At 51.9% G+C, this 57671-nt stretch carries 48 protein-coding genes and 1 riboswitch (1 of these 49 running past the window's edge); of the genes, 9 read left to right on the forward strand and 39 right to left on the reverse strand.

Annotation, left to right across the window (positions count from 1 at the left end; genetic code table 11):
* Positions 1-239: 239 nt before the first annotated feature.
* From QW71_RS27425 to QW71_RS27450, 6 genes are all read right to left on the reverse strand, one after another.
* The gene (locus tag QW71_RS27425; protein WP_039306857.1) at positions 240-1577 is read right to left on the reverse strand and encodes a 5'-deoxyadenosine deaminase; all 1338 of its coding nucleotides are present in this window, start codon (positions 1575-1577) and stop codon (positions 240-242) included.
* Positions 1578-1640: 63 nt separating this feature from the next.
* Positions 1641-1739: riboswitch (purine riboswitch) on the reverse strand.
* A gap of 139 nt (positions 1740-1878) precedes the next feature.
* On the reverse strand, positions 1879-2403 hold the full coding sequence (locus QW71_RS27430; RefSeq protein WP_039306861.1) for a GNAT family N-acetyltransferase: 525 nt from the start codon (positions 2401-2403) through the stop codon (positions 1879-1881).
* Positions 2404-2583: 180 nt separating this feature from the next.
* A complete protein-coding gene (locus QW71_RS41530) occupies positions 2584-2988 on the reverse strand; it encodes a hypothetical protein (RefSeq protein WP_216626658.1) in 405 nt (134 codons plus the stop codon).
* 20 nt (positions 2989-3008) lie between these two features.
* Complete coding sequence (locus tag QW71_RS27440) at positions 3009-3299, reverse strand: hypothetical protein (protein ID WP_039306864.1); 291 nt, start codon at positions 3297-3299, stop codon at positions 3009-3011.
* Entirely contained in the window at positions 3296-3637 is a 342-nt protein-coding gene (locus tag QW71_RS27445; RefSeq protein WP_039306867.1) for a hypothetical protein, read from the reverse strand. The genes QW71_RS27440 and QW71_RS27445 overlap by 4 nt, the downstream gene beginning before the upstream one ends.
* A gap of 27 nt (positions 3638-3664) precedes the next feature.
* A complete protein-coding gene (locus QW71_RS27450; RefSeq protein ID WP_081751236.1) occupies positions 3665-3958 on the reverse strand; it encodes a nucleoside-diphosphate sugar epimerase in 294 nt (97 codons plus the stop codon).
* A 561-nt stretch (positions 3959-4519) separates the two neighbouring features.
* Here QW71_RS27450 and QW71_RS27460 point away from each other — a divergent pair.
* Positions 4520-5086 (forward strand): GNAT family N-acetyltransferase, encoded by a 567-nt coding sequence (locus QW71_RS27460; protein WP_047014014.1) that lies wholly within the window; start codon positions 4520-4522, stop codon positions 5084-5086.
* 26 nt (positions 5087-5112) lie between these two features.
* On the opposite strand, the gene QW71_RS27465 is transcribed toward QW71_RS27460, so the two are convergent.
* The 7 genes from QW71_RS27465 to QW71_RS41540 form a co-directional block, all read right to left on the reverse strand.
* Positions 5113-5844 carry a sugar phosphate nucleotidyltransferase gene (locus tag QW71_RS27465; RefSeq protein WP_039306872.1) on the reverse strand — a complete coding sequence of 244 codons (732 nt, stop codon included), beginning with the start codon at positions 5842-5844 and terminating at the stop codon, positions 5113-5115.
* Between the two features lie 47 nt (positions 5845-5891).
* Positions 5892-6629 carry a glycosyltransferase family 2 protein gene (locus tag QW71_RS27470; RefSeq protein ID WP_039306874.1) on the reverse strand — a complete coding sequence of 246 codons (738 nt, stop codon included), beginning with the start codon at positions 6627-6629 and terminating at the stop codon, positions 5892-5894.
* Positions 6626-7333: a glycosyltransferase family A protein gene (locus QW71_RS27475; RefSeq protein WP_160311846.1), complete on the reverse strand. Its 708-nt coding sequence runs from the start codon at positions 7331-7333 to the stop codon at positions 6626-6628. The genes QW71_RS27470 and QW71_RS27475 overlap by 4 nt, the downstream gene beginning before the upstream one ends.
* Before the next feature lie 13 nt (positions 7334-7346).
* On the reverse strand, positions 7347-7694 hold the full coding sequence (locus QW71_RS40640; protein WP_039306879.1) for a hypothetical protein: 348 nt from the start codon (positions 7692-7694) through the stop codon (positions 7347-7349).
* Positions 7691-8539 carry a glycosyltransferase family 2 protein gene (locus tag QW71_RS27485; protein ID WP_039306882.1) on the reverse strand — a complete coding sequence of 283 codons (849 nt, stop codon included), beginning with the start codon at positions 8537-8539 and terminating at the stop codon, positions 7691-7693. The genes QW71_RS40640 and QW71_RS27485 overlap by 4 nt, the downstream gene beginning before the upstream one ends.
* Before the next feature lie 214 nt (positions 8540-8753).
* Positions 8754-9365: a WIAG-tail domain gene (locus QW71_RS41880; RefSeq protein ID WP_268794635.1), complete on the reverse strand. Its 612-nt coding sequence runs from the start codon at positions 9363-9365 to the stop codon at positions 8754-8756.
* On the reverse strand, positions 9352-13692 hold the full coding sequence (locus QW71_RS41540; protein WP_039306887.1) for a hypothetical protein: 4341 nt from the start codon (positions 13690-13692) through the stop codon (positions 9352-9354). Before QW71_RS41540 ends, QW71_RS41880 begins: the two co-directional genes overlap by 14 nt.
* 252 nt (positions 13693-13944) lie before the next feature.
* Between QW71_RS41540 and QW71_RS27500 the strand changes: the two genes are divergently transcribed.
* On the forward strand, positions 13945-15042 hold the full coding sequence (locus tag QW71_RS27500; RefSeq protein ID WP_039306890.1) for a YheC/YheD family protein: 1098 nt from the start codon (positions 13945-13947) through the stop codon (positions 15040-15042).
* A gap of 91 nt (positions 15043-15133) precedes the next feature.
* Positions 15134-15925 carry an archaetidylserine decarboxylase gene (gene asd / locus QW71_RS27505; RefSeq protein ID WP_039307037.1) on the forward strand — a complete coding sequence of 264 codons (792 nt, stop codon included), beginning with the start codon at positions 15134-15136 and terminating at the stop codon, positions 15923-15925.
* A gap of 179 nt (positions 15926-16104) precedes the next feature.
* Here the strand turns inward: asd and QW71_RS38290 are convergent, their stop codons facing one another.
* The 8 genes from QW71_RS38290 to QW71_RS27550 all read right to left on the reverse strand — a co-directional run bounded on the left by QW71_RS38290 (position 16105) and on the right by QW71_RS27550 (position 31439).
* Positions 16105-16611: a DUF2569 domain-containing protein gene (locus tag QW71_RS38290; RefSeq protein WP_052770299.1), complete on the reverse strand. Its 507-nt coding sequence runs from the start codon at positions 16609-16611 to the stop codon at positions 16105-16107.
* A 15-nt stretch (positions 16612-16626) separates the two neighbouring features.
* On the reverse strand, positions 16627-17376 hold the full coding sequence (locus QW71_RS27515) for a DsbA family protein (RefSeq protein ID WP_235441567.1): 750 nt from the start codon (positions 17374-17376) through the stop codon (positions 16627-16629).
* A 69-nt stretch (positions 17377-17445) separates the two neighbouring features.
* Positions 17446-21432: an OmpL47-type beta-barrel domain-containing protein gene (locus tag QW71_RS38295; RefSeq protein ID WP_160311848.1), complete on the reverse strand. Its 3987-nt coding sequence runs from the start codon at positions 21430-21432 to the stop codon at positions 17446-17448.
* Between the two features lie 226 nt (positions 21433-21658).
* On the reverse strand, positions 21659-22507 hold the full coding sequence (locus QW71_RS27525) for an imm11 family protein (RefSeq protein WP_039306893.1): 849 nt from the start codon (positions 22505-22507) through the stop codon (positions 21659-21661).
* Between the two features lie 16 nt (positions 22508-22523).
* The gene (locus QW71_RS38300; RefSeq protein ID WP_052770305.1) at positions 22524-28082 is read right to left on the reverse strand and encodes a S8 family serine peptidase; all 5559 of its coding nucleotides are present in this window, start codon (positions 28080-28082) and stop codon (positions 22524-22526) included.
* A gap of 303 nt (positions 28083-28385) precedes the next feature.
* The gene (locus QW71_RS27535) at positions 28386-28721 is read right to left on the reverse strand and encodes a hypothetical protein (RefSeq protein WP_039306896.1); all 336 of its coding nucleotides are present in this window, start codon (positions 28719-28721) and stop codon (positions 28386-28388) included.
* Positions 28722-29571: 850 nt separating this feature from the next.
* Positions 29572-30321, reverse strand: coding sequence for a 2,3-diphosphoglycerate-dependent phosphoglycerate mutase (gene gpmA / locus QW71_RS27540; RefSeq protein ID WP_039306898.1), 750 nt, complete (start codon positions 30319-30321; stop codon positions 29572-29574).
* Between the two features lie 332 nt (positions 30322-30653).
* Complete coding sequence (locus tag QW71_RS27550; protein WP_039306903.1) at positions 30654-31439, reverse strand: AraC family transcriptional regulator; 786 nt, start codon at positions 31437-31439, stop codon at positions 30654-30656.
* A gap of 267 nt (positions 31440-31706) precedes the next feature.
* Here QW71_RS27550 and QW71_RS27555 point away from each other — a divergent pair, with 267 nt between their 5' ends.
* The 3 genes from QW71_RS27555 to QW71_RS41545 all read left to right on the forward strand — a co-directional run bounded on the left by QW71_RS27555 (position 31707) and on the right by QW71_RS41545 (position 33920).
* Positions 31707-32249 (forward strand): hypothetical protein, encoded by a 543-nt coding sequence (locus QW71_RS27555; protein ID WP_039306906.1) that lies wholly within the window; start codon positions 31707-31709, stop codon positions 32247-32249.
* Between the two features lie 99 nt (positions 32250-32348).
* Positions 32349-33650 (forward strand): aminotransferase class I/II-fold pyridoxal phosphate-dependent enzyme, encoded by a 1302-nt coding sequence (locus QW71_RS27560; RefSeq protein ID WP_039306909.1) that lies wholly within the window; start codon positions 32349-32351, stop codon positions 33648-33650.
* A gap of 153 nt (positions 33651-33803) precedes the next feature.
* Positions 33804-33920 (forward strand): YjcZ family sporulation protein, encoded by a 117-nt coding sequence (locus QW71_RS41545; RefSeq protein ID WP_209994562.1) that lies wholly within the window; start codon positions 33804-33806, stop codon positions 33918-33920.
* Between the two features lie 180 nt (positions 33921-34100).
* Here the strand turns inward: QW71_RS41545 and QW71_RS27565 are convergent, their stop codons facing one another.
* The 5 genes from QW71_RS27565 to QW71_RS27585 form a co-directional block, all read right to left on the reverse strand.
* On the reverse strand, positions 34101-35348 hold the full coding sequence (locus QW71_RS27565) for an ABC transporter permease (protein ID WP_039306911.1): 1248 nt from the start codon (positions 35346-35348) through the stop codon (positions 34101-34103).
* A gap of 1 nt (position 35349) precedes the next feature.
* Positions 35350-36096, reverse strand: coding sequence for an ABC transporter ATP-binding protein (locus QW71_RS27570; RefSeq protein WP_039306914.1), 747 nt, complete (start codon positions 36094-36096; stop codon positions 35350-35352).
* A complete protein-coding gene (locus QW71_RS27575; protein ID WP_052770309.1) occupies positions 36023-37675 on the reverse strand; it encodes a DEAD/DEAH box helicase in 1653 nt (550 codons plus the stop codon). The genes QW71_RS27570 and QW71_RS27575 overlap by 74 nt, the downstream gene beginning before the upstream one ends.
* A gap of 164 nt (positions 37676-37839) precedes the next feature.
* On the reverse strand, positions 37840-38616 hold the full coding sequence (locus tag QW71_RS27580; protein WP_039306917.1) for an SDR family oxidoreductase: 777 nt from the start codon (positions 38614-38616) through the stop codon (positions 37840-37842).
* Positions 38617-38644: 28 nt separating this feature from the next.
* Positions 38645-39100, reverse strand: a complete 456-nt coding sequence (locus tag QW71_RS27585; protein ID WP_039306920.1) for a chemotaxis protein CheX — start codon at positions 39098-39100, stop codon at positions 38645-38647.
* 398 nt (positions 39101-39498) lie between these two features.
* Between QW71_RS27585 and QW71_RS27590 the strand changes: the two genes are divergently transcribed.
* Positions 39499-40401, forward strand: coding sequence for a LysR family transcriptional regulator (locus tag QW71_RS27590; RefSeq protein WP_039306922.1), 903 nt, complete (start codon positions 39499-39501; stop codon positions 40399-40401).
* A 57-nt stretch (positions 40402-40458) separates the two neighbouring features.
* Entirely contained in the window at positions 40459-41268 is an 810-nt protein-coding gene (locus tag QW71_RS27595; RefSeq protein WP_039306925.1) for a histidinol-phosphatase, read from the forward strand.
* Between the two features lie 122 nt (positions 41269-41390).
* Here QW71_RS27595 and QW71_RS27600 read toward each other — a convergent pair whose 3' ends face one another.
* The 9 genes from QW71_RS27600 to QW71_RS27645 all read right to left on the reverse strand — a co-directional run bounded on the left by QW71_RS27600 (position 41391) and on the right by QW71_RS27645 (position 51038).
* A complete protein-coding gene (locus QW71_RS27600; protein WP_039306928.1) occupies positions 41391-42140 on the reverse strand; it encodes an NADPH-dependent oxidoreductase in 750 nt (249 codons plus the stop codon).
* 297 nt (positions 42141-42437) lie between these two features.
* Entirely contained in the window at positions 42438-43520 is a 1083-nt protein-coding gene (locus QW71_RS27605) for a transposase (protein ID WP_235441571.1), read from the reverse strand.
* A 9-nt stretch (positions 43521-43529) separates the two neighbouring features.
* Complete coding sequence (locus QW71_RS38305) at positions 43530-44090, reverse strand: GNAT family N-acetyltransferase (protein WP_052770312.1); 561 nt, start codon at positions 44088-44090, stop codon at positions 43530-43532.
* Positions 44091-44145: 55 nt separating this feature from the next.
* On the reverse strand, positions 44146-45033 hold the full coding sequence (locus QW71_RS27615) for a metallophosphoesterase (protein ID WP_047014016.1): 888 nt from the start codon (positions 45031-45033) through the stop codon (positions 44146-44148).
* A 279-nt stretch (positions 45034-45312) separates the two neighbouring features.
* On the reverse strand, positions 45313-46119 hold the full coding sequence (locus QW71_RS27620) for a potassium channel family protein (protein ID WP_052770315.1): 807 nt from the start codon (positions 46117-46119) through the stop codon (positions 45313-45315).
* A 100-nt stretch (positions 46120-46219) separates the two neighbouring features.
* Positions 46220-47056 carry a DUF3891 family protein gene (locus QW71_RS27625; protein WP_052770318.1) on the reverse strand — a complete coding sequence of 279 codons (837 nt, stop codon included), beginning with the start codon at positions 47054-47056 and terminating at the stop codon, positions 46220-46222.
* A 332-nt stretch (positions 47057-47388) separates the two neighbouring features.
* Positions 47389-48153: a succinate dehydrogenase iron-sulfur subunit gene (gene sdhB, locus QW71_RS27635; RefSeq protein WP_039306933.1), complete on the reverse strand. Its 765-nt coding sequence runs from the start codon at positions 48151-48153 to the stop codon at positions 47389-47391.
* 441 nt (positions 48154-48594) lie between these two features.
* Positions 48595-50337, reverse strand: a complete 1743-nt coding sequence (sdhA, locus tag QW71_RS27640) for a succinate dehydrogenase flavoprotein subunit (RefSeq protein ID WP_039306935.1) — start codon at positions 50335-50337, stop codon at positions 48595-48597.
* A gap of 35 nt (positions 50338-50372) precedes the next feature.
* On the reverse strand, positions 50373-51038 hold the full coding sequence (locus tag QW71_RS27645; protein WP_039306938.1) for a succinate dehydrogenase cytochrome b558 subunit: 666 nt from the start codon (positions 51036-51038) through the stop codon (positions 50373-50375).
* A 546-nt stretch (positions 51039-51584) separates the two neighbouring features.
* Between QW71_RS27645 and QW71_RS27650 the strand changes: the two genes are divergently transcribed.
* Positions 51585-52484 (forward strand): LysR family transcriptional regulator, encoded by a 900-nt coding sequence (locus QW71_RS27650; RefSeq protein ID WP_039306940.1) that lies wholly within the window; start codon positions 51585-51587, stop codon positions 52482-52484.
* An 81-nt stretch (positions 52485-52565) separates the two neighbouring features.
* Here QW71_RS27650 and QW71_RS27655 read toward each other — a convergent pair whose 3' ends face one another.
* The 4 genes from QW71_RS27655 to QW71_RS27670 form a co-directional block, all read right to left on the reverse strand.
* The gene (locus tag QW71_RS27655) at positions 52566-54221 is read right to left on the reverse strand and encodes an ABC transporter substrate-binding protein (protein WP_039306943.1); all 1656 of its coding nucleotides are present in this window, start codon (positions 54219-54221) and stop codon (positions 52566-52568) included.
* A gap of 62 nt (positions 54222-54283) precedes the next feature.
* A complete protein-coding gene (locus QW71_RS27660) occupies positions 54284-55378 on the reverse strand; it encodes a carbohydrate ABC transporter permease (RefSeq protein WP_235441568.1) in 1095 nt (364 codons plus the stop codon).
* A gap of 14 nt (positions 55379-55392) precedes the next feature.
* The gene (locus QW71_RS27665) at positions 55393-56349 is read right to left on the reverse strand and encodes a sugar ABC transporter permease (RefSeq protein WP_039306946.1); all 957 of its coding nucleotides are present in this window, start codon (positions 56347-56349) and stop codon (positions 55393-55395) included.
* 232 nt (positions 56350-56581) lie between these two features.
* Positions 56582-57671: the end of an AraC family transcriptional regulator gene (locus QW71_RS27670; protein ID WP_039306949.1), read on the reverse strand. It continues 1178 nt past the right edge of the window; only the last 1090 of its 2268 coding nucleotides appear in the window; its start codon lies off the right edge, out of view — the gene reads right to left on this strand; it ends in the stop codon at positions 56582-56584.

Raw genomic sequence — 57671 nt, forward strand, 5'->3', positions numbered from 1 at the left:
CGGGTGGTTTTTTGTTTCGCGCGTTTCACGCACTCAACTGGCTAAAGCCATAAAAAAACAGAGGACCTGAGTCCCCTGCATAGTATATAGCTTGAACGTGAGGCTTGCCCACTGTTCGCACCGATTCCAATTGCGGTGAATATTGCGACTTCCTGCCGCTCTGTTCCCGGAACACCGGTTAGTTAGCTCTTAAGAGCGATATGTGTGATGATCCTGAGCGTGCTTCAGAAATAGAGACATTACCCCAGCGGAGTGTTCACCAGCAGTCTTTTGATGGAACGGTTAGCTTCATGGAGCACAGTTTCCTTATCGACGGTCTTCAGCAGGCCCTTATGCATCAGGATTTGTCCGTCCACAATCGTCGTTTCCACATCCGCACGGGTGGCGGAATAGACAATCCGCGAGATCGGATCTACATCATAGGAAGGGAAGGTATGGAAATTGTACAGGTTGAGGATCGCCAGATCGGCTTTTTTGCCAACCTCGATGCTGCCGATCTGATCCTCCATGCCCACCGCCTTCGCACCGCCGATCGTTGCCATCCGGAACACACTTCTGGCGTCCATCGTGGTCGGCCCATGCTGCGGCTTCTGGATCACCGCCGCCAGACGCATTTCATTGAACATATCCAGGTTGTTGTTGCATGGAGCACCGTCCGCGCCAAGGCTAAGATGGATGTGATCATGCAGCATTCCCGGAGTGTCAGCGATGCCGGAGGCCAGCTTCAGGTTGGAGCCCGGGCAGTGGCTGACATGAACTCCGCGGTCCCGCAGAATCCGCTTCTCCTCCTCATCGAGCCAGACGCAGTGGGCCAGAATCAGGCGCTCATTAGCCAGCCCCAGATGATCCAGATACACCACGTTACGCATACCGGTCATTGCCTGCACAATCTCGATCTCCCCCAGATTCTCGGAAGCATGGGTGTGCACCTTGACCCCGTAATGCTCCGAGAGATTACGCACCTCTTTCAGCAGCGTCTCCGTGCAGGAAATGACAAAACGCGGGGAAAACGCATATTGAATCCGCCCGTTGCCATATCCATTCCACTTCTCCAGCAGATCCACGCTCTCCTGAAGAGAAGCTGCCGTATCCTCCTGCAGCGCCGCCGGTGCATCCGCATTCTTCTGATCCATCATCACCTTGCCGGACAGGGCGCGGATGCCGCTTTTCGCGATTGCCTGGAAGGCAAAGTCTGTATGATTCACCGTCTCCATATCCACTATGGTCGTTGTGCCGCTTGTAATTAACTCCCCAATGCCGAGCATAGCGGAATAATACAGTGACTCCTCATCATGCGCCGCCTCCAGCGGCCAGATCCGCTTGCGCAGCCAGTCCATCAGCTCCAGATCATCACCTTTGCCGCGGAACAGTGTCTGGCACAGATGAATATGGGTCTGCACAAAGCCTGGAATTACCGTGCGGTTCTTGGCATCCATTACTGTCTCTTCCCCCTGCGCCTCCAGGCCGCTGCCGATCTCCACAATCAGATTATCCTTGATGCGGATATCCCCGTATATAATCTCCTCTTGCTTGTTCATTGTAATAATCTCCGCATGCTTGATCAGGATGTTCGCCATAACCCATTCCCCCTTGTCCTTGTTGATGTCCAGCTGATGACTAACACAAAAAGGCCACAAAAATATGCCTCAGCATATTTTCGTAGCCAGAAATTTACGGTTCCCGGTAGAGACCCTTAAACCAATTATTAAGGATATACGAAAAGGACTATTCAATTGCTTCTGAATAATCCCATCATAAAGTAAAGACAACTTTTCTGTCAACATAAGTTATAAAAATTAACACAAAACTATTTTCAGCAGATTAAGATGAATTATCAGCTATTATTAACCCTATATATGTAATGTAACGTAACGTGAACTAGCCGGAAATCTCCGTCAGCACCTTCTCAAATACAGGAAAAGCCGCTACCCGGCCGGGAAAATGAATCTCGCCTCTCTGCACATAGCCAAGCGAGGGATAAATTTTGAGTACCCGTTCATTCTTCGCATAAGTATCCATCCGAATACTGCTATACCCGCTGTGACGGGCGTGCTCTTCAGCGAAAGCAATCAGCTGCCGGGCGATCCCTTTACCTTGGAACTCCGGATGAACCGCGAGCCGGTGCATGATCAGATGCGGCCCCTGCTGCTGTAACCATTCAATCGCCCCATATTGCTCCGCCTGATTCTCATCCAGCACAATAATACCGGCAATGGCTTCGTTGTCCAGACAGACAAATAATGTGCCTGTATCAATATCCGCTGCAATGATCTCACGGTTCGGATAGCTCTCATCCCATTGATCGCTTCCGCCTGCCTGCATAACTTGTACACATTTGGCAATCAGATCCATAATCTCTCCGATTTCATTGCTCTGTGCTCTTCGTATCTCATTCCCAATCATGTATAGTCCCCGCTTTCCTTCGGCATTTGAACCCGGTAAAGTTCTGTTAAGAAGTCTACCATATCCGGGCGAAAATTCCGATAGGCCGCCATTTCCAGTATCGTCCATAGCTATAGAGGCGGCAGGAGAACTTGCCAACCTCTATAGCCGCTCATCTTCTAGGCCACGGCTGCTGCTCTCTCAGCCCAGCTCCAGCTTATGCCCGTCCTCGAAGCCCTTGGCGAAACCTGCGTCGAATCCCACGTTGTATGCTTCGGTGTAGCCCTGCTGAAAGGCGTCTCCCGGCGGCAGCTCCGGAGGGACGCCCAGATCCGGGGGGAGCGGGACTACCTGCGCTACCGGCGGCGCTTCGACTGCCGGAACAACCTGTACCGGCGGCTGAACCACATGCACCCTGCGGACAAGCCGGCGGCGGAGTCTTCTTTTCTTGCGCAGCAGCGGCGCTCTCTTGCCCGTCTTGCGGATCAGTCCTCTGCGCGTTTTGCGTCCAAGGCCTCTGCGCACCCTGGTCTTCCGTGACAACAGCAGCGTGCGTCTGCGGCCCTTGCTGCCTGAGCGCAGCTTGCCAAGTCTCTTTCTCTTCATCAGTCTACTCCTCCTGTACTTCATCTACTTCTTGCAGCGGTACCCTCTGAGCAATACTTGCTCAGCCATGGCGCAGCAGGAATTCCCTGTTTGGGCTCATGCAGTGAAATGCCGGATATCATCCGGCACATTGAACTCTGGTACCCGCTCAGAATCCTGATATTGTCGCTCAGCTTGCGGGCTGTCAGCTCCGATTGCCCCGTAACTTCGGCAATGCTCTCGAGGATGGCTGCGAGCGCAGCTTGACTGCGGGCGATCGAGCGGATCATCTCCAGCTTGACGGCATGTTCGGAGAGAAGCCCGCCGCTCATTTGCTATCGTCTCCGAAGCTGAATCCATCCCCGCCGTCTCCGCCGAAATCACCGCCGCCCTCATCTTCACCGCTGCCCAGTACTGCTTTCAGATTACTGTACAGCCCGTTCTCCAGCTTCGTCAGCCCCTCCACCATCTCTACGATCACTTCGTGGATGGAGAGTGATTCCTTCAACTGGTCTTCATGGGAGTCGAATGCTCTAGCGTGGATATGATGATGGGTCCACTGCTTCACTTTTTCCGCTTCCACCGCTTTGGCCTCGAGAATCATCGCGATGTTCCACTGGATTACAGCGGTCGACTCCAGCATTTGCAGATAAGCCTTTTCTCTGCTCATCTTCCGCCTCCTTGCTCTGGTTACACGTTACTCTTCTTCCTGACCGTTTAGTTCCTTGATCACTCTGCCTACTCCCTCTGCCATCGCTTCTTCAAGATCGGCAAGTGCATTCAAGTAAGCAATAATGTTCTTGTTAACCTGACCTGAGCTTTCTACCAGCCCACTGAATCCGCCGAAATCAGGGTCCGCATCCGGCAGATCGTGAACTATTTGCGACATACGGACGGCTACGTGGCGTTCGGCGTCGAGAATCCGAGCCATCTGTTCGTGCGTATGGGCCATGTGCTGCAGGACTTTTGTAATTTTACTCTGCACCTTCATGTCTCCTTTGCTCAAACGCCCTGCTACAGCATATGCGGCATCAGCCGTGACGGTGCCGGAGAAGCTCCGCAAGTTATGAAGGGCCGCGTGTCATAAGACCGCTAAGCGCTTCGGCTCTAAGTGCTACGGCTGCTAAGTGGAAAAACGTCACCTAATTTATTCGAATGACCGGGAATCAGAGCAACAAGTGGAAAAAGAACAACTATTTCTATATTGGCTGGGCAAAAAAGTACATTAGGGAAGAATTAAATGCCTTTTATCCACTTAGGGTGGATACAGAAGACAAAACGGGATTATTAAGTGGAGAAAATCCAACTGCTTCCGGCGAGAGGGACTGGAGGGGCATGGAGGGGACTGGCGCGGAACTCGAGGGCAGTAGCAGGGGAACTCGAGGGGGGACTGGTGGGACTGGAGCGGAGCGGATAAGGCCAGGGCTTACGGGAAGGTTACCGGCTGGAGAATATTGACAAGCAGCTCAACAGCAGACTATGCTTGGCTGAAATTGGAGCTTTATTATAGTTGTCCGGATCTATGTATCCGGAATGGAACTGGAGGTAATCTATGAAACTTACAGACAACCGTCTGAATCTGCGGCCCCTGACTGCAGCTGAGCTGGAACTGGCCTTGGTGAATTACGCGGAGCTGGAGCAGGCGCTTGGCTTGAACGTAACCGCATCCCAAACCCTGCTGGATGACGAAGAGATGCGCTATGCCATGCGGGTGAGGCACGCCAAGGTTCTGCAGGATGAGCAGAACTATCCGTGGCTGACCAATTGGGCCCTTATTCATCAGGAGGAGCAGCGGATTATCGGTTTCCTCATTCTCAAGGGCGTTCCGAATGAACAAGGCGAGGTCATCCTTGGTTATGTCATCGATGAGAGGTACCGGGGGCAAGGCTACGCTACGGAAGCAGTGCGGCACATCACGGCCTGGATCTTCAACCATCCGGATGCACGCTGGATCATCGCGGATACCGAGAAGGATAATACTGCCTCGCACCGCGTGCTGCAGCATCTGGATGCAGAGCTATACCGGGAGACCGAAGACCTGCTCTGGTGGAGAATCGCCCAGCCCGCCTTTAGCTTCGATGATGATACTGGTATTTTGCGGGGACCCCAAAATATATAAATACTTATCTATAAAAAACGCTGCCCTCAGGGCAGCGTATCTCTCAGCTTTTCTCCGGCTTCGCGCAAGGACTGGAACGTTCCCGCGTCACTCCACCAGCCCTTGAGCACATCATAACTAAGCCTGCGCTCTGCGGCATAAATATTGTTCACGTCGGTAATTTCCAGCTCCCCCCTCTTGGAAGGGGATACGCGGCGGATAATATCGAATACCGCTTCGTCATACATATAAATGCCTGTAACACAGAATTTAGTCTTCGGATGCTCCGGCTTCTCTTCGATATAAGCAATCAGGGACGAATCCCCGCTGTCAAATACCGGAACCCCGTATCTCCGCGCATCATCGACCGGTTTCAATAACACCTTCGCCGATCCCTGCGGCTGCTGCAGATAACTCTCCACATAAGGCTTCAGATCATCCATAAAAAGATTGTCACCAAGCAGCACAACAAACCGTTCCCCCGGCAAAATAAATCCTTCTGCCAGCTCGAGCGCTTCCGCGATGCCTCCTGCAGCTTCCTGGATTTTGTAAGTCAGGGATACACCAAATTCCGCACCGCTGCCCAAAAAGTCGGTGTACTGTCCTGCGGACTGTTTGCTGATGACCAGGAGAATATCGGTTATACCCCCCCGGCGCAGCCGGTCAATGCCGTAACACACCATAGGATATTTGCCGACCGGAAGCAAATGTTTGTTCATAAGCCGGGTCAACGGGTAAAGCCTTGTTCCTGTTCCGCCCGCCAGTATGACTCCTTTCACTTACTTTCCTCCTCTTTATCTATGTCTTTAGCCTTTGGCCTGGCCCCTCAGATGAATTGTGCGGGATCTACATGCCATTTCTCCATAAATAATCTGCGGTTACGCTCCACCAGCTCCTGAAGTGAGGAAGAGTAGACTTCCTTGAAGCTGGAGCTGCCTTCATGATGCACCAGACAATCTCCCGCGATCAGCAGCCGGTACCCCTTCAGTCTGGCGCGGTAGCAGTAATCATCATCCTCGTAATGGCCCGGTGAAAAGCGTTCATCCAGCAGGCCGATGGTATCCATGAGCTCTCTTTTAAATAATAAGCACAGCCCTACAAGCCTTCTGGCCTCCAGCCGTTTCGCCGCATCCGGAGCATTCACCAAACGGGCTTCAGCATGATAACCCGGAATATCCGTATAACCCGTCTCCACCTGCTGCCGCCCGCTGGCATAATTGGTCACCGGACCGACCATTCCGATATCCGGGGCGCTGTACAAAGCGCTCTTCAGATTCGCCAGCCAGCCCTGCGACACAATAACATCATTGTTCAGCAGCAAAAGCTCATCTCCCGCAGCCAGCTGCAGCCCCAGATTGCAGGCCAGCGGAAAGCCGCGGTTCTCCGGAAGGGAAACGAAGGTCAGCTTATTCATGCGGCAGTAAGCATCCGTTTCGTCACTTGAAGCATTGTCGACTACAATAATTTCATAGGGTGAATCCGTATACGCCCTGATTGATTCAACACAGGAACTCAGCAGGCCGAGCCTGTTATACGTTGGAATAATAATGCTGGTCAGTGTCATAGGGCATTCCTCCACGCCGCCATCTGCCGGCGTTGCTCCTGCAGATGGCCCTCGGACAACCGCCCGCTTGCCTGCTGCTCTCCAAGAACCTGGGCCAGCGCCTCGGCATGATCGCCGGCGATTAGCTGTTCCATCGCATTTCCGGCCCCTGTGTTGCTCTGGCGCAGCCGGTTATGCTTGATCACATTCACCGTGCCTGCCTTCTCCACCCGCAGCTGCCGCATAATCGAGAGCGCATGTGCTTTCGGCGGCACCATAAGCTCACGGTAGCCGATCCGCTCCAGCGCCTTCCTTGACAAGGCATGGGGAACAGCTGTCATCGAGCTGACGCCCAGATCACTCCGCCCCAGTACGGCATTCAGATACATTTTGCAGCGGGTAACCGCATCACTGAGGGCAAAGGGGGGCAGCAGATGATCAAGATCATTCAAGGCTACATCAACACCGCCATCCACCGCCTCCGCAAAAAGAGACATTTGCCGGGCGGGAATCACCATATCCCCGTCCAGGAACAGCAGAATATCCCCCCGGCTGAGCTTGGCGCCAAGCGACCGTCCCACATCATGTCCGGCAGATTCCGGAATATGCACAATTGTCGCCTGTGGGCATAGCCGGGTACGCTGGAAGCTGCGGTCGCTGCAGCCGTTAAGCACGACAATAATCTCCAGCGGCTTGAGCCGTGTTACCTGATCTAGCAGCTTCAACAAGGTCTGCTCCTCATTCCTGGCCGAGATAACCACTGACAATGAACCGTGCAGAGCCGGCAGCTGCCGTCCTGCTCCGCTGCCGGCAGCATTGCCGGCGGCAGAAGCCCCCGCTGCCGTGCGGCGGGAACCCGCTTTGCCTGCCGCCGGCCCCTGCCGCCGGCCGCCGGACAGCTGCAGCTTTGGCGGCGGTGCCCCGGCGGGGCGCAGCAGCGGCTGGTTTGGCCGCCTTGCTCCGGGAGGCGGAGCCGCCCAGCCGGGTACGCCGGGCAGAAGCCCTGCCGCTGCCCGATGCTTTTACACGGGAAGATACGTGAACCTCCTGCCGGTGTCCGGGTGAAGGTTCCGGTGCGGCTGTCATCTCACCATCCCCCTTCGCCGGTTGCCGTCAATAAAGCCTGCTCTTTCGCCTCTGCGCTGAAGGACCAGACCTGCCGCATCCAGATGATCCGTGAGAATAACCTCACGCAAGGGATCTGTTCCCGCCTGCTTGGGCCGTACGGCATTCAGCCTGCCGACCGGCACCTTATGCACGGCCTTCACCTGCAGGCCCTCAAGCACCGCCTGCGCGTGTGCCAGAGGCGGCCGTGACAACAGGCCGCTCCCCAGAGAGGCAAGAGCTCTGCGGCTGAGTGCATGAGGCACCGCCGTCAGTGAACAGCCCTTCAGGTCCGGACGGCCAAGCATAATGTTGAGCACATGCTTAGAGAGCACCACCGGATGCGGGAATTCCTGGCGGACAGGACCGGAGTAATCATTCAGAGCCACATCTGTTCCACGACTGACTGCGGCCACAAAGGGACGCAGCTGTGAAGCGTTAAGCGCAAAATCCCCGTCAATGAAGAGCAGGACCTCTCCTTTGGCTGCCTCTGCTCCAACACTGCGGCCCACATCATGACCGAGCGGCTGCTCGAAGTGAATGACATGCGCCCCCAGTGACAATGCAATCTCTGCCGTATTGTCGGCAGAACCGTTAACCACAACAATAACCTCACAGCGGGGATGGACTTCCCTGGCTCCGGCAATCACCTTGCCAATCGTTCCGGCTTCGTTCATAGCCGGAATGATCACCGACACATAGGGGGCGGGGTGATTGGCCGCAGGGAACGGCACGGCAGAGCGCACCGGCCGGGAAATCCGCCGCTTGGGTTGCAAAGCCCGCCGCCCCGTGCGGCGGGCAGATGTACGTGTGTGCTTCAAGCTCATCCACCTTCCTTGCAGGGCATGGTCTCCGGGCTGAGGGTTACATCACAGTCTATGTAATCCGCTGTCCCGGGTAACGGCAAGTGTCTCCCTTCGTGCAGAAATTTGGACAAATGCCCTCCTGCTGCCGGAGCCCTGTTGAACCCGGATTCCGCCGGCCTTATCAACACAAAGAGCGCAGCCTCCGGCTGCGCTCTGTATTGTTCATCTTCCTGCTCTAATCAAACACACGATGATCTGCAGCCGGCTTCACCAGAGGTGAACCGAGGGCGATCCAGGACAGTACTCCATAGAAGTGAGGAGTTTCGCGCAGGCGCACTACTTCAATCGTCGCGTCCCCGCCCGATCTGTTCTTCAGCGAAGCATGGAAATACGGCTGGTTGGTCATGGCGACCAGCACATAGCCGGTATGGCCGAAGCTTTCATCAAAAGATACGGTTACTTCAACACTCTGCGCGTCTCCATTAAACATGAAGGCCGTCATGCCGAACTGCTGCAGAACCTCCCGGTTCCCGGCACTCTGTACCGGACTGAACGACAGATGCTCGGGATTAACCGATCCGGGCGCCAGATGGTCTCCGGTCACCGCACCTTGAGCAATATGATAGCTCTGCACGCTGTCTTCTTCCAGATGGCGGGATTGAATGGCAAATGAAGTGATTTTGGAAGCATCCACTGCTTCGTCCTGAAGCTCTGCACTCCCTACCGAACCTTCGGTCAGATGTTTGGTTCCGATGCTGCCAAGAGCAAGCTTCTCGCCGGTAATGCTGCCGTCCGTCAGCTGCCCTGCACCGCGCGTTTCCTCTGTGAGCTGCTCAAGCTTTTTCACAATGCCGCTGCTCAAATGACGCTCTTCCAGTGCGCCGTCTGCCAGATGCGCGCCTTGGATGCTCTGCCCTTGCAGATGCTGGGCACCTACTGCGCCTGCCGCCAGCTTGCTGCCAGTGATGCTGCCGTCTGCCAGCAACTCGGAGGTCAGCGTATCCTCGGCCAGATGGTCCAGACTGATGCTGCCGGAGCGGATATGGCGGCCGTCTACCGCGCCCAGGGCCAGATGGCCCCCGAATACGCTCCCCGGAGCCAGATGATAGGCACCTACTGCGCCTGCCGCCAGCTTGCTGCCGGTGATGCTGCCGTCTGCCAGCTGCCCCGCATTGCGCCGCCAGCTTGCTGCCGGTGATGCTGCCGTCTGCCAGCTGCCCTGCATTGCGCGTTTCCGCTGCGAGATGCTCCAGCTTCTTCACAATGCCGCTGCTCAAATGACGCTCTTCCAGCGCACCGTCTGTCAGATGTCCGCTCTGGATGCTCTGCTCCTGCAGATGCTGAGCACCCACTGCACCTTCCGCCAGCTTACTGCCGGTGATGCTGCCATCTGCCAGCTGCCCTGCATTGCGAGTCTCCGCTGCGAGAAGCTCCAGCTTCGTTACAATACCGCTGCTCAAATGACGCTCTTCCAGTACGCCGTCTGTCAGATGTCCGCTCTGGATGCTCTGCTCCTGCAGATGCTGAGCACCTACTGCACCTGCCGCCAGCTTGCTGCCTCCGACACTGCCGTCTGCCAGCAGCTCTGAGCTCAGCGTATCTTCAGCCAGATGCTCACGCTTGATGCTGCCCGCGCGCAGATGGCAGCTGTCCACTGCTTCAGGTGCCAGGTGACCGCCATAGACGCTGCCGGAAGCCAGATGAACAGAGCCCACTGCGCCGGAGGCCAGCTTGCTTCCTCTGATACTGCCGTCCGGCAGCAGCTCAGAGCTGCGGACTTCCTGCGCCAGATGTTCCAGCAGGATGCTGCCGGAGGCCAAGTGATGCCCTTCCAGCGACCCATCCGCGACATGCTCTCCGTGGACGCTCTGCGGCTTCAGATGCTGAGGCCCCACTGCCTCTGCCGCCAGCTTGCTGCTTTCAATACTGCCGTCAGGCAACAGCTCAGCACTTCGTACTTCGTCTGCCAGATGCACAAGCTTAATGATACCCGAACTTAAATGCCGCTCCTCAAGCGATTCATCCGCAAGATGCTCGCCGTGGATGCTCTCCAGCTGCAGATGCTGTGAATGTACAGCTCCTACAGCCAGCTTGCTTTCGTCAATGCTGCCATCCGGCAGCAGCTCGGCGCTCAGCGTCTCCGAAGCCAGATGTGCAAGCTGGATGCTGCCGGTGCGGATATGGCGGCTGTCCACAGCATCTGGAGCCAGATGACCGCCATAGATGCTGCCCGCAGCCAGATGGAAGGAGCCTACCGCACCTGCCGCCAGCTTGCTTCCGCCAATACTGCCGTCCGGCAGCAGCTCCGCACTCCGGGTTTCATCTGCCAGATGCTCAAGCTTGATCAGGCCGGAATGCAAATGCCGTTCCTGCAGTATGCCGTCTACCAGATGCTCGCCATAGATGCTCTCCTGCTGCAGATTCAGCGAGCTTACCGCACCTGCAGCCAGCTTCTCGCTGCTAATGCTGCCATCCGGCAGCAGATCTGAGGTCAGTGCATCCTGGGACAGATGTGCCAGCTGGATGCTGCCGGGCCGGATATGACGGCTGTCTACGGCACCCGCAGCCAGATGGCCGCCATACACGCTGCCTGCCGCCAGATGAAATGCACCTACAGCGCCTGCTCCCAGCTTGCTGCCTACGATGCTGCCATCCGGCAGAAGATCTGCACTGCGCGCTTCTTTCGCCAGATGCGCCAGCGTGATCTCGCCTGCACGGATGTGCTGCCCTTCTACGGCTTCCGGCGTCAAATGGATAGTCTGCACACTGTCCGGAGCCAGATGGACGGATTCCACAGCCCCCGGAGCCAGCTTCTCCCCGCTGATACTGCCGTCCGGCAGAAGCTCGCCGCTGCGGACTTCTGCCGCCAGATGAGTCAGGCTGATGCTGCCGCCGGCTATATGCTGTCCTTCTACCGAGGATTCAGCCAGGTGGCTGCCAGCCACACTTCCGGCCGCGAGATGGCGGGCGGCTACAGCACCCTCCGCCAGCTTGGCGGCACCGATGCTGCCATCCTGAATCTGGATAGAGGATACAGAGCTAGGAATGATATGCCCGTTACCGACCGACATCGGACGGATATGCGCTCCGCCCACACTTCCCGGCGCGAGATGTCTGCCCTGCACCGAAGTATCGCTGATGGAATCCGGTCCAACGGCCCCTGCTGCTAAATGTTCGCTCTGCACGGCTAAAGCTGCCAGCTTTGAAGCACTCACACTGCCGTCCGCCAGCTTGATCGAGGTAACCGATAAATCGCCAAGTTTGTCTGTCGAGACACTCTCCGGCGATAATTTCAATGAAGTTACCGCATGGTCGGCCAAATGATGCGGCTGTACAATACTGGCAGCAAGGTGCGCCTCCTTCACTGCTCCGGAAGCCAGCTTATCTCCCGATACCGAACCGGACTGCAGGGCGGATGAAGTTACACTATTTTCCCCGAGATGCCTGCGTTCTACAGCTCCCGGAGCAAGATGTTCAGCGTCAACCGCTTCCTCCTGCAGCACGCGGCTGCTGATGCTGCCATCGGCCAGATGCTTCTCTTCAACGGCACAGACGGCGATATGTTCTCCGCTTACCGCTTCTCTGGCGAGGGCATTTCCGCCAACCGCACCGGTGGCCAGCTTGGCGGAAATGACACTCCCGTCCGCCAGCTTGGTTGAGCTGACACTCTGGGGACTAAGATGTTCTCCCGTAACAGAGTCATACGCCAGCTGCTCTTCCGTAACGGCCCCGGGAGCCAAATGTCCGGCAAGAACGGCATGCTGCTGGAGCTGCACAGATCCGACGGATTCCATAGCCAGGTGGGAATTGTCTACGGCTTCGCGCTGCAGATGAGCCGAGGTGATGGCCTGCAGGGCAATTTGCGGTCCGCGTACTGCAGATTTGGCGATATGGCGTGTAGTTACCGCTTCATCAGCCAGCTTATGCGGCAGGATGCTCTGGTCCGCAATCTTGGAGGAAGTTACCGCCTGCTCGATCAGCTGTGTTGTACCCACTGCACCCTCTGCCAGCTTCACGAATGAAATACTGCGGTCCGCCAGATGCCGGCTGCCAATTTCCCCGTCAGCGATATGCTCCGCATTTACGCTCTCCGGGCTTAAGTGCTGGCTGCGGACAGCCTTCTCCTTAATCTGCCGTGATCCAACTGCTGCGTCCGCGAGATGCCCGCCGTCAATGATGCCCGCCTGAAGCTGCTCTTTCCCAATCAGCCGGGTAGCCAGCTGTTCCCGTCCAATTGCGCCAGGAGCCAGATGCTTCGATGTAATGACGCCTTCACCTACGTGGCGGCCTTCAATCACCGCGTCGCCCAGCTTGACGCCGCTGATCTCTCCATCGGCGATTTTGTCACCGGATATTGCTTCATCTGCCAATTTCGAGCGGTCAATGCTGCCGTTGCCGATGTGGCGGCTGACAATACTGCTGCTGAGAATTTTCTCGCCGGTAACCGCACCGTCATCCAGCAGCTCCGCCGTGATGATGAACTCGCTGAGATGCCTGCTGCTGATGGCTCCATCGGCAATCTGCCCTCCGCCAATAATCCGGTCCGCCAGCTTCTCCGGACCGATGCTGCCATTCTTCAGCTTTTCTCCGCCAATGGAATGATCCAGCAGCTTCCCTCCGCTGATACTGCCTTCCGCCAGATGCTCGCCGGCAATGGATTCCGGAGCAATCTTAGAGGAAGTAATCGCCTTGTCCGCGATGTTGATGTTCTGCACGGCATAGTCCTGCAGCCATGGCGTACCAATGATGCCGAACTTCAGCTTGGACCCGTCAATCGTGCGCGGAGCAATCTTGGCACCGGTGACTGCCGCATCGGACAGATCATCGGTATAGACAGGCTGCAGGCGCTCTTTTTCCACGGGTACAATGACAGTCGGCTCCACCAGAGATTCAACATCCTCATGCTGCTCCTGATCCTCTTCCACTACCGTTTCCTGTATAGCCTCTGGTTCAAGCAACGTCTGCTGGACCGCCTCCGGCGCTTCCAGGATTTCCACCCCGCTGACCTGCAGCGTCCGGTCCACTGTATCCACCGCTTCTACGGCGGCAGATTCTTTCACTTCTTGTATTTTGGGACTGCTTTTCAACATGCTAAGTTCAGTCTTATTGGGATCATCTACATAATAGAGCGGTTTTTTTGAACTGCGATGCTGATTTCTTTTGGAACTCTTCACAAGCAGTCTCCTCCTTCCATCTGTTGTTTCTCCTAGGCATCATATGCAGTAGTATGGGCTGATGACACCATTCCCCCGGCTAAGCTTTGTTAAGAAAAAGGTGTAGCGTTCAAAAGAAATCCATTCTCGCCTTTCAAAAAAGGGCATCTGCCGCCGCGCATCCGTCCAACCCTGACGGGCACGTACACACATACAATGACAGGAGACGAAAATCAGCCGGGAAGCTACTTCAAGATAACGGGAGGAACGAACATGGGGCAAAAGCTCGTTGGGATACTGCTAAATGCCGCTGTGCACGGGGGCGTTCCCCGGTTAAAAACCGGACAGGAATCTCTGGCCAACTACGAGGAGGCGACCGCCGCATACGGATTAACCCCTTGCTTTCTGAAGCTGTCCGGCATCGATACGCAGACCGGCTTCAGCAGGGCATATATAAAGGGTCCGCACGGCTACCGGAGTCAAGTCATCCCGACGCCGGAGGTCATCCATAACCGGGCGATCTATGACCCGGGCAGCAGCGGCGTCCAGCGGCTGCTCCGGCAGGGTATTCAGGTATACAATACATGCAACCGCTACGGCAAGGATCAGATTCACGGCCTGCTGGAGCAAAACCAGGAACTGCAGACGGTTCTGCCAGTCACATCCGCCGGAATGTCCGGTCTGAAGGAAATGATGGACAGTTATCCGGATCTCATTCTTAAGCCTTGCCGGGGAAGTGTAGGCAACGGGGTTATGCGTCTTACAAGGATCAGCGGAGCCGGGCGGTGGAAATGGAGCTACTCTCCTAACGGCTCAAGACGCTGGTACAGTGTGCCGGTGAATCAGGGCGCCATCCCCCGGGCACTCCGCGCCAGACTCTCTTCGGTACCGTACCTGGTGCAGGAGCGGATACCACTGGCTGAGATAAGCGGCCGCCCCTTTGATCTGCGTATTACTGTACAGCGCGGCTGGGGCGGAGACTGGCAGGTGACCGGCATGTTCGCCAAGCTGGCTGCACCGGGCGGCTTCGTGTCCAACATCGCCAGGGGAGGCGAAGCACTGAGTTCATCCTTCGCTCTGGAAAAGGCTTTCCCCGGCGAAGCAGCCGCGCGGATCCGCATGTCAGTCCTCTCCCTCAGTCTCGCCATTGCCCGTGAGCTGGAGCAGAGCCTCCCGGGCCTTGCCGATATCGGTCTGGACATCGGGGTTACGGGGAGCGGACGCTTATATTTCATCGAATGCAACGGGCGCGACCAGCGTTACGGTTTCAAGAAAGCCGGGCTCGGCCCCATCTGGAAAGAAAGCTACCGCCGCCCGATGGGCTATGCCAGATACCTGTATGAAGAGGCTGCACGGCATAACTCTTATTGATTTGTCTTCTATTCTATGTCAATATAATGCAGAGCGGGTGAGGTCCTTGGCTACCGGGACCTTGCTGCTGCATGATGGAAGGGAGATGGGCATGGTTAAACAATTGCTGCGGCTGATGACCGAGCTATCCTCACACAGATGGCTTTCCCGGGTAATGGGCGCTTTTTCCCATAGCAGACTCAGCCGCTTTATGATTCCGGTATTTATTCGTTCCTATCATATTCCTGCCGCCGAGGCGGAGAAGACTGCCGGAGAATACCGTACACTTAATGAATTCTTCAGCAGACGCCTGAAGCCGGGAATGCGGCCGGTGGCAAGCGGTGAACAGGCTGTGGCAAGTCCTGTGGATGCCATGATTACGGCAATGGGCGACATTAACTGCGGAACAATAATGAATGTGAAGGGTCAGGATTATACGCTGGAGGATTTGCTTAATCATTCGCCACACCTCGAATTGTATAAAAAAGGCTACTATTTCGTCCTCTACCTGAGCCCCACCGATTATCACCGGATTCATTCCCCGTTAACCGGACAGCTGCGGGAGAGCGATTATATCCGCGGGCGGGCTTATCCCGTGAATGATTTCGGCATGCGGCATATGAAGAGTGTCCTGAGCCGCAACGAACGGCTGATTACTTATATAGCCGGCAACTATGGCGAAACCGCCGTGGTCAAGGTAGGCGCAATGAATGTGAGCAGTATCCGCTACACGGATGAATCCGCTACTGAATGGCAAATAGGCGACGATCTGGCCTATTTCGAGTTCGGCTCTACCGTAGTCCTGCTGCTGGAGAGCGGCACCTTCACCCCGCGCCCCGGGCTTACCGTAGACACGAAGGTGAAGATGGGAGAGCTGCTGGGTGAGATGCAGCGGGCTACTTAGCTGCCGGGCAGAGTCCGGCTTGAATGAAACAACTAAGATGAAACCAAACAGAGCTTTCTGGACAGACAAAGCCCCGCACAAGGATACGTGAGTGTATCTTGTGCGGGGCTTTATTTTGGGGTTGAAGAAACCCTTCGCAATATCATCCGGACCGGATGACTCCTGCGTTAATCGTATATTTACCGTATAAAGGTATTCCTTACCCGCTCCGATTTGCGGAAATAAGCCACCCATAGAGCACAGGTGAGGGCCGCTCTTATAAGATCACGCAGACTGCTGCCGTCTTCCAGCTCGCTAGCAACCGGTATATTCATGATTAAAATGTAATCAATGATTCCTATCAGCAGGTTGGCAGAATACAGCAGAATAATAACGCGCGGCAAAAATGCCTTTTTCCGGTACAACAGAACTAAAGTAAACACAGTAAGCACCAGCAGCAGCACATTTGCAGCGGCTTCAAACACGATCAGAGGAGCCCATAGCGGATGGTACATTTCTCCTTGTGGTGAAGCCAGAATATCCCAATACTCCCGGCCAAAGCTGGGGAGATTGTAATTCAGCAGTTGAAAAGCCACCTGAAACAATGTTGCGATTAATCCGATCTGCACAAGCACCAGCCAGCCTCCAAGACCCGAAGGGCCGAGTGGGGCATAGGTTTGGGGTTCCTTTTGAACCTCGATTTCCAATTTCTTATTCCTCCTTTATTGCGGCGAAGAGGCTGTAGCTTCCAGTTGTTCGTTAATGGCATTAGCCAATCCTTCATAAGAGGAATCCGGCAACAGCTTTCCGTTCACCATAAATTGCGGTGTACCGTTAACCCCATAATGACCGGCTGTTTTGTAATCCTCTTTCACATCCAGCATATATGTATGTTCCTTCAAATCTTTCTCGAACAAACTGTAATCGATGCCGTTTATGTTTTCCTTCACCAAATCTAGAAGGAAAGACTCTGTGGCCCAAATTTTACTTTCATCGCCTTGGTGTCCGTACAGTACATCATAGAACTCCCAGAACTTATCGTTATCCTGTTTGGCGATAGCTTCCCCTGCACTCGCGGCAAGAATAGAGTCACGGTCTATAAACGCGTAGTTAATAAAGAAAAGCTCAACCTTTCCTGAATCTACAAACTCACTTATGAAGCGCTGCATGTTCGATTCTTTCCATTTCTTGCAGGCTGGGCATTTAAAATCGGCAAATTCTACAACTTTTACTTTTGCCTGGGAATCGCCAAGATGAGGCTGTTTTTCATACTTTAGCCCTTCAGCTTGATATTCGCCCTTAATCTGAGTGTAATTAGGCATTTCCTCCACTGAATACGACTTCCCTGATGTATGATCTATGACGATAATCAATATTAATCCAATCAAAATAATTACAAAAATACCGGAAGCCATAAGCATTGTTCTGCTCATCTTTGAATTTTTGTTCCGTTTGTTCACATGATTTGACAAGCTAATTTTGCTCCTTTAGAAGGACCTTCAGAATCTGAAGGTCCTTTTTTCGTGAATACTTTCTATTTATCAGGGCGATACAGGCATGCTGGACTTCGAGACATTACCTACTTCATCTACAGCAATTACAGTAATAGAGACCAACTCATTGTCAGGAATCTGTAATTCAATTCCTTCATGTTCGACTGTCTTCAGTACGAGTTCTTCATTCATGTACACCCAGTATTCTTTGACGCCTATATTATCCTTTGATTCATCCCATTGTAGAACGGCTGCACCAGCATTCTTCGTGATCCCTACATGAGCAGGAGCAGTAGGAGCAATTAAGTCAGGCATTACAAATTCGGCGGGGAATTTCAGCCCCTGAATAACACTCTGCCTGGCATCTATCTTGTCAGCAAATTCATTGGTTAAAAGAGTACTGGCATTAATGGTTTTGGTAGATGCAGTTTGGCCAGGAGTTAACCCGAGCACGGTTACAGGAACCAAGGCATCCCTTGATGTTCCATTACCCAGTTGCCCACCACTATTGCTGCCCCAAGTCTTCACCACGTTACCGTCAATCACCGCATTATGGCTTACACCTGCATCCATGTCTTTGGTAGTGCTGATCGTTGAAACTGTTACAGGTATTGAAGTAGCACCTGTACTGTTATTGCCCAACTGTCCTGAAGCATTGTAGCCCCAGCTGTAGACAGCAGAATCCTTCTTTGCAATGCTGTGATACATGCCTGCGGAAATCTGTGTAATCCCGTTAACAGAAGATACGTTTACAGGATTGAAACGATCCGAATATGTTTTATCGCCAAGCTGGCCATATGAATTACTCCCCCATGCCCAGACGGTCCCATCAGTCTTCAGCGCAAGAGCATGATAGAAACCTGCAGAAACACTGCTTACATTGAGCAACGTGTTAATCTTAACTGGAACCATTGAATCTGTTGTAGAACCGTTGCCAAGCTGGCCATTCATATTCGTCCCCCATGCCCAGACGGTACCGTCAGTCTTAACCGCAAGACTGTAGAACATGCCTGCGCTTATCGCTTTCACCCCACTGAGTGAAGGTATCTTTGTAGGAACATATTTATTACCGGTAGTTCCAAGACCCAATTCACCAAAGTAATTTGATCCCCACGCCCACACTGTTCCGTCACTCTTCAGCGCCAGTGCGTGCGTATGACCTGCAGATATAGCTGTAACAGAGTTGAAATTCTCAATTTTGAGCGGCAAATATTGTTGGGATGACAGGTCTGTATTGGCGAGTTGTCCCATGGAGTTATCACCCCACCCCCATACTGTGCCATCACTTTTCAACGACAATCCGTAAGAACCACCAGCGGAGATGGCTGTCATCGATGACAGATTCACAGTCTGTGAGGCCGTATACGAAGTAGACAATGTGCCATTTCCTAATTGTCCTCTATAGTTGCTGCCCCATGCCCATACAGAACCATCGCTCTTAAGGGCGTAGGTTTGATCGGATCCCGCGGAGATCGCCATTGGCGCGGAAGCCTCCATCGTTACCGAAACCTCATTGCTAGAGGCCGAAATATTGTTGGCATAGTCCCTCGCCTTAATAGAGAATGTATACGTTGTTCCAGGCGCAAGACCTGTAGCCGTGTACCCGGTTACTGAATCAATCGAGTTCCCGTCAACAGGAAGTGCCTGAATCAGATTTGTCCCCCGATAGACTAGATAATCTTTGATGCCGTGATTATCAGAAGCTTCGTCCCAAGACAGCACAGCTGTAGTTGCTGTTTTACCCGCAGTGATCAAGTGGGCTGGTGCAGCAGGAACCAGCGTATCGACCGGATAACTTATTCCGCTTACTATCGTACGGGTACGCTGCGGGGTCAAATTGCCTGTACCCAATTGAGCGTCATCATTAACCCCCCATGCCCAAAGTGAGCCATCCATTTTTACAGCAAAGTTGTAAAACTCAGCAGCTTCAATATCGGCAATTCCATCCAAATGCGCAGCTCGAACAGGGACAAGTCTGTTCTGCACAATAGTGCCATCTCCCAATTCACCCTGTGCATTGTCCCCCCAGCTCCAGACCTTGCCTTCACCAGTTAACGCCAGATTATGAGCATAAGAGGAAGATATTTTGATAATATTGCTCAGATTCTGAACCTTTGCCGGGGCAGGAGCATCATAAGTTGATCCGTTTCCAAGCTGACCATTTGCATTGAAGCCCCAGGTCCACACAGTTCCGTCCTTCTTCAGAGCAGCCCCATGCATATAGGAGAAATCAATCTGAATAATATTTGCCAGCCCCTGAATCTGCAAAGGGATAAGCTGCTTATATTCAGCAGTTGGATTATAACCAAGAATTCCTCTGGAGCCATCTCCCCAGATCCATACCGTACCATCTTCTTTTAGCGCCATAGTGTTGTAATATCCGCCAGCAATCGAAACAACCGAACTCAATCCGCTGACCTGCACAGGAGTAGCTGAGCTATTGATCGTCCCAGTACCCAGTTGTCCGAAACCGTTATTTCCCCAAGTCCAGACCGTCCCATCCTCTTTCAAGGCAACAAAGTGTCCGAGACCGGATGAGATAGACACAATGTGATCAAGTCCGGCTACAGCCTTCAAGGATAAATTAATGCCGTAGCTATCCTGTCCCCAGGTCCACACGGTCCCATCGGCACGCAGCCCAATATTCTGGGTCAATCCGGATGAAATCATAGAAAAACCATCAAGCGCTGAAATTCTTGTAGCGGTATTGCGGGTGGTAAATGTTCCATCCCCAAGTTGCCCTCTGTTATTAAGACCCCAGCCCCAGACTTCTCCTTGATTATTTAAGGCAAAGCTATGATCACGGTATCCGGATACCGCAATGCTGCTGGTGAAGAAGATTAGAGGAACTGTTTCTTCAGATACATTCCCCGCATTATCGATAGAAACTACAGTAATGGAGTACTTTTCGTTCGGGCGAAGATTCTCCAGCTTAATCTGCCGATCCTTCGTGATGCCGAGCAGCTCTTCTCCGTTCAGTATTTCATACTCATTCATTCCTGACAGGCCATCTGAACCAACTGTCCAGCGGATTAGGGCCGAAGTTCCAAATTGATTGATTTTAAAAACATTCGCTGGCGCAATTGGCGGAGTTAAATCGATTTTAACGGCCCCTTCAGCAGTTGGACTTACATTTCCCGCCATGTCAATCGTCCGAGCATAAACCTGGGTGATCCCTTCTCCACGGACAGGAAATGAATTAACGTATTCACTCCACTCAGTGGCCCCACCAACCTTGTAATCGTAGCCTCGGACTAGACTCTCTGCATCTGTTCCACCATCCAGGCTGACATAGACCGGTTCATTCGTCCAATCAGATGTGCTAAGACTAATTACTGGAACTGTCGGAGATACTTTATCAAACTGCAATGTATATTCAGCTACCACACTGCTGTTTCCAGCGTAGTCCAGTGTCCGGGCATATATATTGGTCTGCCCATCTCCACTTACTTCTACAGGCTGCGTATAATCGAGCCATTCTCCGGAGTTTCCTACACGATACTGTGATTTCAGCGTACCGCTCTGACTATCAATACCATCCGTTATAGTAACAGTGAAGGTGGAGTTGCTCCAGACATCCGGACTAATCTTGAAGTCAGGAGAAGACGGAGGCTCCATATCTACACTGATTTTGGTTTTTTTCGCTTTTTCCACGTTACCGTCTATATCCGCGGATCGATAATGAATGATTGTGTTAGCACCCTCAACGGCAAAAGGAGTAATGTACCGGTTCCAGTTCTGTCCCGCATTTAGGCTGTATTCTGAATATTGTATCCCCGAATGTGCATCGTTTGCGTTCAGGGAAACTGTAACAGCGCTGGTGTAATAAGAATTCTGTCCTAACGTCCCATTCACAGTAACGGATGTTTCAGGAGGGAAATTATCTTTCTTTATCGTAAAAGAAACTTCTTTGGGTGCTTCGTTATTGTTATTTAGTCCAAGAGACTGATAAAGAATATGATATACTCTTTTGTCCGAGAATGAGAGCGGTTGACTGTAGGTCAGCCAAGATCCTCCATCATCCAGACTATACAAGGTTGAAGAAACTCCGGAACCCGGGTTCTGAACGGAAAGCCCAAGCTCTACTGTCCCATAATAAATTCCGTTAACATTAAGATTGCCTTTGAGCAGGTGTCCGGTTACCGGGGCACCCTCGGCGGCTGCCGCCGAAGGTGTTCCAGTTCCAATACCGGGGATAAGAAGCGTGAAGACAAGGACAAAGCTTATGATCAATGTAAAAGACCGCTTTAATGAGTACATTTCATTCCTCCGTACGCTTCAATTTAATTTGAGTTAAGTCAACTTCATGCCAAGAATATCCAAGGAGGATAGGAGGGATATACACAGGTTTTCCCCATTTATACTTCAAATCCAGCATTAGTTCTCCCAGCCACATTTCTCCTTGTTCATCGAACTGCATTTTCCATTTTCCGCTTTCAACGGCCTTGCCTTGGTTCATTCTTTGCTCAGCTTCAGTATAAGTAAATTCCATACCTTTGTTATTCTCAATGGTCAGCAGTGCTGCTTCATATTTACGTTTCTGTTCTCGCTCCATTTCCTCTGTGAACTCCGAATCATATACGACAGAGAAATCCAGACCCTGTAATTGGTGTTTTTCAATAATTGTTCTGAATGATTCTGTAACGTAAACTCTAGTTGCTGCCAATTCTTTAATTTTGAACATATAAGTATTTTCAGGGACTTTAGCAAAGTCAAATACCAAATCATCAAAACCTAAAAAATACTTCTCTTTGAACCATTTGGCCTTCGACTTCTGCCAATCCACACAGTCTAAAATATTGGTAACATTAATCATAAATATATCAAACTCATTATGCATGAGAGGAAGAAACTCCACCTCATGTGCTGTATATGGCTTAAGTATTTGCATAACCCTTTCAGATACTACAGGTTTTCCATTTACAAAATGTGGGAATTCATTAAAAGACTTTTCTTTATGTGTCTGCAATTCAACGGGTTGCCAAGTATAGGCTAAGATTTGTCCCTCAAAATCAGTATTAATAGAATGAGATGAATGTCCTTCAACACTATCACTCATAATCAGAGTAGTAGTTATGGAGTAATTAACTTTAAATTCATATATTTTCACTTAAACACCCCATTTTTCAATTTTCTATTTCCTTAAATATTTTCAATTTCCCACTTAAAAGCGACTCCCTTAGACCATTCAGTATTTCAATTGCTGCTAATTGCGCTTCCTTAGGATCTGTGATTTTCTTTACTGGCCTCAGTGCATCTCTAACGGTCTCAAAGTAATCCTCAGCATGGTCGGTGTTATGAGTAGAGACTAAATACTTTCCGTCTTCCAGTGATAGTGTAGACGGGGATGTCTTTAGTTTTGCTGGAGGCAAGTAGACACCATTTGCTGATGAATTAATATCAATGTTAACATTCGCCAGAATATCTCTTGCTTCCTGTGCTGCTTGTGACGGTTCTTTTGCAGGAACTAGATGATGCGCTTCCCAGTTAGGCTCTTTTTTAATATTCGTAGCTGCCTTCAATTCTGCATTTAGAATTGCCGAGTTCCCCCCAGTAGTTCGTTTAGATAATCTATGAGGTACTACCTTAGCATAATTAGACAATTCACAAGCTGCAATTGTATTATGCGTTAAAAGGCCCAGCGCCGAGACATAAAAAGTGTGATATCCTTCTACTTCAAAATTGTAAACTCTTGATTCTTTATCGCTTAATTCAACAGACTCTAAAACAACAGCAGTGCCTGTTTGTGTCTCTAATAAATCCCCAGAAGTTAACTCGTCAGCGGTTACCCAGCCTTTTCCTATCACCCAAAACGGATGGTTACCTGTGCTTTGAATTATTTTACCTTGAATTCCAAGATTATAAATCTCGGTATTTTCCCTGCTAAATAAATTCACGACAGGTTTATAGGCTTGTTTGCCGGTATCCGTATCTTTAGCCAATACAAGATCGCCAATCTGAATCTGTTCTATTGGCTTGGGTCCATCTTTGGTAATAATCTCCGTTCCTTCAGGAACGCATCCGCAGGGGTTCAATTTATAGACTAGTTCAACACGTTTAGCTGCGGTATATGAAATTTTCTTTCCCACTGTCACAAAATTACCTACGAATGGGACGATAGCTCCGGCTGACAATAAGGCGTCAATATAATCACCATTCACAAAGTAAATCACGCCATTAATTGCATCAGCACCTTCACCAAGTATCGGTATCATCCCAACAAAGCTCAAGGTACACTGTAATCGCACTTTGGCTGTACCTTCACTGCATGTGGCTAGTGCTAACGCGCCAGCACCAAATTGCTGGATACCTGTCAACCCGTATACTTCTGCAAACCATGTTCCATATGTCAGGTCATAGGAATGATCATTAGGGTGCAAAATATAGCGTTCAAAATAGTTTTTGCATGCTTTACAAGGATCCGTTTTAGAGGTAATCTTTTTACCTTTTTCCGTGGTCGGAGGCAGCGGAATAATATTCAGCCCGTTTAACGGATCGTTGATTACCTGCACCAGGAATTCTTGAGTTTGTTTCTTCTTACTACCTTCCAGACGTGATACAAAAATCTTATAATAACCATCCTTCGCCCAGTACTGAGGCGTTCCTGAGATTACATCAGTATAATTCGCATACCAATATTTATCTGCAGACTTGGAATCAACCGCTCCATTCCAGGAAATGTCGGTTAGTGTATTCTTGTTAAAACTTCCTCCCTTGGTATATTCATAAACACTTATCCCATTTGCTAAATTAGCTGTTCTGATCTCTACCTTAAGGTTAGTATTGTTTGCCTTATTTTTATATTGAACTTTAACAGAACCTTTATTACCAGGCGTAGCATCAAAGCTTTTCACTGCGCTTGCTTTTTGAGCACGCAAGACAGACATGAACTCATTTTCACCCTGTGTGTACTCAATAATATTTATATCCGCTGACAACTCATACTCAAATTTTGAAAAACCCCAAGCGGGACCTTCCCAACCGCTCTGGATCTTCAGATAATATGTCCCGGCATCCAGATCAAACGACATCTGCCCATCAGCACTGAAGTAGCCTCTGATATTTCCGTGGGGATCCTCAATGGTCCCGTCACCCTGAGACAGATACAAGCTGATCTGATCGGGGGCAGTCAAATCTATTTTATAATAATCGGTATCGTACAAGGATGAAATTGCGAGTGGAGCACCTTGTGAATCTGTAGTTACTAATTCACCAAAGGGTAAGTTCACCGCAGAACCCGCAGTGTTATGCCCCATTTCTTCCACTGCAAACCGCGTTTGCAATCCGTTGATTGAGCCGAAGCTTCGCAGAGCGACATAGTAAGTCGTCCCCGCAGTTAAGTTCACTTCCAGTTTCGAGAAATGTTCACCGTACGGTCTGTAATCACGGGCATCATCATTGGAGTCAAGCAAATTCTGAAGATCTGTGTCCGTATATAAGGCTATTTCGGTATCGTTCAGCTCCGAAGTCGCCTGATAGTTGGAAGTGAAGAAGCGGTATTGGCCTGTCGCCGCAGGCGTGAATTGCAAATAAGCTTCTTCACCACTGGTCTTGGATAAGTCGATTGGTATCCCGGTGTTCAGGGAGGTAAATGCAGTTTGTCCAGCTGAAGTGACCAGCAGCCGTGCATACGTTTTGCCGCCATTCACTTCATCTACACGAATGTAATACGGAACACCCGCACTGAGATTCACAGTCACCTCTGAGAACACGGAGTCTGCTTTATCGTCGTTATAGCCGCCGGTAATTGTTTCTTCCATATCTACACTCGCAAATATAGAGAGATCCGTATCGTTAGCCTTCGAACTTGCGCTTCCGCCATAGCGGTTAGTGTTTATTCTGAATTTACCGGTATTCGCCGGAACGAAGACGTATACATTGCTGTTACCAGCCTGTTCGTTAATATCAACTGCATGATCCTGCTGAATGTAAGGAATGCTTGAGCTGATGACATCCGCAGTAATTCTCGTACGCAAAGCGGTTGTATCAAAACCATTTACTTTGACATAGTAAGTCTGTCCGCCAATCAGGCTGACTCGGATCTCCGAGAAGACCGTGTCATTCGTATCATCATTCACTGCAAGCTGCTTACCCAGCTGCAGATTATTATATATTGAAAGTTCGGTATCCACGGCAGGGCCACTGCCTTGGTACGGACTGGTAAAAATCCGGTACACCCCGGTTGTAGCCGGCTTGAAGCTGAACAGCTGAGTGCTGCGGGAGGCCTGATTTACATCCTGCGGCTGATATACAATTAGTTCCGGCAAGGTAGTAGAAGCCTGAACAGAGGCATAAGCGCTGGTACCTTCCGGATACACTGCGGCTACTTCCAGGAGATAGCCTTGTGAGGATATCAAGTTTAGAAAGGTGTATGAATTGACGCTTGAGGTACCTTTATCTACTCCGTTAATCCGAAGTTTATAGAGTACAGCCCCAGGCATCGCATCCCAGGTCAGCTTGATGCTGTTAGCATACTCTGTCTTTTCCAGACCAGTAGGAACTGCAAAAGGCTGTGCTTCAATGGCCCCTAAAATTAAAGTATACGGTGAGGAGCTGAACTGGCCGCTGAATCCGGTGACCTTAAGATAATAGACTTCATCTTTGGTTATTTGTAAATCCACATGCTCTGCTGCACCTGTACCATTAGAGGAGCTCCATATAGGAAGTCCCGATGCGGTATAAATATCTAGTTCATAATCTACCGTCGAGGGAATGGTTAGCCCGATAGGAATTTGTCCAGTCTCCTCAGCTGTCAGCTTGTAGTAATCCACATCACTGGCTGAGGAAATATAAGAGATATAACTATTCTCCGGGAATACATTTTTGGCGGTTATAACGGTGTCATTAGGTTCAAAAGTATCTTGCCCTATGCCTGCTTCAGTCACATAAACAGTAAACTGATAATCATATAACCCTGAAGGTACTGCAGGAAATTTGTATTTGATTGTATACGTACCGGTAGGCGTAGAGGAAGAAGTCTGCCAAGTATAGGGAATATCCTTGTCCAGCTCGACTCCGGTTATCGTTTTACTTGCAATGACTTGAAGCGGATTGGAGGCGGAAGTAACCTCCACATCAACCCGTTGATGCGGGTTCTCCCCATGCTCATCTCCTTCCAGCTTTAGGGAGACTGTAACCGATTCCCCAGGATGGATAGAAGCGCCGTCATTCTTAGGATCATAAGAGGCAATTCCTATTTCACTATCTGGATTAGAAGGAATGATTGTATTAAGCCCTGAGAGATTTTCTTCTGATAAAGGGGCAATTGAACCTGTAATGACTCCTTCTGCTTTAGCAATATTAATAATACCGTGACCGGCTTCATGTGATGTTTCGAGTGGTGTCGCTGTTTCATATAACTTGTCAATAACTTGCTGTCCACTGAGCGACGGATGGTGAGACCAGAATAATGCTGCAGCTCCCGTGACATGTGCAGCTGCGTTGGACGTTCCGGAGGAAACACCGTACCCACCATTCATCATCGTGCTCATTACACCAAAGCCCGGTGCTACAAGATCAAGCTCATCGCCTGTAGCCGAGAAGTCCGTACGGTGGTGTGATGACTCTATCGCTCCGACCGCAACAACCTCAGGGTATTTAGCAGGATATTGCACGGTGTCCTCTCCGGAACCGTTATTGCCTGCCGCAGCCACAATAATGATTCCGGCAGAGCTTGCCTTTTGTATGGCTTTGTGCAGTAATTCACTATATTGAGCAGATACAAAACTCATATTAATCATATTGATATCATGATCGATAGCCCATTCGATTCCCTGAATGACCGAACTTGTATATCCGTCGCCGGAGGAGTCCGCCACTTTTACCGCGTAAAGTTCGGTCTCCGATGCAGCACCTACTACACCAAATGAATTATCCAAGGCGGCAATCGTACCGGCAATATGTGTTCCATGCCCCTTCTCATCCCCGTAATCCGGGGAATTGTCCACATAACTAATTCCACCTGCAATACTCAGGTCAGGATGGTTAGATACTCCCGTATCAAAGACCGCCACTTTAATCCGGCTATCCCCTGAACCCACAGCTTGTCTGGTTATATATGAGCCTGTGGAATGGATGCCCCAAGGAATCGTTTGTGAGCTTTCCTTGATCGGCTGCTCTTCCACCTGTGTGAGTGCCTTCTCTTCCGCAATTTGTATCGGTTTGTCTTCTTCAACTGCAGCAACCATTGGATTTGCAAGCAACTGGTTGACTTCTTCCGGATGCAATTCCATATACAGTGCATTGGCACTCTCCAGGCCCTTCACATGATATAGATTAACTTTGTGTGCAAGATCCTCATTGTTTTGCTGCTTTCTCATCTCCGCGAAAGTGCTCAGATTTACAGCACTATCCGTAAAACCAGCCTCAAGTGTTTCTGCATACACACTGTAAACTACACTTGAGACACTTACAGGATAATCTTTTTTCAAGCTGACTAAATATCTTCCCCGTATACTTTTACTGTATGTATCTTGTGTTACTGTCATAGCAGACAGAATTTCACTAACTGCATCGTTTGTACTTTTCGAGACCAATGGCACTGATTCAACAGTTTCGAGCGACGGCTTATTCTCAGTGAGGAGGCCACTTTCAGCAGCTCCTGTAGCAGTAGCATAGCCCGACATCTGGCTGACATTACCAAGCAAGATAGATAAAACTAAAAATAAAGTGACTATCTTCTTCAAACAAATTTCCTCCTATTAAATAGATTTCCCTCCTAATACACCACTTAGAAAGGATAATCTTTCAACAAAAACCTAACAACAATTAAAATTGTATTATTATGTAATTTTATGTCGAAAAATGACGCAATTCAAAAGATACTACTAAAGACATGCGCCGCAGGCTGGTGGCTATTGTAGTTTCATGGCCCTTGAACCCTATTTTTTGTTACTTGCTGGCAACCCGCTGTCACAAAAATGCCAAAAAGCCCTGCAACGAAATTCTGCAGAGCTGAATACATTCATCCAATATACTAATATCAACTATCAATTGAAGCTGTCAATTTCACATTTCTCCACCTCATGCCAGGTATAGCCAAGCAGAATCGGCGGGATATACACCGGTCTCCCCCACCGGTATATCAGCTCCAGTGTCAATTCTCCCAGCCAAAATTCACCGTCATCATCAAACTGCATTCTCCATTTTCCGCTGCCCACAGCCTGACCTTGATCCATTCTTTGCTCTGCTTCTGTATAGATGAACTCCTCACCCTTGTTTCTCTCAATGACCAGCAGAGCTTCTTCATATTTAAGCTGCCGTTCTTGCTCCATTTCCTCTGTGAACTCCGAATCGTATACGACAGAGAAGTCCAGACCTGGCAATTGATAATCTTCTATAAGCTCTCTGAATAATTAAGTAACAAACACTTTTGTTGTCGCAGCTCTTCCGTTTTGAACAGATATGTATTTTTCGGGATTTTAGCAAAATCAAATACCAGTTTATCAAAACGCATAAAATACTATTCATAAAGCCATTGTGCTTCCGAACGCTGCCAGTCCACACAATCCAAAATATTCGTTACATTCATCAAATAAAGTTCAAACTCATTATGTAAAAGGGGACGGAACTCAACCTCAGTAGGTGTATGAGGCTTAAGAATTTGCATAACCTTTTCGGAGACTATTGGTTTCTCGGGTATCAGATACGGAAATTCAAAATTTTCTGCGTTTATAAGTCTGCATTTCAGCGGGCTGCAAATCTCGGGCTAGATTTTGTCCTTTAAAGTCACTTCGAATAGGATGAGACGAAAGTGCGTCACGATTTTTCATAATTAATGTAGTTGTGTTGGAATGGTTAACCTTTAATTCATATACCTTCATTCATGCACCTCAGTTTTTATTCAATAAATTATCGTCAAATAATCAGATCCAGAATTTTACTTAACAAGAATAAACATATTATCAAATACACTCAACTACAAAATTTGTAAAATCTCAGCTGTATCTTGCCGAATTCATTCACAATCTGAAAAACATATCCCAAAGGCTGGAGCAGAGAGTTATAACTTGGCACTTGTCCCCTATTGATTTCAGCTTCCTATTCAGAACGTTTATGCAGACACCAAAAAAGGGAGTATCCCAAAACCACGAAATGGCTGGAACACTCCCTTTATTATCATTGATTAGACTTAGCTCAACAAAGCAAGTAGAACAGGATCGCACAATCCCCGAGTTACTCCGTAATCTTACTCTGATTAGCCACCTCGCGCGCTTTCTCCTGTACCTCTTCCGGCTCGCCGAGATAGAAGCGGCTGATCGGCTTCACATCATCATCCAGCTTGTAGACCAGCGGGACGCCGGTTGGAATATTGAGATCCAGCAGCGCCGTCTCATCAATATCCTCCATGTATTTGATCAGGGCCCGCAGCGTATTGCCATGCGCCGAGATCAGGACGCGTTCCTTCTTGCGGATCAGCGGCACAATCCGGTTGCCCCAGAAATCGCCGACCCGGTGCACGGTATCCTCCAGGCTCTCTCCGCGCGGAATATCGCCGGGACGCACTTCCTTGTAGCGGATATCATTTCTGGCATAACGCGGATCATCCGGCTCCAGCATCGGTGGCCGGACCGAGAGGCTGCGCCGCCAGATATGGAGCTGCTCCTCGCCGTATTTCAGTGCGGTTTCACTTTTGCTGAGGCCCTGCAGCGCTCCGTAATGGCGCTCATTCAGCTTCCACGATTTCTGCACGGGAATCCACAGCAGGTCCATCTCATCCAGCACATAGTTTAGTGTCTTAATTGAACGCTTCAGCACCGAGGCGAATGCAAGATCGAACGTGTATCCCGCATCCTTCAGCAGCTTGCCTGCTTTCTTCGCCTCGTCCACACCCTTCTCCGTCAGATCGGGATCACTCCAGCCCGTAAACAGGTTCTGCCGGTTGTATTCACTCTCTCCATGCCGTATCAGTACTATTTCGTACATAAGTTCTCTCCTTCTCCCGTGTGTTTATTCAACTGCTCTTAGCGGCAGCTTCTCAGATCTTATGCGGTTCATCCTTATATTCTGTCACAGACAGATGCTCTCTTCAACTTTACGTCCCCAGCTTCCCTGCAGCCATTGTAATAGAAGAAACGGCCCCGCCTTGAATGGGCGGGCCGTTCCGTCAGAAGTCTATATTATCTATTCCCCAAAAAGCCCTGCCGGTAATCCGGCAGGACTGGCCTTCTCCCGCCTGGACGAGAAGAGCTTACTTACTGTTTCCGCTGTACTCCCGGGTCACCGGGCCATCCAGCCGGATTCGGGCGCGCTGGTTGTCAGCGTATTTCCGACGGGCTTTTCCCGGTATGCTGCTTGAACTGGCGGCTGAAGAAGAATATATCGCGGTAGCCCAGCGCATCCGCCACCTCAGTCACATTCATACCGGCGTACAGCAAGAGATGCTGGGCCCGTTCAATCCGGGTGCGGATCACATAGGACTGAACCGAGGAGCCGGTGATCTCTTTGAACTTGATCGAGAAGTAACGCGGCGACAGCCCTGCCCGTGCGGCCAGATCCTCCACCCGGTGCGCAGCCCCTGGATGCTGGCTGACATAGTTAGCCACCTCGTGGATCACCTCAGCCAGCTGGTTGCTGACATGGCGCTCGATTGGCACGACCTGGTCCTGCCGCAGCAGATGAATCATCAGCTGCTTCAGGATCAGGCGGCCTTCTTCCTCTGCAGCGTAGGTCTGCACCAGGAACAGGCGGACGTAACGGGCCAGCAGATGCTCGAACTCCACGGTCTCCGTCAGTTCGTGATAAGGCGCAGGAATCTCCGTCACCTCTTCAGCGACATCGAAATGAATATATGTAAGCACAAGCGGTTTCTGCGGATTATGTGTAGCACTGGTGTGATCCCCCGGGCGGAACAGGAAGCAGCTTCCCTTCCCCACCTGATAGGGCACCCCGCTGCGCACAACGGTTCCCTCCCCGCTCCAGACATAGAACAAATCATAATTTTGCAGCGGCTTCTCTCTTTTTTGCCACTTCCAGCCCGGTTCACAGACGATCTTCGCCAGGGCCGGGAGGATTACAAAAGAGGATGGCGATGCATGCAGCATATTGGTCCCTCCTAAAGTTTTGTGGGCATGCCTTCCCTGTATTCCTTCGAACAAAACCCGCTTCGGAAGCAAACGCTCAAATTATGCGGAAAGTCCGCTCCTTCGAAATAACTGGCAGTAACACTCGCTTCGAAAGCGTAAGCTTACTTTTCATAATACCTTGTCCGGTTCCCTTTTGTACATCTTCCCCTACCTGCAGGACTGTCCCTATCCCCCCTCTATCTGTTAAAATATAGTAATCATTCTCTATAGATCGGCGGGGAGTATATGGACTACCACTATCTCTTTCACTATTATGATGAATCCACCGGCCCCTTCCGGAATCTGTCTGACCTTTCGCCTCAATCAGCGGAGACGGTGCTGCAGGATATCCGGGAGCAGAATAAGGGCTTTGCCAGCCAGCGTTCCGCCGATTATCTGCAGATCCGCCGCAGCCTTGAACAGAGGGCGAGAGAGCAATTTATCGCCAAAGGAGGCCAGCCGGTCCGCCGGCATCCGCATTACATGACTTTGGGGCAATGCCCCTGGCTGCAGCAGTGGTATCCGGAGGGGATGGAGCTGAAGATCCCGGTTGCGGCCTTCAACCCTGAGCGGATCAGCTTCACCTACGGCGATTTATTTCCCACAATGCGCTATACGGACGGCAAACCTTACCGTGGGCAGGTCTACACACTGAAAGAGATCCTTGAGGTAGTCCGCGAATACGGCCTGCCGCAGAAATGGAACGCAGCAGGAGACTCTGGTCCCGAGCGTTACGTCGAAGTCCAGCTCTGGGAGGAGCCGCCCGGCTTATTCCAAAAGTATTTATGAAAACGCGGCATTCCTCAGTGACGGCGGCAATTCACGGTGATATAATGTTAGGCAATGTTAGCGTATATATCCCAGAAGAATACCGGAAGGATGAAACTGATGAATCCACTGGCTGGACAATTGAATGACAGCATCAAGGCAGGCAATGAACATGTGTACGATATGCTCTCTAATCTCGGCAAAGCAATCTATTTCCCCAAAGAGGGAATCCTGAGCCAGTCTGCAGAAGCGACGGCTCATGCTAAGAAGTATAATGCCACCATCGGTATTGCTACCGAGAACGGGATGCCGATGCACCTTGGCGTTATCCAGGATAAGCTCTCCGCCTACAGCCCCAAAGACCTGTACGGCTACGCGCCTCCTGCAGGCAAGCCGGAGCTGCGCACGGTATGGCGGGAGAAGATGCTGCGGGAGAATCCGTCGCTGGAAGGCAAGTCCTTCAGCAATCCGGTCGTTACGAACGCCCTGACACACGGGCTTAGCATAGTTGCTGACTTGTTCGCAGAACAAGGGGATGCCGTCATCTATCCGGACAAAAACTGGGAGAACTACGAGCTGACCTTCGGCATCCGCCGTCTGACCGAAACCGTTAACTATCCGCTGTTCACCGAAGATATGAGCTTCAACAACGAAGGACTGCTGGATGCGCTGCTGGCCCAGAAGGACCGCGGCAAAGCCATCGTCCTGCTCAATTTCCCTAATAACCCGACAGGGTATACCCCTGGCATTAAAGAAGGCGAAGCCATCGTTGCCGCAATCCTGCGTGCCGCTGAAGAAGGCGTTAATGTCGTAGTCGTCAGCGACGATGCTTATTTCGGACTCTTTTTCGAGGATTCACTGAAGGAATCGCTGTTTGGCAAGCTCGCGAACCTGCACCCCCGTGTGCTGGCAATTAAGATTGACGGAGCTACTAAAGAAGAATTTGTCTGGGGATTCCGCGTTGGCTTCATCACTTACGCTTCCGAGAACAAAGAGCTGCTGGCTGCCCTGGAGCAGAAGACACTCGGCATTATCCGGGCCACCATCTCCAGCGGAGCACATCCGTCCCAGACCTTTGTACTGGATGCGCTGAAGGCGCCGGAATTCGCTTCCCAGAAGGAAGAGAAGTTCCAGATCATGAAGGGCCGGGCCAATAAAGTGAAAGCACTGCTGGACAGCGGCAAATACGGCGACGACGTATGGACTTATTATCCGTTCAACTCCGGGTACTTCATGTGCCTGAAGCTGCTCACCGTGCCGGCTGAAACCTTACGGCTCCACCTGATCCACAATTACGGGCTGGGCACCATCGCCCTCGGTGAAAGTGATCTGCGCATTGCCTTCTCCTGCATCGAAGAGGATCAGCTTGAGGATCTGTTCGATCTGGTCTATGCAGGCATCCGCGATTTGGAGAAAGCCTGATTCCCAGCCTTTGCATACGTTAGTCAGCCCCTGATTTCCGGGGCTGACTTTTTTTGCCCTGCCCTATGGCATTGGCCTATACACGTTCTTCCCTCCGCACATACAATACGATGTACTCAAGTACAACAACTCAAACGCGAAAGGGGAATGAACATGAGCGAAGAAGTTAGAGGCGGATACGGATACGGACACGGTGCATTCACAAGCACAGGCGCAATTCTGGTTCTCTTTATCCTGCTGGTTATTATCAGCCGTTCACTCTTTGTCTAACCGGGAATAAGTCCCTGGAGGGAGCCCAGAGCTCTCTCCGCTCCCCGTGTTGCAGCATTCCCTGTTCCACTTGAAATTAAGAGGGCAACTCCCTCTATATAAAAATGGCCTCACGCTCCGCGTCAGCAGAGTATGAGGCCATTTTTCATGTGCACATTTTTGTTGCTAAAAGAGTCTGTTCTACAAGTCATCCTCATCCGTCCGGGCTTCCTTGCGGGTGGAATAGGCCTTGAACAGATAGGCCAGCAGCGCTCCGCACGCCAATGTTCCCAGAACCGGCAGCGGACGCGCTCCCGCCTGAAGCAGAAGAGGCAGTCCGGTCAGCAGAGCCAGCACCAGATGCGCCCGGAATACAAACTGGATGGTTCCCTTGCTCTTGCTGCCTTCCGGCAGCGGATACACGGTCAGCCAGAACGACTCGCTGTGCAGCTTGCGCAGCGCCGTCAGCTGAATCCCCATCAGGAAGAGGAAGAAGATATAAATGCCGCTGCCGGTGTAGCTGTCCTGATTCATCCAGACCAGGAACAGGTCCAGTACGGCAATCCGCAGAACGATTCCGAAGATATCACCTCTGGCGAAGCTTTTGGTCAGGAGGAAGCGGTAGGCGGAATTCCGCTGCCAGGTTATGCCGCCGCCCCACCGAGACAGGTAGCGCCGGGCATAGACCCGCTGCTCACGTCCAGGGACATCAACGAACCAGCCAAGGACCATAAGCGCCCGGGTCCCCTGATTCTTCTCCATCGTAATCAGGCGTTCCCACGGAACAGAGTGCCGGCCGGGTACGGCCAGCGCTGCCGCGTAGGCTGCGGCCAGAATTACGATGAAGATCAGCGCGCGGACCGGCGGCTGCCATACCCAGGCCGCAACCATCAGGGTGCCCACTGCCCAGCGCAGCAGGTTGTAGCCTATGGCGGCCGGCCGGGAGAGCATAGCGGTCTCGGCCGGCCGGGAGAGCATAGCGGTCTCCCGCCATAACCCGAAGCTGGCGAGCAGCTTCACCAGGATCAGGACCAGGAGCGTGGCCAGCAGCCCCTTATGAGATTCATCCGTGCGTATGTACAGCGGCCATAAGGTAATGAGTACAAAAGCCAGCCGCAGGATCTTCCACACATTCCCGCTGACCCAGGAAGGGGCGAAATACTCCTTCATCCGGTGGCCCTGCGGCAGCAGGAAGATCGTATCCGGAGTCTGCAGATAGGTCCGGAAGCTGCTGTGCACCGCCGTCGGCACCAGCAGGACGAGCATAATCCAGCGGATGGGAATACCCGCCGGGATATCACGCAGCAGGGAAGTGTACCAGGCGGAGAAGATGATCAGCACCAGCAGGAACACCATTGCTACCCCGCTCTGGATGATATACCCCATATAGGGGATCAGGCTTCCTGTAAACCGGCTGCGCCGCTGCCGGCGCAGCTCCTTCAAATCCATATCATTTCCCTCCCTGAACCAGTTCGTAGAACAGCTGCTCCAAGTTCAAGCCCTGCAGCCCGGCCTTCGCGGTCATCTCGGCGAGTGTTCCCTCCGCAATTACCATTCCGCGGTGCAGCACAATAAACCGGTCGCAGTAATTCTCGATGGTGGAGAGGATATGCGAGCTGAGCAGAATGGACGCCCCGGATTTCTTCAGGTCCAGCATGAAATCCAGCAGTGAGCGGATGCCGAGCGGATCGAGGCCGAGGAACGGCTCGTCAATCACATACAGTGCCGGGCGTGCTACGAACGCACACATAATCATCACCTTCTGCTTCATGCCTTTGGACAGATGGGACGACAGCGTATCCATCTTGTCCTCCATATTAAAGAGTGCAGCCAGCTGGCCGGTGCGCGATTCATAATCGCTGCGCTCCACCCCGTAAGCTCTGGCAGTAAATTCAACATGCTCGCGGACGGTCATCTCCTCATAGAGGAGGGGGGACTCCGGAACGAAGGAAAGCGCGCTGTGGTAGCTCTCGGGATCGCTGCTGCGCGTTTTGCCCTGCACGGTAATCTCACCTTTATGCGGAGACATGAGTCCAAGAATATGCTTCATGGTTGTACTTTTGCCTGCGCCGTTCAAACCGATAAGCCCGACCATTTCACCGGGCTGAACCTGCAGGCCGATATCATGTAGCACCGGCTTGTTCAGGCTGTATCCTCCGCTTAAGCCCGTAATTTGCAATACGGGAGCTGTGTTCATTGGCCGTCACCTCTCGGGGTTTTGTTCTTGAGCCACTTCGGGGCTCCCTTGTTCTTGCGGTTCTTGTCCCGCTCCGCATTGCTGCGTGCCTTGCCTGCGGGTGATGCCGCGCTGCGCGTGCTCGCGGCAATCCCCGGCCGGTGCTGCTCACGCCGCACCGTTCCGCTGCCAGCCGCTGCGCCCGGCTGCCCTGCCGGCGCTTCGCCGCCCGTCCCTCCGGCTGTTCCAGCCGCCGAGGTCCGCACCTGCGGCTTGCCGGTGCGCGGCCCAGCTTCGCCGCCGCGCGGGGCAGTGCCTTCGCGGCGACCTGCACCTGCGCCGCCGCCGCGGAATTCACTGCGCCCTGCGGCTTGCCGGTGCGCGGCCCAGCTTCGCCGCCGCGCGGGGCAGTGCCTTCGCGGCGACCTGCACCTGCGCCGCCGCCGCGGAATTCACTGCGCTCGCCCTCCGTCAGCGCCTTGCCAAAGGCCATTTCCCGCTCGTCCAGCTGGATATCCAGCTCGCGGGCGAATTTGCGCATGATGAACGTCTGCTGCTCCGTAACAATCGTTACGGACAATCCGCGTTTGCCCATGCGCCCCGTGCGTCCGGCACGGTGGACATAGTGCTCGGAATCAAAGGCCGGATCGAAGCTGACGACCAGCGTCAGATTCTCAATGTCCAGGCCTCTGGCCGCCACGTCGCTGGCGACCAGCACCTTGAACTTGCCGTCACGGAAGCGGGACAGCACGTTTGCGCGCGTAACCTTGTCGGCATCGCCGTACAGCGCTGCGGCAGGAAGTCCCAGATGGTTCAGCTTCGCGGTTACCTCAGCGATTATCTCGGTGGCATTCACGAACACAATCGCCCGCTCGGGCTTGTAGTGGCGGATCACCCGGCGCAGCATATCCACCTTGTTCCGCTCCTCGGATACCACGTAATGATGTTCAAGACTCTGGGCCGTCATCATCCCGGGATCAATGCCCACCTCTGCGATGTTCTTCATTTCCTTGTTGGCCAAGAGCTTGGTCTCCGGTCCGATGGTCGCGGACAGCATAACCAACTGGCGTGTGCGCAGCGCGCTGCTGACGATCTTCGTCACTTCGCCCGCGCCGCTGAGCTGGAACATCTGGTCCGCCTCATCGAGAATAATCGTCGTCACCTCATGCATCTTCAGCTTGCGCAGCCCGATCAGCTCCCGCACGCGTCCCGGTGTACCTACAACCAGCTGGGGATGCTCGCGCAGCTTGTCAATCTGGCGTTTGATCGCCGCCCCGCCGATCAGCCCCATCGCCCGGATGCCCCGGTGGGCTCCGTAGCGCTCTGCTTCGCGGAGAATCTGCATCGCCAGCTCCTGGGTTGGTGCCAGCACCAGCTTCTGCACCGACTTCTGGTCCGGATTAATCCCTTGCAGCAGCGGCAGCAGGTAGGCCAGAGTTTTGCCTGTCCCTGTCTGGGATGCGGCTAGAACATCTCTTCCTTCCAGCAGAAGCGGGATCGTCTGCTCCTGTACAGGGGATGGTTCGGTGATGCCGAATTCAGACAATCGGGCAACGAGGTCTTCCTGAATGCCGATAGCTGCAAAAGAAGCTTTATTCATAATAGGTATTCATCCTTTTCGCTTAAGATAATATGTTCATTATATGCCAAAAAGGCCTCTCCACCAAATGGAAGGCCATAAGTTCCAATCTACGCCATATTTTATATATGTAATTCCATCCTGCATGCAAAAGGGGACAAGCCGTTTGCTTCATAGCTGAGCAATCATTTTCTGTTCATTGCGTTATAGGTCAGCTTATCCGCCAGCCGCGGAAACAAGCCGTATAGACGAATCCCGAAGGCTGCCAGACCGGGCAGATCCACTTCTTCCTTGCCTTTGTCCATCAGCTTCACGATCTTCGCAGACACATGCTGCGGAGTCATCATGATCCGGCTCACGCTTTTCTCATAATTGCCTGAAGGATCGGCGGTCTTGAAGAATTCGGTGGCGATGGGTCCGGGGTTCACGGCCGAGACAATAATTCCGCTCTTGCGGAGCTCCTGGCGGAGCGCATTGGTGAAGCCGAGAACAGCATGTTTCGTAGCCGTATAGGCAACTGCGCGGGCTGTGCCGATTTTGCCGGCCATAGAGGCCACATTCACGATCTGACCGCTGCCGCGCTCCAGCATATGAGGCACTACCGCCTTGGTGCAGCGGACAATCCCCATATAGTTCACGTCCATCATGGCATCGAATTCGCCGGGCTCCATCTCCGTAAAAGCCGCAAACTTGCCATAACCGGCATTGTTGAGAAGAATGTCGATTCTGCCGTACTGGCCGAGGATTTCCCCGAAGGTACGCTCCACCGCAGACTCATCGGTCACATCACAGACGAACAGTCCAAAAACGCCCGGTATCCCGGCCGCGGTTTCTTTCAGCTTGTCTTCCGAACGGGCCAGCAGAATGGGAACGGCCCCACGCTGGCTGAGCATCTGTGCCGTAAGCGCACCGATGCCGCTCGAAGCTCCTGTAATAACAACAACCTTGCCTTGTAATGCCATGGAATGTGTTCAGCTCCCGAATATCCGCCTAAGAGATCATAACCTGAATATCAAGCTCCCCGATGCCTTCCATCATAAGCGGAATACTCAGCGCTCTGCGCGGAAGGATGGACATGCTCTCTGTCTTCATTAACTTCGGCGGTGTAATGTCTACCGAAACCCCTTGATTGGAGAGAATAGTACTGGCATTGCCGCTGATCATGTTGCCAAGCTCCGAAATGGCACTCTGGCCCATCTCATCCATTTCCGTAATCACATAGCCGCCCATCATGGCCGAAACCATCTTAAGCGCCACGTGCTCGGCGATTCCGAAGATAATATTCCCGCTGAGCTGACCTGTCATTCCCACTTGAATCCATATATGATTATCGATCAGTTCAATGTCCTTAATACCCAGAATACCGGTAGACGGCGAGACTTGTATCACCTGTTCAATTACAATTCGTGCAGACTCTAGAAACGGATTGATTACTTCTGCTTTCATGAAAGTGCTGTCCCCCCTCGACCAGGCTTTAGTCATATACCAAAAGTCCTAAGCAATAATGATTTATTATACTTCATATATCGGCATTATTCACCAAAAATTAATGGTCTTGTCGAATGATTTCACAAGATAGTTTGGACGGCGACATTGCCCTGCCGGGTGTAATCTCCTATAATTTAATCAAATGCCAACACTGAACGTAAGATTTGCGGCGCAATTCCCTCCGGGTGCAGCACTCACTGCGTATTTCCCCCTCATTCCTGGCAGACAATCCGCAGCATGCAGACCCTGGCCCATCAAGCTGTTAACGGCGCAAACGTCCTCTGGAAAGAAGTCACTTTCCCACAACGATACCAATATACGGCGGCACCAATCCGGTAGCCATTAGGGGGCAGTCCATGAATATCAGCCAGCTTGAAACACTGATTACCATTTCCAAAACCATGAGCTTCCGCAAGGCGGGAGAACTACTCAATTTGACCCAGCCGGCGGTTTCAGCACAGATCAAAAGTCTCGAAGAAGAATTCAAGACCCAGCTTGTGGACCGGAATCAGCCTGTAACACTGACAGACCGGGGCAGAGTATTCCTCACGCATGCGGAGCAGATTGTAGGTATCGTTGAAGAGCTTAAGCAGCGTCTTGCGGATCTCGAAGAGAATCCCCAGGGGCATATTATTCTCGGCACGACCACCTCCATTGCCATTCAGATTCTGCCGCGGATTCTGTCCTATTTCCAGGACCAGTTCCCGCATATCAAAACCTCAATCTCGTCCATGTCCTCTTCACAAATCTATCAGCATGTCGAGAATGGTCTCGTCGATGTCGGCATCGGCTATCTGATTGGCCGCAGTCCCGGAATGACAACTTCCGTCCTGTATTATGATACCTTTGAACTGGTCGTCTCGCCCCGCCATCCTCTGGCCCAGGTCAAATCGGCCGGTATTGAGGCGCTTGGCAAAACACCGCTTATCCTGCTGTCCCCGGACACCGTCGGCCGGAGATTCGTCGATGAAGTACTCGCCAAACACGGTATCCAGCCCCAGGTCATCATGGAGCTGACCAGCAGCGAAGAGGTGAAACGGATGGTGGAGCTGGATCTCGGGGCAGCTGTTATTTCCAAACAGTCTGTAACCGCCGAGGTCCGAAGCGGTACGCTCAAAATCGTCCCGATCATCGAGCTTGAGGTCACCCACCCTGTAGGCGTCATCACCAAATCCGGCAAGTACGTCAATTCGGCCATGAGACAGTTTCTGAGCGATCTTAAGGGAATGCCCGAAACCCAGTTCATCGGCTCAGAGTAACTAAATCAGCAACCTGCAACCTATTCTGCCACTTTGGCCTAAGGAGATGTTACCTCTATGAATTTCGACCTGCATACCCATCATTTCCGCTGCGGTCATGCTGACGGAAGCATCAGGGATTATATTGAAGCCGGGATAACCGCGGGTCTTGATGTGATCGGGATTTCCGATCACACACCCTATTTCGGAAGTCCGTCCGAGCAGGCTTTTCCGCGTATCGCGATGGCCAAATCGGAGCTTGTCCACTACGTGGAGGAAGTACTGGCTCTGCAAAAGGAGTACGAAGGCCGCATCGATGTCCTGCTCGGCATTGAGTCCGACTATTTCCCCGAGCATGCGGAGCTGTACCGGAAGACGCTTGCCGCTTATCCGTTTGACTATGTGATCGGTTCGGTGCACAGCGTGGACGGCACCAGCATCTTTAATAAAAGCCGCTGGAAGGGTCTGGGTCCAAAGCAGAAGCTGGCAGCCAAAGCGGAGTACTACCGGCTGATCACCGAATCCGCGCGCAGCGGCATGTTCCAGATCCTCGGACACATTGATGCGATGAAGGGCAACTATCCGCAGTTCTCGGAAATCTCCGCTCCCCGGGAGATTGATGAAGCCTTAAGCGCAATCAGCGAATGCGGGCTGGCCATCGAGATCAACACCTCGGGCGGCACCAAGCTGTGCGGCGGCTGGTATCCGTCGGATGAGATTCTGGAGCGGGCGCTGCATTTCGGCGTGGAGGTCAGCTTCGGCTCCGATGCCCATAAGCCTTCCCGGGTGGCTGATCAGCGCAATAACGTTGCCGCGCGGCTTAAGGAGATCGGATTTAAGCACTGGGTCTACTACAAACGGCGTGAGAAGATTACAGTAGGACTATAGCTATAGGATAACGGAGACAGCTTAATCCCCGGCTGGACAAAATAAATGCACCGCATGCGGTTCGGCTGTTGACGATGCTTGCCATCGTCCGCCGTTACCGCTGCGGTGCATTTTTGTTATGGTTATTCCTTATCCAGATTATCGCAGGTGAAGCCCTGCTGCTTCAGCGTCCGCCCGGCGTCGCCGTACTGCGGATTCAGGGCATAGAAGCGGGCAATTGTACTGCTCCAATCCCTCTCGGTCAGCCCTTGAGCCCTAAGCGACTCACGGTGGGTCTCATTGTACTCTTGGATCAGGGCTTTCTGATCAGGGTTATATGTTTCTTCATGATACACAGCAGCCATAGGCAGGCGCGGCTTCTTCGGCAGCTCTTCAGCCGGATAGCCGATACACAGGCCGGCTACCGGGAATACATATTCGGGCAGCTGCAGCAGCTCAATCACTTCCGCTGTGCGGCGGCGCACGCCGCCGATCGGGATAATCCCCAGCCCCAGCGACTCCGCAGCAGCCACCGCATTCGCTAAAGCAATGCCGACATCGGTTGCACCGACCAGCAGCGCATCCACATCCCCGGCCGCTTCAAACGGCTGGTCTTCCAGCTCTGCCGCCAGCCGGGCCCGGTGAAAGTCCATGCAGAACACCAGGAATACCGGCGCTTCGGCCACATGCTTCTGGTTCCCGCTCAATACCGACAGCTGCTGCTTCCGTTCTTCGCTGCGTACCGCAATGACCGATACCTGCTGGCCGTTCACCCAGGATGGTGCGGCCTGGGCTGCCTCAATTATGGTCTTCAGCTTCTCTGGTTCTACCGCCTGTCCGGTATATTGCCGGAAAGAGCGGTGGTTCGTAAGTAGTCTGATCACTTCGTTCAAGAGCTATGTCCTCCTCGCCAAATGCTGTTTCTGTATATCCATCATAGCCTAATGACTCCGGCTACCGCCAGCAGAAGGCGGTGAAACCGGAATCCGGCATACGGCACGCCACAAAAAAATGGACCCGAATCATCGGGTCCCAGCAGCAGTTATATTTTCAAAAGGGGGTCATGTACTTAGTTTAACCGGAGACTGTTAGAGTTTGATAACGGCATTATTTCAATTGTGTAACAATATCAGCCTACCCACAGCTAAACAGTGGGATTGTAAGTAATACCTGAGTACTCCTACGTTCGGCTAGCTGACAATAGCCCTTCTCCTAATATTAAGAGAAGCATTGTAGTCGGCGTTAGCAACGAATCCGCACGACACACATTCAAACTGGTCTTGAGTTTTTCGGTTTTCTTTGTCTGTATGACCACAGGAAGAACATTCTTGGCTTGTGTACTTCGGGTCAACGAACACAACAGGAACGCCATTCATTCGAGCCTTATATTCTATGAATTGACGTAACTGGAAGAATGACCATCTGCTTAATCGTTGTCGTTGCGACTTCATAACCGTCTTACTCTTCTGCTTGTTTTTTGAGATACCATTAAGGTTTTCTAATGCAATGACAGAAGAGTGCCTTTGAGCCTTTTCAACGATATTCTTAGAGATGCAATGGTTTATATCACGGGCCATACGACGCTCTTTTCTAGCACGCTGTTGTAACCTTCTTTTCGCAGCCTTAGTTCCTTTGGATTGCAGTTTGGTGCGCAGACGGGAATATCGCTTGCGAAGGTTATTGATCTTTGCACCACTAAAAAATTCACCTTTACTATCTGTTGCAATATTAACAATACCTAAATCAATACCTAATACTTCAGATGTATTGATTCTTTCACCTTCATGAATTTCTAAAACTAATAAAAGGTAGAAAACACCATTTACAAAAACAAGATCCGCTTGACCTCGAATACGTCTATCTTGCATGACGGAAATATGGTAGCCACTAATAAACATAGGAACTTTAATACGACCTTCAACGGTAGCTAAAGAGACATTTTCCAATCCTTTTAAAGATAGGATACGTTGGTCATACACAATGGCACCGTCTAATTTGAATTGACATTTTGTTTTTTTATTTAACTTGTATGCTTCACAAACCTTGGCGATTGCACGAATAATCAATTGAGAAGAAAGATTTTCAAATTCTATACGAATTGGGTAATAACACAATTGCTGAAGTTTTACTTTAGAAAAGCAATTACTCTCGTAAGCAATTTTACTAATTCGATTACATGCCTGGTTAAACTGTTCCATTGTACGTTTAAGTGCTTGATATTGTTCTTGTTTCGGCAATAATTTTATTTTTGTTGTAATAAGGATTCCATTCACCTTCTCCAATTAAAAAGAATGAGCTTCTTTACGATTTGAGTTTGTGAATACTTTCATTACATCGCCCGAGCCGTCCGCCATCGGCAGTGTCCGCTCCAGGGTCAGACCATTCTTGAGCATCACCTGCTCCGATCTGAGGTTGTCCCCGCGGCAGCGTCCCTCCACCTTCAGCAGCTCCAGTTCGCGGAACCCGTAGGCCAGGAGCAGCCCCAGTGCTTCAGTGGCGAAGCCGCGCCCCCACCATGCAGGATTAAGCATATACCCCAGCACCGCCTTGCCCTCATGCCGGTTCCAGTTCTGCAGGGAGACCGATCCGACCAGCTCCGGCTGTCCTTTGAGATAGATGCCTGCATGCAATGCGCAAGGGTCATAACCATGCAGCATCCGGTTCACCAGCTTATCCAGAACGCCCTGCTGGGAGGATGAGCCCTGGCGCAGCTGAATATGCGGCTGCACCTCCGGATGGGAGAGCAGCGCCCGCAGCACTGCACCGTCAGCGGAGGTCATACTTTTCAGTTCTACCGCCGTTCCCTGCAGCGTCATACCCATAATCGCTTCATAAGTGCTCATGAACTTCACCCTCTTCTGCTGCTCTCGTTAAGCCGCATCCTCAAGCTCTGCCGTCTTACTCCCGGCGCAGAGTCAGTACAGTAAGCTCCGGCCGGCACATGAAGCGCAGCGGCATCATGGTTTCGCCGAATCCCCTGTTCACATACACCGGCATCGCCTTATTCTCTGTGTAATACAGGCCGTCTATGTATTTCTGCGAGCCGTAAGGCGTGAACGGCGCTCCCAGCAGCGGCAGACGGATCTGACCGCCGTGGCTGTGCCCTGAGAGCTGCAGGTGAAACGGATACCCTTCCGCCGTATCGGCGTAATCCGGCTCATGCATCATCAGCACCGTGAACGTGCCGTCCGGGATGCCCTTAATTGCGGCCTCCGGGTCCGGCTTGCCATGCAGCATATCGTCCAGTCCAGCCACCGCCATCACGGCGCCGCCCTGCTTGATCAGGTAGGACTGGTTCCGCAGCACACGGAAGCCGGATTCGTTCAGCAGGCGGGTAAGCAGCTCCGTATTCTTGTAATCATGGTTGCCAAGGATGGCGTACTTGCCCAGCGGAGCTTCAAGCTCTGCCAGTATAGCGACCGAGTCTGTCAAATCCTCAGCGTAGCTGTCCACAATATCCCCGGTGAAGCAGATCAGATCCGGCTTCTCCTCCTTGATGTGCTTAGTCAGCCGGGCCAGATCATGCGCATCCTTGTTGAAGCCCAGATGCACATCGCTGAAATGAACGAGCCGGGTTCCGGCAAAAGCTGAAGGGAGATCCTTCAGAGGCAGCTCCCTCCGCGTAATCTCCAGCCAGTTCGGCTCACCCTGCCAGGCATAGCCGCCGGTAAGCAGGCCGGCGCCAACTACGGTTGCCGCCCCCCGGGCGAGGAACTGGCGGCGGGTCATTTTGCGGCCGCCGGCCCCCTCTTTCTGCGGAGGGGGATAACCGCCGGCCGGCGCCAACTACGGTTGCCGCCCCCCGGGCGAGGAACTGGCGGCGGGTCATTTTGCGGCCGCCGGCCCCCTCTTTCTGCGGAGGGGGATAACCGCCGGTGCCTGCCGCCGGCAGGTCAGACCTGGGAGAGCCCCCGGACGATTTTGTACTCATAGGGAGATTCTCCTTTCTATCCTGAAATCTATTCGGTTAATGCCGCTTATGTTCGAATACAGAGCATGCTGCGCTTATTGGCAACATTTCCTCCGGTTCATTAATCAGCGCCTGAGATACGGCTAATCGTCAGGCTAATCCGCTGGTTCATCAGACACCTTATCGCTTCCAGTCCGCTTAGACGGGGTTCCGGCATCCGGTGCTTCCCGTTCATCCGGTGCTTCCTTTTCTTCCTGTTCTTCCTGCTCCCTCTCCTCATGCTTATCCGTTACAGCTTCTTCCACTTTGTCATCAATGTCCACTTCTATAGCCGCCTCAATCTCTTCTTCAGTGGTGCCGGGTCCGAGAATTTTGCGGAACAGGCCCAGCATGGACAGGGCATAGGCAACGGTTATGAAGCTGAAGCAGATCTGCATGACTACAACAAGCCGCGAAGTGTTATCTATGGGAGCCACATCCCCGTAACCGACTGTCGTAAATGTAGCCACACTGAAGTACAGGAAGGTGATCAGCTGGCTGAGCAGATCCTGGCCTATCCCCTCGCCCTGGAAGGAGGACTGGCCAAACAGCTTATATATGGATGTATATACGACTGTAAAAAAAATAATGCAGGTAAATGCCGCGATGCTGATCCGGACCAGTGTCTGCTGCAGCCTGACTTCCTTGCTATTGGAGTCCTTGATCTCATGAAAAATAAACAGAATATAGAACAGGACCGAAGCCAGGACAAAAATCAGAATCAGACCGCGCAGTCCCCGGTTGCCGGGTACAATGGTGCCCAGATCGATCAGGTTCAGCAGATCCTCAACCGAAATCAGGGCATAGATCAGAATGGGAGCCAGCAGAACTCCTTTGCCCATCCAGCTCAGCTTGATCCGGAGAAACCATAGCGCCAGCAATATGATTACAGCAAAATTGAAAATCCATATCCACCACGCCATGCCTTACTCTCCTGTTCTACGGCCCCGGACTCCTGTCCTGCCCTGAAGGTACCGTGATCCTCGCGGATATAATGCTGCGATCCGGCCCTGCGCCCTCTGCCTAACCGGCAGTGCGTTCGCCGGTTCCTGTCTTCACCTGCACATCGTCTTCTTCTGCTCCGCTGACTACAGTGATCCGGCATTCTTCCTCCGGAGTCTCCTTGTATGCCAGGGCGATGCCTTTATGCTCTATATCCTTGCGGCTGACCCGCCGCAGCTTAAAGCTTACTCCGATCTCCTTCGTGAACGGAAACGGGGTAAGCGTCAGCGTGGCGGTGTCCTGCCACTCTGCCTGAATCGCACGTCCGGAGGTGAAGCTGAATTCCTCGCTGCCCGAGAAGCCGTCTACAAACCAGGGATGCTTCTCGGACTCGGCGCTGCCCGGCTCGCTCAGCGCCAGAAACAGCGACAGGTCATCACAGAACTGCAGCAGTCTGGCGTCATAGTACAGTTCGCCTTCTTCAAGCGGCCGGCTCTGCTCCAGCTCACGGTGGATACGGGCTCTGCGCTCCGCTTCATCCTGCAGATACCGGGTGAGCTCCGGGCATTCCTCACCCGACACCTCGATCAGCCGTTCGAAATGAGAGCTGCACAGCAGCGCCCCATAAGGCGTATCCGCTTCAACCTCGTTGATGCCCCGTCTATAAAAAGTCAGCTTAGGCACAACAGGGAAGTCGATGAAGCTGTACGGCGCATCTTCTGCATCGTTCCAGAACGGCGTCTCATCCAGATCGATCCAGCCCCGGTCATGATTGCTCACCGCCCGCAGCACCTCCTCCCGGCGGCCTTCCGCAGGCGTATGCTCCTCCTTGAACCACTTCGCAAATTCCCCGGCCAGCAGTCCGTGCTCATGCTGCTTCACCATCACAAACGCTCCGTCCTGTTCACGACAAATCACTGTAATTCCTCCCCGTTATCCGCTGTCTGAATCCTGTCATCCACTATGTAGATTATAACATATCCACCTATATTTATTGGAATGCGGCACACCTTAGCGGCTCTATTGTATGCGCAACACAATATAAGACTGTCTAAAAATGTACCCTTTTTCCACCCTGAAAGAAACATATCCTGCTGCAATAGCCCTTTCCAGTTCCAACCGGAAGAGGAAATGAACTCCTTGCGCAAACAGGCCGTTCAGGAAATACTCCTGAACGGCCTGTGGTTTATGGATAGCAGCTGATTACACTGCCGCAGATATAAATCGTAAAGAAAATGCAAGCTGTATAATTACACGCCCAGCCAGCGCTTGAATATATGCTTCGTCGTCTGCTTGTTGATCTCGGCAATGGAGGTGGTCAGCGGAATTCCCTTCGGGCAGGCGCGCACGCAGTTCTGCGAGTTACCGCAGCCGTCGATGCCGCCGTCTTCCATCAGTGCCTCCAGGCGCTCATCGGAGTTCATCTCACCTGTAGGGTGGGCGTTGAACAGGCGCACCTGCGAAATAGCCGCAGGACCGATGAAATTGGTCTTCTCATTGACATTCGGGCAAGCCTCCAGGCAGACGCCGCAGGTCATGCACTTGGATAACTCATAAGCCCACTGGCGCTTCTTCTCCGGCATCCGGGGTCCCGGACCCAGATCATAAGTGCCGTCGATCGGAATCCAGGCCTTAACCCGCTTCAGGGCATTGAACATCCGGCTGCGGTCAATCACCAGGTCACGGACCACCGGGAAGGTCTTCATCGGCTCAATGCGCACCGGCTGCTCCAGATTATCGATCAGCGCTGCGCAGGCCTGCCGCGGCTTGCCGTTGATCACCATGGAACAGGCGCCGCATACTTCCTCCAGACAGTTCGATTCCCAGCACACCGGGACCGTATTGTCACCCTTCGCGTTCACCGGATTGCGCTGGATTTCCATCAGCGCACTGATCACATTCATTCCCGGACGGTAGGCAAGCTCGAACTCCTCCGTATACGGGTTCGTTTCCGGCTCGTCTTGGCGGGTAATGATAAATTTTACGTTTTTGGGAGCTGCTGCAGTTTCCGCCATGTCAGTTACCTCCTAAAAGTTTGGATAGCATAGCCTTCTCCGAATCCAGTTCGCCAAACTCGCTCCGGAAGCATACGCTTTAAGTTTTTAACGTAATGATGATCTTTCGATTCCGGCGCTAACTGCACTTTGTACAACTAAAACCAGGGGTTCCAGCCTAATTTACGATTTAACTGCACTTTATACATTTATTTTTCATAAAAAGGCTCTTTCCAGTCAGTCCGTAAGATTTTAACTGCACTGAGTACAGTTATTCGTCTCCCGTGCGGCAGCGGTGCAGGAATAGCTGCATAAAATACAGTTAAACTGCAGATTCCCCGCCACCAGGACATGCCAGCCATTCAGCGTCCCTACTGTGCTGATTCAACTATTCATTAAGGCGGAAGATTGAGCGGATATTTTGGCTTTAAATGCTTGCCCCTGTACTGCCGCTTCGTCCTATCAATCCTTCGAGTAATCCCGGACCCGCGGAGGAATCAGCGATACATCCACTTCGTCGTATGAGATTTGCGGGCCGTCAGCCGTCCAGGTAGCCTTGGTCGTCTTGAGGAATTCCTCATCATTGCGCGTCGGGAACTCCGGCTTGTAATGCGCGCCCCGGCTCTCGTTGCGCAGCAGCGCTCCGAGGGTCATTGCTTCTGACAGCTCCAGCATATTCCACAGCTGGCGGGTGAAGGCTACGCCCTGGTTGCTCCAGCGTGAAGTGTCGCTCATGTTGATGTTGCGGTAGCGTTCCTTCAGCTCTTTGATTTTGCCGATGGTCGCTTCAAGCTTCTTGTTCTCACGCACCACGGTCATGTTGGCCGTCATCCATTCGCCAAGCTCCTTGTGGATTACGTAAGCATTCTCCGTGCCTGTCATCCCCAGTAGAGACTCATATTTGTCCGTCTGTGTCTTGTGGAAGCTGTCAAACACCGTGGAGGAGATATCCTGCACCGACTTCTTGAGCCCCTTGATATATTCCACAGCCTTCGGCCCCGATACCATGCCGCCGTATATCGCCGATACCAGCGAGTTCGCTCCAAGGCGGTTCGCCCCGTGATATTGATATTCACATTCCCCTGCGGCGAACAAGCCGGGAATATTCGTCATCTGGTTATAGTCGACCCACATGCCGCCCATCGAATAATGCACAGCGGGGAAGATTTTCATCGGAATTTTGCGGGGATCATCCCCCATGAACTTCTCGTAGATCTCGATAATGCCGCCCAGCTTGACGTCGAGCTCCTTCGGGTCCTTATGCGAAAGATCCAGGTACACCATGTTCTCGCCGTTAATGCCCAGCCCCTGATCCACACACACATTGAAAATCTCACGTGTTGCGATATCGCGCGGCACCAGATTGCCGTAAGAAGGATATTTCTCTTCGAGGAAATACCACGGCTTGCCGTCCTTATAGGTCCAGATGCGTCCGCCTTCGCCGCGCGCTGATTCCGACATCAGCCGCAGCTTGTCATCGCCCGGGATGGCTGTCGGGTGGATCTGGATGAATTCCCCGTTCGCATAATGCACACCCTGCTGATATACAGCGCTTGCAGCGGTTCCAGTATTGATGACCGAGTTCGTTGTTTTGCCGAAAATAATCCCCGGACCGCCGCTGGCCAGAATGACCGCATCCGCCGGGAAGGTCTGAATCTCCATCGTCTTCAGATTCTGGGCGCTGATGCCGCGGCATACACGCTCGTCATCGAGAATGACCGAGAGGAACTCCCAGTTCTCGCTTTTGGTCACCAGGCCTTCGGCTTCCCAGCGGCGCACCTGCTCATCCAGTGCATATAGCAGCTGCTGGCCGGTTGTCGCTCCGGCGAACGCTGTCCGGTGGCGCTTCGTCCCGCCGAACCGGCGGAAGTCGAGCAGCCCCTCCGGCGTGCGGTTGAACATAACGCCCATCCGGTCCATCAGGTGGATAATGCCCGGTGCGGCTTCGCACATGGCTTTGACCGGGGGCTGGTTGGCCAGGAAGTCGCCGCCGTAGACGGTATCGTCAAAATGCTCCCATGGCGAGTCGCCCTCGCCCTTTGTATTAACAGCGCCGTTGATGCCGCCTTGCGCGCAGACCGAATGTGATCTTTTGACAGGGACCAGTGAGAATAGATGTACATGCGCGCCGGATTCGGCGGCTTTGATGGTAGCCATCAGGCCGGCCAGACCGCCGCCCACGATGATGATATCGGCTGATGCCATGATTGTTCCCCTCCTATATTAAAATCTGTATATTCCTAAATAAAGCTGCGCAGCGACTGCATCGCCGTGGCCGCGGTTTGAAATTCATCGTCACGGAAAGTCACCAGTGACAGTACGAACATGAAGGTAACAAGTACGAACACACCGAGACAGAGGATAGAGGACACCCGTTGCGAACGCGGCCCCACAGTAATACCCCAGCTGATCAGGAAGGACCACAGGCCATTGGAGAAATGGAAGCAGGCTGCTACGATACCGATGATGTAGAAGGTCATCAGCAGCGGCTGGGTTACAATGTTATGCATAACTCCGCCCAGCTCATCATGCTCTACATTGCCAAGCGCCACCTGAACACGGGTATCGTACAGATGCCAGACAATGAAGATGAAGGTGACGATTCCGCTGATGCGCTGCAGCGTATAACGCCAGTTTCTTTCCAGATTGTAGCGGTTCAGGTTCGGCTTCGACTGATAAGCGATGTACAGACCGTACACTCCGTGGTACAGCAGCGGCAGCCAGATGCCGAACAATTCCAGGAAGAAGACAAGCGGCAGGCTGTTCAGCCACAGCACACTGTCTGTGAAACCGGAAGCACCACCCTCTACTGCTGCGAAGTTCGTCAGCATGTGCTCAAGGAAAAAGGCCCCAAGCGGGATAATGCCGAGCAAGGAATGAATCTTTCTGGAATAAAATCCTCTCATGCAAAGTGTCCCCTTTCCAATTAAAACAGCGTTTTCACAAGTAGAAACGACTGCACTGTCCTTCAAAAGGACAGTATCCGTTTCAGCGAGACAGATAAGGATTATTTATTGCGCGAAGCATATAAATACTTATCTTTTTAAAGAGCATACACCGCCGGGAGTACAGTTGAAACAGGGCAGCGGCAGGCTGCAGCAAGCAGCAAAATGTCTATTTGCACCACTTTTCATTGTTTTCCCGGACTTTGCTTTATTATTCACAATATGTGAATATCTTGTGTCACTTTTCATGTTACTCTTTTTTCGCTTATAAGGGAATTGCAATCTAATTATTAATCGTTATACAATAAACGCATAAGAATATTTTTAATATGATAATAATTCTCATTTAGACTGCGGATTCCCTTCAGGTTCAGACGAATACTCATATAAATCAACGTATATTCCTGCTCCCGGCTATGCTTTTTATCACTAATTCATTGGAATCCTTTACCAGCAATCATCTAATACAATCCGCCGTTTACAGATCGGGACAAAGGAGTGCTTGTAATGTACGATGATTTAGACGCTTTTGCTGCAGTTGTGGAGCATTCCAGCTTGAACCGGGCCTCCCGCCAGCTCAACCTGTCCCAGCCTGCCCTGTCCCGCAAAATATCCAAGCTGGAGGAACGGCTCGGGGTCGCCCTGTTTCACCGTTTCGGCAAGCGGCTGGAGCTTACGGAGGTAGGACGGCTCACTTATACCTATGCGCTGGAGCAGCGGCAGCAGCGTTCCAAGTTCCTGGAAGCGTTGTCCAAGTTCAAGGAAGGCGAACCGCAGCTCGTCACGCTGGGGGCCAGCCTGACCACACTGCAAACCACGCTGCCTCCGCTAGTGAATGCCTACATGGAGAAATACCCGGCGGCTGAGCTGAAGCTGATCACCGGGAAGACGCATGAGATGGTTACCGCAGTCAGCGAGGGCAAATGCGACGTCGGCATCATCGCCTCCCAGGTTCAGGAGCCGGGTCTGCGCTGTATCCCGCTGTTCGAGGACCAGCTCCGGCTGGTCGTTGCCGAGCACCATCCGCTGGCCCAGTCTCCGCGGCTCACGATGGAGCATCTCTCCCGGCTGCCGATGATTCTCTTCTCCAAGGGCACCTGGTACCGCCGGACGACTGATGATCTGTTCCAGCGCTGCGGCGTTGATCCCGATGTGCGGATGGAGATCGACTCCTTCGAAGCGATTGTCCGGCTGCTGCCGACCATCAAGGCGGCCGCGCTGCTGCCGAAGTCTTATCTACGCCCGGAGCTGCTGAACGGCGGGGGACTCGTCTCCCTGCACATCAAGGAGCTGGAGCAGACGCAGCGGACCACCTGCCTGATCTACCAGGGCAGCGGCGGACTTAGCACTGCAGCACGCTGCCTCGTACAGGTAACTGAAGAAGTGTTCCTGTCCGGACGCGAATAACAGAAATCACCCGGCAAGCTTCCATATTGCTACGGATTAGCCTGCCGGGTGAATGTGTTACAGAGATTTTATGACATAGAATTAGCGGAACTTGCCTGCATCAATGGCAGCTTGCTTCTCATCCAGAACTTCCTGGTAGCCTGCATCCAGATAAGTCTTCTTGGCTGCTTCATAGGTAGCATCGAATTCAGCTTCAGGAGCCAGCACGACCTTCACATACAGTTCCTGGAACAGTGTATTCAGGTCCGCTTTGTATTCGTTTACCTTCTCCAGTACAACGTTGAACAGGGCATCCGGTGTACGGAATTCGGCAACTTCATCGTAATACTTCACCAGATCATCAGCAAGCGTCTCATAGCCGGCCGGTGCCCAGTTGCGTAGATTAGCCGTGCGGGTTTTGGCTGCATCCGGATACTGGGCAATTTCAGTTACAAGGCCCCAGTAATCTTTGTTATTGTTCTGTGCCAGAACAGCTTCGCCTTTGTAATCTGGATTCTTCAGCGCGATGCCGTCTGCATCAAGCGTATAGTTCTCCCCTTCGATACCGTTCTGGAATTTGAACAGGTTCTCCGGCTGGCTCAGCCATTCCAGATACATCCAGACTGCAGCACGTTCCTCAGGTGTAGATTCATAGTTAATCCCCATGATGAAGCCGAACGGCCAGTAGGCGCGTCCTTGAGGCTTATTGCCTTCCGGAACACCTGCATATGGAGGCACTACAGCAAATTCAGCATCCGGGTTGTTCTGCAGGGTAGCAGCGAAAACATCCGTATTGTTTGCCAGGTAGAAGGCGAAGTTCCCTGTTTTGCCGGAAACAAATTCAGCTTTGACCTTAGGCTCGTCGTTGCGCAGATAGAATTCCTTATCAAGCAGACCGTTATTATACTGATAGTTCAGGTTTCGTAAGAAAGCCTCTGTATCAGCCGTAGTAAGGTCAGCTACGCTAAGGTCGGAATACAGTGCACGGTATTTCGCGTCAACCGGCCACTCACGGAAGGCATAGTTAAAGTTGTAGAAGTTCTGCAGCAGGTTGCCGCCGGTCACACCGAGTCCGGCCTCTTTCCATTTCGCCAGCATCTCGTTGTACTTCTCCAGCGAAGTCAAATCTTCAACCTTCATGCCAACCTTTTCAACCCAGTCCTTGCGGATAATGTTGACGAAGTTGTCGGCTTCCGGGCGGGCAGCGAAGAAGAAGGTTTTCTGATCATCCACTGTACCATACTGCTCAATAGTGGAGCCCATGTTTTTCCAATAGGTTGGTGCGTAATTTTCGATTTCAGCATAGTCCAGCGGCTGCATAACATCCTCACCATAATAAGTAAGCGCTTGCGGCATATCGTAATGGAAGATGATATCAGGGGCTTTATGCGATGCCAACAGCTGCTCGTAATCTGTTACTTCTTTGGCACGGGTAATCGGTACATAATTGACTTCGATATTGTACTTGTCGCCAAATTCCGCTTGTACCCAGCGGGTATAATAGTTATCGGACACATTCCAGCCCTCATACGCCCGTTCGTAGACCGGAATATCCAGCGAGACCTTCTTCTCGAAGCCCTTGGAGTAATCAGGGAAACTTCCTTCAGTCTGGTTCGTAGCTGCGGCTGATTCTGCCGGGGCTGTGGTAGGCTCGGTGTTGCCATTCTTAGCGTTGTTATTTCCCCCGGAGCATCCGGCCAGCATACCGGCCGTCATCACAGACGCCATCAATAATGAAACAAAACCTTTTTTGTTCATCGCAATTCCCCCATTTGTAATTTTCGGATTCAAATAGAATTACTATATACTAGAGCGCTGGACTACTCCTTGACCGCCCCGAGCATAACACCTTGAACGAAGTATTTCTGGACGAACGGATACACACAGAGAATAGGCAGAGTAGCAAATACTACAACGGATGCCTTAAGGACCTCCGGATTACTGAGCTGGACCTGGGTGGCTTCCAGCTGGAAGCTTTCACTCGCCTGGATAACCAGATAATAGAGCTTGAGCTGCAGCGGCCGCAGGGAGATCTCATGCTTAATATAGAACAGGGCATCCTGGTAAGCATTCCAGCGGCCGACTGCGTAGAAGAGCGCCAGTGTCGCCATAATCGGCTTGGACAGCGGCAGGACAATGCTGAACAGGATCCGGAAATGCCCGGCACCGTCGATCCGCGCCGATTCTTCCAGACTTACCGGAATACCGTGCGTTAGCGAAGTCTTCATAATCAGCAGATTGAAGGCACTGAACGACAAGGGCAGAACCAATGACCAGATCGTATCCATCAGTCCCAGATTGTTAATATTCATATAGTCCGGGATGATGCCTCCACTGAAGTACATCGTGAACAGGAAGATGAAGGTGATGACCCGGCGGCCCTTGAACTGGGCTCTCGACAGCGGGTAAGCGGCACAGATGGTCAGAATCATTCCCAGAATCGTGAATAGTACAGTCACGATAACCGTGATATACAATGAACGGAGGATACTGGCATCCGCGAAGATTTTTTTGTACGCTTCGATGGTGAAGCCCTGCGGCCACAGAAAGACCTTATTGGCAATGACGAAGGAGTCAGAGCTCAGGGATTTCGATACGACATGAATAAACGGCAGCAGGCATATTAGCGAGACTAAGATGATTGCGAAGCGCACGATAACCGTGATATACAATGAACGGAGGATACTGGCATCCGCGAAGATTTTTTTGTACGCTTCGATGGTGAAGCCCTGCGGCCACAGAAAGACCTTATTGGCAATGACGAAGGAGTCAGAGCTCAGGGATTTCGATACGACATGAATAAACGGCAGCAGGCATATTAGCGAGACTAAGATGATTGCGAAGCGGATCAGAAATTCCCAGATATCTATACGTGCTTTATGGGGTGCGGCAGAGCCCCCGGCTGTTGCTTTCATGGTTCCTCTCCTTTCTACAATATTCCATCCTCGCCAAGTTTCTTGGCTACACGGTCCGCTGAGATGACCAGAATAATACCGATGACGGACTGGAATAATCCGATGGCTGTCGCCCGGCTGAAGTTGCCGCTCTCGATCCCCCAGCGGTACACCAGCACCGGAATGGTCGTGGTGAACTCTGTGGTGGCCTTATTCTGCAGAGCGTAAATACGCTCGAAGGAGCCGTCCATCACTTTCCCCAGAGCCATGATCAGCAAGGTCACAATAGTCGCACGGATGGAAGGCAGCGTGATATTCCACACTTTTCTCCAGCGTCCTGCTCCATCGACCGTAGCCGCTTCATACATCTCCGGATTAATCCCGCTCATCGCCGCCAGGTAGATAATGGTACCCCAGCCCATACTCTGCCACACACCGATGGCCAGATAGCTGATCAGCCAGTTATTGTCTTCCTGCAGGAATGGAATACGTGTACCGCCCATGAGTTCAATCAGATTGTTGACTACACCGCCTCCCTCACTGAGAAGCTGATAAGCGATAGCCCCGATAATGACCCAGGACAGGAAGTGAGGCAAGTACAGTATCGTCTGATTAATACGCTTGAAGCGTATGCTTTTGACCTCATTCAGCAGCAGCGCCAGCACAATTGGCATTGTGAAGCTGAAGCAGAGGTCAAGCACGTTGAGCAGCAGCGTATTCCGGACGGCCTTAATGAAATCAGCCTTGGCGAAAAGCTCCTGGAAGACTTCCATTCCAACCCAGTCACTGCCCCAGAAGCCCCGTGCAATTTTGTAATCCTTAAAAGCAATTACAAGTCCGGTCATCGGCAAATATTTGAATACGATTACAAATGCCAGCGGAAGCATAACGAGCAGGTAGAGCTGCCAGTCACGCTGCAAATAATATCCGAATCCCTGTTTCTTTCTTAATAGAGGACTGTTGTTTGTTTGTGAAGCGCTTGCAACTTTCAAAATTTTCACCTCCTGCCTCCAATGTTCTTCTTGCCGGCCAATGTCCTCCGGCTCGATTCCTATGCTAGCCCCTTTGCCTGATCTTGAAAATCATGAGTATTGATGATCACCATCAAAATTGATTGAAGTGCGGTTTCTAAGGCTTCGCCCCGCCATAATAATCAAATATGATAAGCATTCCCAAAAATAAAGCGCTTTCATAAATGGGCAAAAAAACCGGCCAGGAGAACTCCTAGGAGCTCTTACTCTTGGCCGATTTAAAGCTGCTTGGCGGCATGCCTTCATATTTACGGAAAAAGCGGTTGAAGCTCTGAACATTATAATAGCCAACCTCTGCTGCGATTTGCTTGATGGAGCATTCAGTATCCAGCAGCAGCTCTTTGGCCTTCTCGATCCGCAGCTGATTCACAAAATCAATCATGCTATTGCCGGTTTGCTCATAGACGATCTTGCGCATATAAGAATAGCTGATGCCGATTTCCTTGGCCATATCCTCGAACACAATCTCTTCACGGAAATTTTTCTTCAAATAATGAATGATTCGTTCCGCATGATTGGTTTCACTCGTGTTGCGGTCCAGGCTCTGTACGATTTCAGTGAAGAAACCATGCAGATATTCCTCCAGCTCATCCAGTGTATCCATTGCAGCAAGAATGGAATACACATTCCCTCTGCCCATAACCATCCGGCCCGTGCTGATATGATTCTCACGGAGGTGCTTGATCGTTGCCCCCATCAGCTGATAGTAGATAAACATAATATTATCATAGGAAATATTCTCTTCCGAAGCGATCTGGCTGCGGATGCTCTGAAGCTCTTTGAATATCCCGGCCAGATCACCGGCATCCAGGAAGTTGAGAATCCTCCGCTCACTGCTCTCGGAATCGAGATATTTGCGGCTGCCCTCCTCTTCATCGTGCCAGTACATAATGCTTCCCGCCCCGTTAATCATCCGGCGTTTGATGACTTCCATCGCTTCAAACAGCCGCAGGGCAACCCTTTCGGGTGCGTCAGCCAAATCACTTACACCGATCGTGACTGAATGCTCCAGCAATTCGAGTGATTGATCCCGGATCTGCTCCAGCGCCTGACGGATCAGCCCCTCCTTCTCCCCGGACTCATCCGGAGCAAAGTTCAGCACAATCACTATACAGCCATCGTTATGATAGACACTGCGGGCGAGTATCCCCTCCGGGAAGAAGCTCTCATACTTCGCATTGAGCAGATACCGGTGATAGCTGCGCGTCTCCACATTGGTATTGCCCACATACCTCCGGTACTGGTCGATAGACACGACAACAACTCTGTAGCATACTTCCGGA

This window comes from Paenibacillus sp. IHB B 3415, from assembly GCF_000802655.2.
GTDB classification, from domain to species: domain Bacteria; phylum Bacillota; class Bacilli; order Paenibacillales; family Paenibacillaceae; genus Paenibacillus_AQ; species Paenibacillus_AQ phytohabitans.

Bases quoted from the DNA above. Each gene is read 5' to 3' on its own strand.
- asd (WP_039307037.1), top strand. From the start codon at position 15,134: ATGGTTAAACAATTGCTGCGGCTGATGACCGAGCTATCCTCACACAGA.
- QW71_RS27430 (WP_039306861.1), bottom strand. From the start codon at position 2,403: ATGATTGGGAATGAGATACGAAGAGCACAGAGCAATGAAATCGGAGAG.
- sdhB (WP_039306933.1), bottom strand. From the start codon at position 48,153: ATGGCGGAAACTGCAGCAGCTCCCAAAAACGTAAAATTTATCATTACC.
- QW71_RS40640 (WP_039306879.1), bottom strand. From the start codon at position 7,694: ATGACAGCCGCACCGGAACCTTCACCCGGACACCGGCAGGAGGTTCAC.
- QW71_RS27460 (WP_047014014.1), top strand. From the start codon at position 4,520: ATGAAACTTACAGACAACCGTCTGAATCTGCGGCCCCTGACTGCAGCT.
- QW71_RS38305 (WP_052770312.1), bottom strand. From the start codon at position 44,090: ATGAGCACTTATGAAGCGATTATGGGTATGACGCTGCAGGGAACGGCG.
- QW71_RS27590 (WP_039306922.1), top strand. From the start codon at position 39,499: ATGAATATCAGCCAGCTTGAAACACTGATTACCATTTCCAAAACCATG.
- QW71_RS27645 (WP_039306938.1), bottom strand. From the start codon at position 51,038: ATGAGAGGATTTTATTCCAGAAAGATTCATTCCTTGCTCGGCATTATC.
- QW71_RS27560 (WP_039306909.1), top strand. From the start codon at position 32,349: ATGAATCCACTGGCTGGACAATTGAATGACAGCATCAAGGCAGGCAAT.
- QW71_RS27580 (WP_039306917.1), bottom strand. From the start codon at position 38,616: ATGGCATTACAAGGCAAGGTTGTTGTTATTACAGGAGCTTCGAGCGGC.
- QW71_RS27440 (WP_039306864.1), bottom strand. From the start codon at position 3,299: ATGAGCGGCGGGCTTCTCTCCGAACATGCCGTCAAGCTGGAGATGATC.
- QW71_RS27450 (WP_081751236.1), bottom strand. From the start codon at position 3,958: ATGAAGGTGCAGAGTAAAATTACAAAAGTCCTGCAGCACATGGCCCAT.
- QW71_RS41530 (WP_216626658.1), bottom strand. From the start codon at position 2,988: ATGAAGAGAAAGAGACTTGGCAAGCTGCGCTCAGGCAGCAAGGGCCGC.
- sdhA (WP_039306935.1), bottom strand. From the start codon at position 50,337: ATGGCATCAGCCGATATCATCATCGTGGGCGGCGGTCTGGCCGGCCTG.
- QW71_RS27570 (WP_039306914.1), bottom strand. From the start codon at position 36,096: ATGAACACAGCTCCCGTATTGCAAATTACGGGCTTAAGCGGAGGATAC.
- QW71_RS27500 (WP_039306890.1), top strand. From the start codon at position 13,945: ATGGGGCAAAAGCTCGTTGGGATACTGCTAAATGCCGCTGTGCACGGG.
- QW71_RS27655 (WP_039306943.1), bottom strand. From the start codon at position 54,221: ATGAACAAAAAAGGTTTTGTTTCATTATTGATGGCGTCTGTGATGACG.
- QW71_RS27660 (WP_235441568.1), bottom strand. From the start codon at position 55,378: ATGAAAGCAACAGCCGGGGGCTCTGCCGCACCCCATAAAGCACGTATA.
- QW71_RS27575 (WP_052770309.1), bottom strand. From the start codon at position 37,675: ATGAATAAAGCTTCTTTTGCAGCTATCGGCATTCAGGAAGACCTCGTT.
- QW71_RS27550 (WP_039306903.1), bottom strand. From the start codon at position 31,439: ATGCTGCATGCATCGCCATCCTCTTTTGTAATCCTCCCGGCCCTGGCG.
- QW71_RS41545 (WP_209994562.1), top strand. From the start codon at position 33,804: ATGAGCGAAGAAGTTAGAGGCGGATACGGATACGGACACGGTGCATTC.
- QW71_RS27470 (WP_039306874.1), bottom strand. From the start codon at position 6,629: ATGACACTGACCAGCATTATTATTCCAACGTATAACAGGCTCGGCCTG.
- QW71_RS27565 (WP_039306911.1), bottom strand. From the start codon at position 35,348: ATGGATTTGAAGGAGCTGCGCCGGCAGCGGCGCAGCCGGTTTACAGGA.
- QW71_RS27620 (WP_052770315.1), bottom strand. From the start codon at position 46,119: ATGGCGTGGTGGATATGGATTTTCAATTTTGCTGTAATCATATTGCTG.
- QW71_RS27585 (WP_039306920.1), bottom strand. From the start codon at position 39,100: ATGAAAGCAGAAGTAATCAATCCGTTTCTAGAGTCTGCACGAATTGTA.
- gpmA (WP_039306898.1), bottom strand. From the start codon at position 30,321: ATGTACGAAATAGTACTGATACGGCATGGAGAGAGTGAATACAACCGG.
- QW71_RS27595 (WP_039306925.1), top strand. From the start codon at position 40,459: ATGAATTTCGACCTGCATACCCATCATTTCCGCTGCGGTCATGCTGAC.
- QW71_RS27445 (WP_039306867.1), bottom strand. From the start codon at position 3,637: ATGAGCAGAGAAAAGGCTTATCTGCAAATGCTGGAGTCGACCGCTGTA.
- QW71_RS27425 (WP_039306857.1), bottom strand. From the start codon at position 1,577: ATGGCGAACATCCTGATCAAGCATGCGGAGATTATTACAATGAACAAG.
- QW71_RS27555 (WP_039306906.1), top strand. From the start codon at position 31,707: ATGGACTACCACTATCTCTTTCACTATTATGATGAATCCACCGGCCCC.
- QW71_RS27485 (WP_039306882.1), bottom strand. From the start codon at position 8,539: ATGAGCTTGAAGCACACACGTACATCTGCCCGCCGCACGGGGCGGCGG.
- QW71_RS27650 (WP_039306940.1), top strand. From the start codon at position 51,585: ATGTACGATGATTTAGACGCTTTTGCTGCAGTTGTGGAGCATTCCAGC.